The following is a 57671-nucleotide window of genomic DNA, read 5'->3' as shown; positions in this document are numbered from 1 at the left end:
CGTCTGGTCCCATTCTGCCACCGTCAATTCTTCGATCGGTGTCCAAGTACCGTTGATGCCGGCATTGACGTGGAGTACATCGAGACCGCCTAGTTCTTCCACAAGACCACTCATCGCTTCTTGCAGCTTCTCTGCTTCAGTGACGTCAATGGCACGATAGTGGGCTTGTGCGTCATAGTCAGCAAGAAACTCCTGCAGCTCCTCCTCGTTGCGATCAATCAACCCAACAAGAGCACCCTGGGCTAGAAATTGTTCTGCCACCGCTTTTCCAATCCCTGAAGCAGCCCCCGTTACAATCACTCGTTTGTTTTTGAAATCATTCATTTTTTTCGCCTCCTTATAGTAAATTATAAAAAAGATCCCTTTTTTTGTCGAAAAAAGCGATCAGCGACGAGTGACAAATTCCTTTAGCTGATAAATACGGATACTAGATAGTAAGGTTCTTCTTCCTGCGAACCCTCGTATCCGATGGGAAAACAGATGTAATCGCCATTGATTTTGTAGTATAATGCAGACAGTGTGCAAGGAGGAATACAATGAAACCCATATACGCTGTGGTGGATCTTGAAACAACAGGAACCGATTCGACGATTGATCGAATTATTCAATTTGGCTGCGTCTTAGTCCAAGATGGCAAGATCATTAATCGTTTTGCCGCAGATATCAACCCTGACCGCAGAATTTCTAAGCAAATTCAACGATTGACACACATCACAAACCAGCAAGTAAGCAAAGCGCCTTATTTCGAAGACATAGCTGACACGATCTACAACTTACTCAGCAATACGATTTTTGTGGCGCATAACATTTATTTTGACTATCATTTTTTAAGCAATGAATTTGTTCGTTGCGGTCTGCCGCCTTTATCGATTCCAGGGATCGATACGGTGGAATTGGCGCAAGTGTTTTTGCCGACAGAAAGCAGCTTTCGCTTAGGTGATCTGGCAGACAGCATCGGCTTTCGTCATGACAACCCGCATCAAGCCGATAGTGATGCAGAAGTGACCGCAGCATTATTTTTATACATTGAAGCAATCATGCGACAGCTACCACGGACGACTCTTAAACAGATTGCGCTTTTAAGCGGTCAGATGGGGATGCAAACGAGTGAGTATATTCACGGAATTTTGAAAGAAAAAGGACCAGAGTTGGCGGAAGATTTCGAAGTGATCGACGGCGTCGTCCTGCGAAAAAAAACTGTTCCGCTTTTTGAAGCCACGCATTTTCAAGAAACGTATCCGAAAGTAAAAACGGAAAAAGAACAGCGCTTTGGCGAGCACTTGATCTATCGGAAACAACAAGCACGTTTGATGAATGCGGTGTATACGCATTACACCCAACCAGAGAAAAATTTGATTATTGAAGCAGAAACGGGGATGGGAAAAACCATCGGTTACTTGTTTCCAGCCGCTTATTTAGCGACGCCAGAAAATCCATTGATCGTTAGCACCTCATCGATTCTTTTACAAAATCAGATCATCAACAAAGACATTCCTTTGGTAAACCAAGTACTGCAGCAGCCTTTGCAAGCAGTTTTGGTCAAAAGTCATCGTCATTACATTGATTTGCAGCGTTTTAAAGCGACGCTGGATCAACCGGTAGAACAGAAGCAATACGCCCAATATCAAATGGGGATCTTAGTCTGGCTGACCAAAACAGAAACAGGTGACTTTGATGAATTGAATTTAGTTCGTCTTGATCATCCTTTATTTGCCGACATTCGCCATCGCGGGGTCGACTTTTTGGCCAAAGATCAACCCTTCTATGAACAAGATTTTGTCCGACATTTATATCGGCGGATGGCGCAAAGCAATGTTTTGATCGTCAATCATGCCTTTTTAATGCAGGAAAACCGACGGGCGCAGCCACTGTTGCCAACGAGTGATTATTTGTTGATCGATGAAGCCCAACAGTTGCCGCAGCAAGCAGAAGGCTTTAGTCAACATGTCTTTGACTCTGCTCATTTCAAACGGCAGTTTTTACAGCTGAATGAAGAAGGACTATTTGAAGAAATTGCCCAGATCATTACCGAGGACGATTTTTTGCAACGGATGTTCTCGTTGTATCGAAATGCATTGTCGGTTTTGGTCGAAACACAAGAACAGTATTTTCGCACCTTATCGATCGATGCCCCAGAATTACAAGTCGTTCAGCATCATGACCTCTATGATGGGTCATTAGAGCAGGACAAGCTACATCAAAAATTGAGCCTCTATTATCAGGAAATCAATGAGATTCAACAGCAGCTGCGTCAGCGATTCGAGTTGACCAATGATCGGTGGTATGCAAGACAACGGATCGTGATTGCCCGTTTATTTGATTTCTTTAGTCAAATGGACGCACAGGAACAAACAGTGACCGCGTGGTTGACTTGGTGGCATCCTCGTTACGTTCATTGGCTGAAAAAGCATCCCCAGTCAGGAAATGCTGTGATTGAGTTAGCTGATCTAGAAGGACATTCGATCGTGGAGAGCACATGGTACCAACGCTATCAGCACATCATTTATCTAGGGGGGACATTGAAGATCCCAGGCAACAAAGAATATTTTGCCCATCAGATCGGCTTGACGGATGTGCCAGTCAAAACGATTCCTGCCTTTTATGATTACAGCAAGCAAACGCGACTGTATGTAATCAAAAAAGGTCTCTCGATCCAACAAGCATCAGCTGCCGAATACGCGGATTATTTAGTCGAAGCGTTAGTCCCGATTTTGTTTGACAATCCGCAACCAGCGCTTGTGTTGTTTACGGCGCACGAAACTTTGAAAAATGTCTATGATCGATTGAATAAAAAAGCCCTGCATTATGGCAGAGAAATCGTTGCTCAAGGGACTGGCGGAACCCGTGAGAAAATCTTAAAGAAATTTTTATTAGCGGAAAATGGTATCTTATTAGGGACTAGCAGTTTTTGGGAAGGGGTCGATTTACCAGGACAGGCACTGAAGATCGCTGTGGTGACTCGATTGCCTTTTGAGAACCCTAAACAACCCATGGTCCAAGCACGGCACGCCTTTTTGGAAGCAGAAGGCATTGATTCTTTTAAAGAAGATGCCTTACCTAAAGCGATTTTACGGCTGCGCCAAGCATTGGGGCGCTTGATCCGTTCCGAGGAGGATACCGGCGTGATGGTCGTCCTTGATCGACGCTTGCTATCGACAAAGTATGGCAAACGAATGGTCAAAGGCTTACCCAAAAACTTACCTCTGATTGAAGCAAGCCCAACCGAGATCGCCGAAGACATCCAACATTTTTTTGCGCAAGAGGAAAAAGCAGCAGCCGATTTTGAAAAATGAGTTGAACATCTGATATAATGGATTTTATTTAAGATTGGAGTACGAAGTGTGAAAACAAAAGACAAAGAACATCGGCGTGTGGTTATTTTGCTGAGTGCGATCACAGTCTTACTGGTCGTTATTCTCTTCGCTTCTATTTTCTATCTCCGTTCTTCTCGTCCAATGCGACAAGCAAGAAACGAAGCAATCGAAATAGCAGAAAGATACACCGATTTAGCAGAGGTCGAACAATTTTATTGGTTTACCCGTGAGGAAACCTCCTTTAGCATTGTTGGAAAGGATACGAATAACAATGAGATCGTTGTGATCATCCCAAAAAGCGGTGAGAAGGTTTCTGTTTTTAATCAAGCGGATGGGCTGACGGAAGCACAAGCTAAGGCATTTGTTCGCGACAATCATCAAGGTCAGGAAATCCAAAAGGCCGCATTGGGTATTTTTGAAGGCGAGCCAACTTGGGAAGTCATGACGAAAGATGGCGATGGTCGTTTGAACTATTATTTGATTGGTTTCAAAGATGGCGAAGAAATCAAAGCGATCACTGAACTATAGGAAGACGCTTATGATAGAATGAATTTTGGATCGTAGAAAGGATGATAAACATGGTACTTTCAAAAAGAGCAGAAAAATTGGAACCCTCCGCAACGTTAGCGGCATCTGCTAAGGCAAAAGCGTTAGCGGACCAAGGTGTAGACGTATTAAGTCTAACTGTCGGTGAACCCGACTTTATTACCCCGAAAAACATTCGCCAAGCAGCGATCGCAGCGATTGAGAGCGGCAAGGCTAGTTTTTACACAGCAACTGCGGGGATTCCTGAGTTAAAACAGGCGATTCTTGCTTATATGAAAGAGTTTTATGGTGCTGACTATGATTCAAACCAAGTGATCGTGACAGATGGCGCGAAGTTTGCCCTTTATACGCTGTTTCAAGCGCTCCTTGATGAAGAGGATGAAGTACTCATTCCAGTGCCTTATTGGGTCAGCTATGCGGAACAAGTCCGTTTAGCGCAAGGGACACCTGTGTTTGTTGAAGCCAAGCAAGAAGCTGATTTTAAAGTTTCTGTTGCTCAATTAGAAGCTGCTCGTACAGAGAAAACGAAAGCCATCATTTTAAACTCGCCTGCCAACCCAACAGGGACGATTTACTCAAAAGAAGCGTTAACGGCAATCGGCAACTGGGCAGTGGAAAATAATATTTGGATCATTGCCGATGATATCTATGGTCGTTTGGTTTATAACGGCAATACCTTTACATCGATCGCAAGCTTATCAGAAGAGATCCGCAAACAAACCATCGTGATCAATGGCGTTTCTAAAACCTATTCTATGACTGGGTGGCGGATCGGATTTGCTGTCGGCGATGCAAAAATCATCAAAGCGATGATCGATATCGCTTCCCAAGCTACTAGCAACCCGCCGGCTGCTAGCCAATACGCAGCAGTTGAGGCACTGACTGGGAATCAAGAATCGATCGAAGTGATGCGTCAGGCCTTCGAAGAGCGCTTGAACAAACTATATCCGCTAATTGCCGCTATTCCTGGTTTTCAGGTGACGAAACCCCAAGGCGCGTTTTACTTGTTCCCAAATGTCAAAGAAGCCATGACGATGTGCGGCTATCAAACCATTGATGCCTTCGTGGAGGCCTTGCTGATGGAAGCCCACGTGGCAGTAGTGACTGGTGCTGGTTTTGGTACACCAGATTATTTACGCATCAGCTATGCAACTGATTGGGACACGTTAGTGGAAGCTACCAAACGAATCCATGATTTTGTTGAAAAGAAACGCCAAAAAGCTTAAAATGCTCTATGGTGCCTTTATTAATTAGATAGGAGAGAATCAAGTGGAATCTATTCAAATTTTAGATGCAAAAAAACACGTTGGCGAAACCGTTCAAATCGGAGCATGGGTTGCTAACAAACGTTCTAGCGGCAAGATCGCCTTTTTACAACTTCGTGACGGAACAGCGTATTTTCAAGGAATCGTTGTAAAAAGTGAAGTAGGGGAAGAAGTTTTCCAATTAGCGAAAAATCTAAATCAGGAAACTGCCGTACTGGTCACTGGGGAAATCAGAGAAGACAGCCGCTCAAAATTCGGCTATGAAATTGGTATCTCTGGTTTAGAGGTTGTTGGGGAAAGCCATGATTACCCAATCACACCAAAAGAACACGGAACAGATTTTTTGATGGACCATCGTCATTTATGGTTGCGTTCCTCAAAACAACACGCCATCATGCAAATCCGAAACGAAATCATTCGGGCAACGTATGAATTTTTCAACAAGAATGGCTTCATCAAAATCGATCCACCGATCCTAACTGGATCAGCACCAGAAGGAACGACTGATTTATTCGAAACCAACTATTTCGATCAAAAAGCATATTTGTCTCAGTCTGGTCAATTGTACATGGAAGCTGCCGCTATGGCGTTTGGCAAAGTCTTTTCTTTTGGACCAACTTTCCGTGCCGAAAAATCAAAGACACGTCGTCACTTGATTGAATTTTGGATGATTGAACCAGAAATGGCCTTTATGCACCAAGAAGAAAGCTTGGAAGTCCAAGAGCAGTACGTGGCATTCTTAGTGCAAAATGTGCTCGATAACTGTGACTATGCATTAGACGTCTTAGGCCGTGACCGTGAAGTCTTGAAAAAATACACCAAATTACCATTCCCACGAATCTCTTACGATGATGCAGTGGCATTATTACAAAAGAACGGCTTCGATGATATTCAATGGGGCGATGACTTTGGCTCACCACATGAGACCTTTATTGCCAATTCATTCGATCAGCCCGTCTTTATCTTAAACTATCCAAAAGCCATCAAACCCTTCTATATGAAGCCACATCCAACGAGAGAAGATGTCGTGATCTGTGCCGATATGATCGCACCAGAAGGCTATGGCGAGATCATAGGCGGTTCCGAACGTGCCATCGATCATGAATACCTGCTAGAACAAATCCGCGCCCACGGCTTGGACGAAAATGAATATTCATGGTATTTAGATCTACGCAAGTACGGCTCAGTTCCTCACACCGGCTTTGGTCTTGGATTAGAACGGACCGTTACCTGGTTATCAGGAATCGAGCACGTAAGAGAATCCATTCCGTTTCCACGGTTGTTGAATCGGATTTATCCTTAATTTAAAAAGATTTTGTGCGAAAGCGTAAACGATTCACTCATCACACCATCCCTTGCTAGAAAGTCTCTAGCGGGGCTGGTGTTTTTATCTGCTCTTGATGATGAGGGATTACTTCAGAAAAGAAGCAAGCAGCAATCCAACGGGCGGATGGGACTGAATAGAAGAAATCGCTTTGCTTGCTCGAGTGTGCTTTTTTTACGCGCGGGGATGTGATATAATAACAAATTGACTAGTATCTCTCATTTTATAACATTAAGGACAATACACTATGGATAATAGAAAAACGAATAAAATAATCATCAGTATTGTGACACATAATAGTCGTGATATATTCAAAACATTGGATCATCTGGAGAAAGAGATAGGAGAGGATCCACGCTTTGAAGTGAAAATATTTGATAATAATTCGAAAGCAGAATACATTGCTAAAATGCAAGATTATCCATTTGTCACTGTCATCTCAGCCAATGAAAATCTTGGATTTGGTCATGGACACAATCAATTATTAATGAATGCAACGCAAGAATACGGATTTATTTGCAATCCTGATATTCTTGTCACGAAAGAATCAATTGAAGGATTATTAAAAAGAATTCAAGAGAATGAAGCAGCTGTCGTAGTTCCTCAGGTTTTGAACGAAGATGGCTCTATTCAGTATTTAGTAAGAAAACGATTAGCTGTATTCGATTATTTCTTGCGATTTATTCCGTTTCATTGGGTAAAAAAAGTATTTAAAAAAAGACTGTCTGCTTATGAGTGCCGTGACCTTCCACAAGATCAAACCAGTTATATCCGAATGGGCTCTGGTTGTTTTATGTTGGTAGAAATCGCTCGCTTTAAAGAAATCGGCGGCTTTGACGAACAGTTCTTTATGTATTTTGAAGACAATGATTTGTGTTTGAGATATGAAAAAGCGGGGTACCGCATTTTGTATACGCCCTTTGAAAAAGTCGTGCACTTATACGGTAAAGGAGCTCATAGAAGTGCAAAACTCTTTTTGGTGTTTATGCATTCGATGATGAAATTTTTTAATAAATGGGGTTGGAGGCTGTTTTGATGAACCGTTTATTTGTGACGATCGTAATGTATGAAAGAAGCTGGCAAGAAGCGTCGGCTTCACCGCTTTTGGAAAAAGCGGTGAAGAACCAGCAAATCCAATTGCTGGTTTATGATAACAGTCCACAAAGTCATGATGAGCCTTTTTTTCAGCATCCATTAGTGACCTATTTCCATGATCCAGCCAATCCCGGCCTCTCCAAAGCATACAATAAAGGGTTTAAGTCTGCGTCTAGCGGCGATTTTGATTTGCTGCTTCTCTTGGATCAAGATACGGAGCTGACAAAAGCCTACCTAAACTTTCTTATGACTGAGACGATCGGAACTGAAATAGGTGCTGTTGTGCCGCTGATTTACAGTGGCACAACACAGGTATCACCGGTCTTAGCTGATCGTTACATCAATCGAAATCTGGCATATCCTGCTATCAGTGAGCAAAAACAGCGGATTATGGCAATCAATTCCGGCACCGCAGTCACTCTCGCGGCTATAAAAAAAATCGGCGGATTCAATGATGCTTTTCCGCTGGATTTTTTAGATCATTGGCTTTTTCTTCGCTTACATCAAGAAGGCTTTCGGTTTTTGATCGCAAACCAAAAGCTGAATCATGATCTTTCAGTCATGCATTATAAAACGATGACTAGGGAAAGATATGAGCAGATTCTTACCAGTGAATCGAAATTCTATAGGGATTTCGATAAAGAAAAGAAAAAGGAACATGAAAAACAGCTTTTTTTTCGATCAATAAAACAAGCACTTTCACCCAAAATGTGCCGATTCAGCCGAAGAACATGGAAAGAATACTTGTCATTTAGGAAGGATCATTTATGATATCAGTATGTGTAGCCACTTATAACGGAGAAAAGTATCTTCAAGAACAGCTGGACAGCATTCTAATTCAACTTGCACCTGATGATGAGCTGATTATTTCGGATGACTTCTCTACTGACAAGACAAGAAATATCCTCGATTCTTATCGCGCAGATCCCCGAATCAAACTTTTGGAAGGACCGCAAAAAGGCATTATCAAGAATTTTGAACACGCAATTAAGCAGGCTTCAGGCGATCTGATTTTTTTGGCCGACCAAGACGATGTGTGGCTTCCCGATAAAGTTGCTGATACAAAAGCAAAATTTGATGAAAAAAAAGAGACACAGGTAGTCATTTCTGATTTGAGAATTGTCGATGAGCAGCTTGAAGTGATTGAACCCTCCTATTTTGCCTATCGGAATGTAAAAGTCGGATTTTTGCGAAATGTGCTTAAAAATAAATACATCGGAGCAGGCATGGCTTTTCGAAGAGAGTTGAAGCCAGCTATTCTTCCGTTTCCGCAAGCAATTCCAATGCATGATATGTGGATCGGTGCAATGGCAGGCAACCGTATCGAACTTATTGATAAGCAGTTAACGTTGTATCGAAGACATGAAAAAAATGCCAGTGAAATCAAAACATCCGCTTCATTTGGCCAGCAATTCGTGTGGCGCTGGGGTTTAATAAGAAGCCTGTTCATGAGAAAGGTATTTGATAAATAAAAGTTACATTTTCATTTCAAAACTTTGAATTGAATGACAAAGCTTTCTAGAAATGAGATAATGCTGTGGTGAGAAATACAAGTAAATTATTTAAGGAGCGTAATGAATGAAAGGGATTATTTTAGCAGGCGGTTCAGGAACACGCCTTTATCCATTAACAAAAGCAACTTCTAAACAATTGATGCCTATTTATGACAAACCAATGATTTTTTACCCAATGTCTACATTGATGTTGGCGGGAATCAAAGAAATTTTAATTATTTCCACTCCTCAAGATACTCCTCGCTTTCAAGAGTTATTCGGCGATGGCAAAGACTTAGGACTGCAAATTGACTATGCAGTACAGCCAAGTCCTGACGGCCTCGCTCAAGCATTCATTATTGGGGAAAAGTTTATCGGCACTGATAGTGTTTGTTTAGTCTTAGGAGACAATATTTATTATGGCGGCGGTCTATCGAAAATGCTTCAACGAGCTGCTGCAAAAGAATCAGGTGCAACTGTTTTTGGCTATCATGTAAATGATCCTGAACGATTTGGTGTAGTGGAGTTTGATGACGATATGCACGCCTTGTCTATTGAAGAAAAACCTGAGAAGCCGAAATCAAATTATGCTGTAACAGGTCTGTATTTCTATGATAACGAAGTAGTCGAAATAGCCAAGAATATCAAACCGTCTGCGCGTGGAGAATTAGAAATTACCGATATCAATAAAGTTTATCTAGAAAAAAATAAACTTTCTGTTGAAGTCATGGGAAGAGGTTTCGCTTGGCTTGATACAGGAACACATGAAACATTGCTTGAGGCATCTACTTTTATTGAAACGATTGAAAAACGGCAAAACTTGAAAGTTGCGTGTTTGGAAGAAATATCATTCCGAATGGGCTATATCACAAGAGAGCAGTTGGTTGCTTTAGCTGAGCCATTGAAAAAAAATCAGTATGGTCAATATTTATTAAGACTAGCTGCTGAATAAAGAGGAGACGCTTTGATGAAAGTTATAGAAACAAAATTGACAGATGTAAAATTAATAGAGATGGACGTTTACGGCGATCATCGAGGTTTTTTTACTGAAAGCTATTCAAAAGAAAAATTTTCAGCACAAGGAATTGACTTTGATTTTGTTCAAGATAACCACTCATTATCTGCTGAAGCAGGTGTGTTAAGAGGCCTGCATTTTCAAAAAGGTGAAGCAGCACAGACAAAATTGATTCGTGTGGTGACTGGTGCGGTACTTGATGTTATCGTAGATATTCGTAAAGGCAGCCCGACCTATGGAGAGTGGGAAGGGTACTTGTTAACCGAACACAACCATCGTCAGTTATTAGTACCTCGCGGATATGCTCACGGGTTTATGACACTGACCCCAAATGTGAACTTCTTGTATAAGTGTGACAACTATTATAATGCTGAAGCTGATGGCGGCATTGCATTTGATGATCCCGATTTGGCAATTACTTGGCCTATAGATGTGAAAAAAGCGATTCTATCAGAAAAAGATAAAAAACATCCAACACTGAAAGAATTTGAAATAGAAAATACATTTGTCTATGGTGAAGTATAAGGAGTGAAAGTGATGAAAAAAATTATTGTAACCGGTGGAGCAGGATTTATCGGCTCTAACTTTGTTCATTATGTGATCAATAATCATCCTGATGTTTTTGTAACAGTTTTAGATAAGCTGACCTATGCGGGAAATAAGAACAATCTTAATGGTCTTCCAAAGAATCGCTTCGAATTAGTTGTCGGCGACATTGCTGATCAGGAGCTGGTAGATAGATTGGTTCAGGATACAGACGCTGTCGTTCATTATGCTGCAGAATCTCATAATGACAACTCGTTGAAAGATCCTTTTCCGTTTGTTCAAACCAACATTATTGGAACGTATACGCTGATAGAAGCATGCCGAAAGTATAATGTAAGATACCATCATGTTTCAACCGATGAAGTATATGGCGATCTTCCTTTGAGAGAAGATCTTCCGGGACATGGCGAAGGAGCGGGAGAAAAATTCACGGACAAAACGCCGTATAACCCATCAAGTCCTTACTCTTCAACAAAAGCTGGTTCCGATCTTTTGGTAAAAGCTTGGGTACGCTCATTCGGTCTCCAAGCGACGATCTCCAATTGTTCTAATAATTATGGACCTTATCAACACATTGAGAAATTTATTCCTCGACAAATTACCAATATTTTGAGCGGCATCAAGCCGAAATTGTACGGTGACGGGAAAAATGTCCGTGACTGGATTCATACAAATGATCATTCATCAGCTGTGTGGACGATTTTAACAAAGGGACAAATGGGTGAAACGTATCTCATCGGTGCCGATGGTGAAGAGGATAATAAAGCAGTAATTGAACTGATTTTAGAACTAATGGATCAGCCCAAAGACGCGTATGAGCACGTAAATGATCGACCAGGTCATGATTTACGCTATGCAATTGATTCGACAAAATTGAAAGAAGAATTGGGCTGGCAACCGGAATTCACCAATTTCCGAGATGGCTTAGCCGATACGATTGAGTGGTATCGCAACAACGAAGAATGGTGGAAGACAGAAAAAGAAGCGGTAGAGAAAAATTATGCTGCGAATGGACAATAAATAAAAGCAGGGTAACCTGCTTTTTTTGAAGGGATGAGAAATATGATTTTACTGACAGGCGGAAATGGGCAGCTGGGCACGGAGCTGCGACATCTATTAGATGAAAAAGGATTAAAATATGTCTCAACCGATGCCCAGGAAATGGATATTACGGACGAAAAAGCAACTCTTGCTTTTATTCAAGAATTAAAACCGACCGTTATTTATCATTGTGCTGCATACACAGCAGTAGATAAGGCGGAAGATGAAGGCAAGGAACTTGATGAGAAAATCAATGTCAACGGGACGGAAAACGTGGCGAAAGCGGCGAAAGCGGTAGGAGCAAAGTTTGTTTACATCAGTACTGATTATGTGTTCGATGGAACGAAAAAAGAGGGGGTCTACAAAGAAACAGATAAGCCGAATCCTCAAAATGAATACGGTCGTACAAAATTGTTGGGTGAACAAGCAGTGAAAGATCTTTTAGATGAATACTTCATTATCCGAACTTCATGGGTTTTTGGTAAATATGGACATAATTTTGTATATACAATGAAACGTTTAGCGCAAACGCACCCGCGCTTAACCGTCGTTGATGATCAATATGGCCGTCCAACATGGACCCGAACATTAGCTGAATTTATGGTCTATATTATCGAAAACAATGCAGACTATGGGATCTACCATCTATCAAATGACAATAGCTGTTCATGGTACGAATTTGCCAAAGAAATTCTGAAAGAAACGGATGTTGAGGTTGCACCTGTCACTTCAGCAGAATATCCACAAAAAGCAAAACGACCACAATACTCGGTGTTGGATCTTACAAAAGCAAAGAATACCGGTTTTGTTATTCCTACTTGGGAAGAAGCATTGGCTGATATGACTGCATCTTTAGAGAAAGAAGAAAACTAGAAAAAGAGGGATCATGATGAAAGTTTCCGTTTTTGGTTTAGGTTATGTAGGATTAGCAAACGCTTTGTTATTGGCGCAAAAAGAAGAAGTACTTGCTTATGATATTGTGGATGAAAAAATCGATCAATTGCAAAAGAAAATCTCACCTCTTGAAGACAAAGAAATTCACCAATTTTTGGAGCGGACAGACTTGTCCGTTCATTTCACCAAAGCTTTTGATGAAGCTGTTGACTTTGGGGATGTATTAATTATTGCGACGCCTACAGATTACGATGAGCATAAAAACTATTTTGATACGTCGACTGTAGAATCGGTGATTGAAAAAGCGCTGGAGTTGCGTCCAGATGCTGTGTTTATTATTAAATCAACAGTTCCTGTAGGGTATACATTAGATCTTAAAGCACGTTTTAACACAGAGAACATTTTATTTTCACCTGAATTTTTGCGTGAGGGAAAAGCTTTATACGACAATTTGCATCCTTCGAGAATTGTTGTTGGAGAATGCAGTGAGCGAGCGAAAGAGATCGCCGAGATGTTCAAGCGAAATGCATGGGAAAATGAAATTCCCGTGCTTTTAACAAATCCGACTGAAGCTGAAGCAATAAAACTGTTTTCTAACACGTATCTGGCGCTGCGCGTGGCATATTTCAACGAATTAGATACCTATGCGGAAGTGAGGGGACTTGATTCACGACAAATCATTGAAGGCGTCGGGCTGGATCCTAGAATCGGCTCCCACTACAACAATCCGTCTTTTGGATACGGTGGCTACTGTCTGCCCAAAGATACCAAGCAGCTCCTAGCTAACTATGATAAGGTTCCGAATAATATCATTCAAGCGATCGTCGAAGCAAATACGACCCGCAAAGATTTCATCGCGGAGCAGATCTTTGATCGACAACCGAAAGTTGTGGGCATCTATCGATTGACTATGAAAGCTCATTCTGATAATTTCCGCTATTCTTCCATTCAAGGAATTATGAAGCGGATCAAAGCCCATGGAATCAACGTAGTAGTATACGAGCCTTCTTTAAAAGAGAACTCCTTCTATAACTCTGAAGTTATTGATGACTTTGAGACGTTTAAAAAGATCTCTGATGTTATTGTAGCAAATCGTATGGAAGATGTACTGCATGACGTAGAAGACAAAGTATACACAAGAGATTTGTTTGAAAGAGACTAAAAACTTTGAGAAAAAGGAGGCCAAATTTCGTTCGTTGAATGCGGCTTTCTTTTTTTCGTTTAATCTGTCAATGAAACATTAATTTTTTTTCTCAATTTTTGAAATGATCTGGTAGAGGTTGAGAAAGAGGGGAATGTCGAGTATACTTTTTAAGGATAGCTTTAAAAAGTTTTACCGTAAAAAAGATTAGTGGAACCTTAAAGGAGAAAATGATGTTCGAGCGTAAAAATAGAATTTTATTGAAAGAATTAGTAAAAACCGATTTTAAACTAAGATATCAAGGAAGTATTATGGGCTATGTTTGGTCTGTTTTAAAGCCCTTGATGCTGTTTACTGTCATGTATGTGGTCTTTGTACGTTTTCTTAAATTTGGACAAGATGTTCCTCACTTTGAAGTGGCGTTACTTTTGGGAACCGTTCTATGGAGCTTTTTTAGCGAAACGACAAATTTAGGTATGTCATCAATCGTCACACGAGGCGATCTGCTTAGAAAACTAAGCTTTCCTACACATATCATTGTTATTGCTGTATCGATCAACGCCTTAATCAATCTAGTAATCAGCCTTGTGATCGTTCTTTTATTTGCGATGATCAATGGAGCAGATATTTCAATCTATGCTTTTTTAGCACCGCTGCTTCTGATTGAACTCTATGCCTTTTCATTGGGCGTGTCTTTTATTTTGGCAACAATCTATGTTAGGTTTCGGGACATTGGACCGATCTGGGAGGTTGTCCTTCAAGCGGGTTTTTACCTTACACCGTTAATTTACCCATTGACACTTGTAATGAATATGGACGTGAACATTGCCAAACTTTTGATGATGAATCCAATGGCTCAAATTATTCAAGATATGCGGCATATCTTAACAAGTACAAGCAATATTACGGTATGGCAATTAATAAATACGAATTGGATCGTCGCAATTCCATATGTTTTGCCATGGATCGTATTAGTTGCTGGCTACATGATTTTTAATAAAAATTCGAAAAAATTTGCGGAGATTATTTAATATGAATAATGAAATAGCAGTGAAAGTTGATCATATAGGAAAATCGTTTCGTCTTCCTACAGAAAGTACAACGAGTTTAAAAAGAACGATCGTTAATTATTTTAAAGGAATCAAAGGATATAATGAGCAAAAAGTCCTAAGAGATATTTCGTTTGAAGTGAATAAAGGAGATTTCTTTGGAATTGTCGGAAGAAATGGGAGTGGAAAATCAACCTTATTAAAAATTATCTCCCAAATTTATACACCTGAAAAAGGGTCTGTAGAAGTGAACGGAAAATTGGTTTCCTTCATCGAGTTAGGCGTTGGATTCAATCCAGAATTAACTGGGAGAGAGAATGTCTATTTGAATGGCGCTATGCTTGGTTTTTCCGAAAAAGAAGTGGATGGAATGTATTCCGATATCGTTGAGTTTGCGGAATTAACTGAATTTATGAATCAAAAATTAAAGAATTATTCAAGCGGCATGCAGGTTCGGCTTGCGTTTTCTGTAGCGATTCAAGCGAAAAGCGATATTTTAGTCTTAGATGAAGTATTGGCTGTCGGAGATGAAGCGTTCCAAAGAAAATGCAATGACTATTTCATGAAGGCCAAAGATGAGAACAAGACCATTATCCTCGTGACTCACTCAATGGAATCTGTTCGTAAATACTGTAATAAAGCACTGATGATCGATAAAGGGGAAGTAAAAATCATCGGGACCCCAGATGATGTAGCAAATCAATATTCTTTAGACAATGTTACACAGACGGGGACCTCCACCGTTATTGAAAAGGAAGAGGTTATAGAAGAACCACATGAAGTTGAAACAAAAAGTAAAGAAGAGGAAACAATTCGAAACTTTACAGTAGATTTATTATCTGATGAAATGCTTACCGATGAGAATCGACGAGTAGAGTTTTTGATTTCTTATGAAGTGTTAAAAGATATGGAGACGTATATTGCTTTTTCAATGACAGATATCGATCGCAACATTTGGATGTACAACGACAATTCATATGATGAAATGACAAAAGGTATCGGTAAAAAGACTTTTAAATATGCTTGCGAGTTAAATCATATCAATGAATGCAAATTAAGGTTAGGCGTATCAATTCGAAACGCCGCGGACGAACCATTTGCTTTTTCAGATCAAGAAAATTCACCCGTAATAATCGTTTCCCCAAGAAAAAATCGATCAAAAAGCGAGCGGATCGCCTCAAGCGGTATTTTGACAAGCAATGGAAGCTGGCAGAAGCTTAAGTGATCAGAAAAATCTATTTATAGAAAAAGGTGAGTCGTATTGGAACCATTAGTTTCTGTGATTATAACTTGTTATAATCATGAAAAATATGTTGGTCAGTGTCTGGAAAGTGTATCTTCCCAAACCTATAAACATTTAGAATTAGTGATTATCAATGATGGATCGACAGATAATTCAGATCAGATTATTAGAGATTATTTATCACATGTTTCGCTAAAACATGAGTATTTGGTTCAAGAAAACCGAGGCGTTTGTGTAACACGAAATAAAGGACTTGAGCGAGCTGTCGGAAAATACCTATTATTTGTCGACAGTGATAATTATCTAGATAATCAATATATTGAAAAGCTAGTTGAAACTGCCGAAAAAGAAGAAGCAGATATTGTATATACTGATCTTGTAAATGTTGAAACAGGTGAGCTGTTTATGGAAGCCAAACCATTCCAATTGGAAGAGTTTCTTTCTAGTAACTTTATTGATAATTGCTCGTTGATAAGAAAAGAAATTGTTGGTCAGCTAACATATGATTTAGCGTTAAATAGAAAAAAATTAGTCGACTATGACTTTTTTATGCGACTGATTCTTACCAACCATGCGAAAGCTGTTAAATGTTCTTCCACAAAATTAAATTATCGAGTGCTACAAGAATCAATATCAAGGAAAGGGCAGCATGGGACCGAAAAATTTTATTATGAGATTTATCTTTATCTCCTGAGCAAGCATCAGGAACAATATCCGCAACTGGTTCTTTCAGCAATTAAGAATAATATCATGCAACTGGAAGACCGAAACGAAGAATTAATCAATCATCTTGCAGATTTGACTAATTATATAAAACAACAAAACAAAGATAATGAATTATTGCTTGCAGAAATTAATGAATTAAAAGTATCAGTGGAAGACTTAAACAATGAAAAACAGACGATAGATCAGCGATTACTTGAAGAAAATCTTGAAAAAAATGACTTGCAAAATCAGAATTTATCTATGGCGCAATTAATTCAGTTGCTGGAAAACGATAAACAAGCGTTGATGTCATCTAAGTCATACAGGGTTGGTAAACTTATTGTGAAGCCTTTCAGTTATGGACTAAGATTTTTAAGAAATCCTAGTAAAGGATTAGTACTTGTTGATAAAGCAAAACAAAAGTTATTGGTTAAACTCAGAAAAATCCCTAATTTGCAATTTTTAGTTTTATCTAGCAAACGAAAAGCAACACGCAAAAAAAATGTTTATCAAAATCCAAAAAGAGTATTGGTATATGTTATCTATGAAAGCCAATCCCAGCTGCAAGAGTATAAACTCATTTTTCTTTCCTCTTTAGCAGATTTTTCAGAAAAAGTATTAATCGTAGTGAATGGTAAATTACCGGAGTCTGACTTAGAAAAGCTTCGTAAGTTTGGGGAGGTCGTTCTTAGATCTAATGATGGATATGATACGGCAGCCTTTAAACACGGTATCGATTTTCTTGGCGAAAAGGAATTAAGTAAGTATGATGAATTGTTATTGGTGAATGATACAAATGTTGGTCCAGTCTCAGATTTAACAGAAGCATTTAATAAAATGGCAGCTAAAAAACTTGATTTCTGGGGAATTTCTTATGGAGAAGAACAACCTGATTTTACCAAGTATAACAAGTATGGATATATCCCTATTCATTTACAGTCCTATTTTTTAGTAATTGAGAAATCAATGTTCCACGATCCATCATTTTATGACTATTGGAAAAATCTTGGAGATACAAACTCAAGAGAAAAAGCAATCGGAAAGCATGAAACGGTTTTTACAAAACATTTCAGCGACTTGGGCTTTAAACACGGGGCTTTAACCGAAAAGAATACGGATAGTCCAATGTATATCCATCCCCTTCAAATGGTTCGAGAGGGTGTACCTATCGTTAAATACACAGCTTTTGCAAACGATACAGACGAGAAATTTGCTTGGCAAGGACTTCAGAGGAAAACAGAAGTTCCTGAATTAATTGAATATATTAGAAATGAAACGGAGTATCCAGGTGCTGTGATCGATCAAATCATGGAGGATATCAAAAATAAAAAGCACAAAGAACATATTCTCATAATAGATGGTGTCGAAAATGCAATTCCGCAGTTAACAAAATACCGTGTACAAAATAAGATTGAACAGTTAAAAAACCTAGGCTTTGATGTCTGGCATGTTAATCTTTCTACATTTCAAATGGGATTAGCTGAACACGCAAGTCATATCATTATTTACCGTGCACCATATGATGAGCGATTAGCAGAACTGATTCGTTTAGCAAGAAAGTACCATAAACCTGTGCTGTATGATATTGACGATTTAGTGATCGATACCAAGTACACGGATCAGTTGACGTACGTCCAAAATCTTACAAAAGTTGAAAAAAACAATTACGATAGCGGCGTTATCAGTTACAAAAAAATGATGCTTATGTGTGATGGGGCAATAGCTTCCACAGGTGTCTTAAAAGAGGAACTTCTGAATTATCACCAGAACGTACTGCTTAATCGAAATCTTGCGAACCAAGAGTTGGTGGCGATCAGTCATGATGCAGTTGAAAATAAGATGGAAGATAGTACAAAGGTGAAAATCGGGTACTTTTCGGGATCTATCACCCATAATGAGAATTTCGAATTGATTAAGCCTGCTATTCTAGAAATCTTAGAAACTTTTCCACAAGTGGAATTGCATTTAGTTGGGCATTTAGATGTCCCGAAAGAAATGGAAAGGGTAGAATCGCAACTGGTCATTCATCCATTTGTTGATTGGAAAGAATTGCCGAAACTGATTTCAAACGTAGATGTAAATTTAGCTCCACTAGTACCATCAGTTTTTAATGAAGCAAAATCAGAAATTAAATGGATGGAAGCAGCTCTGGTTCAAGTACCTACATTAGCAAGTAATATTGGTGCATTTAAAGAAATGATCATTGACTATGAAACAGGATTCTTAGCAAAAGATGATGAATGGTTTGAAAAACTGTCATGGATTATTGAGCATCCAGAACGAGTACAGAGTGTGGCAAAATGTGCTGAGAAGTTTGTATTATCAAATTGTATCACAAATAATAAAGAAGATGAGTTAACAAATTACTTTAGGGGGCAGAGAATTGAAGTTCATAAGTAGAAATATTGCCGAATTGAAGGGGAATTGGAAAATGGGAATAGGTTTCTTGACTATTCTCCTTCTAAGCCAATATCTTCTTCAATATAAAGATTCTACTTGGCCTAAGCTCTATATTTTAATAGCTGCTGCTGCCTTGTTAATTTTGTTATCTTTTAGCAGACTAAATGAAAGTAAGCAAATTGCTAGAAATACCTTTCTTTTGATTGCAATTATGGGCTCATTAAATTCATTGATTTTTCCGGTAAATGGAAATCTGGATGAATACAGTCATTATTATCATGCGCTTAATCTAGCGGATGGTGAATTGACAAAACGTGTTTCGCAACAAAATTTTCGAGAAGTTTCTCCTGATTATCAGGCAATTTCAAGCGTTCCAATGAAGAAATTAGATGGATTAGCGACAAATCTCTATAACAAAGAATTCATAAACATAAGACACGTTCCGTCCGACTATCGATCAGAGTTGCTTGATATATCAGAGACGTTAGCCAATCCTGCATATATACCTAGTGCTTTAGGAATTTCTCTAGGAAGACAAATCAGTGATAGAGTTGCTGTCTCTTATTATTTAGGTCGTATTGGAAATGTATTGTTTTATGCATTTCTGGCATGGTTAGCTGTTAGAGTCAGTAGGTATTACAAGATTCAACTGTTTTTGACTTCTACTTTACCTTTTACATTATGGATTTCAGCAGGGTACACGTATGATAACTTCTACTATGGTTTGACTCTCCTTCTATTTGCCCAATTTACAAATCTAATTAAAGATAACAATAAAATAACGATAAAAAAAATAGTAGCATATTGTGTTACTTGTTTAGGATTAGTATTTTGTAAAGCCCCAATGTTAGTATTGATATTTTTACCTGTTTTTATACCATCTAAAAGGTGGGAAACTCGGAAAAATTTTTATAGTTACTTACTGCTTTCGTTTTTTACATTACTTACAAGTTCCCTTTGGATATTTAGAGAAAAGATATCGATGCTCATAACTCCTCAAACAGCACAAGCTTCTTTATCCAGTATTGAATCTACAACTGAAATATCACGAACTTCATATTTTTTGGATAACATAGGGTACACGATAGAGGTTTTTTTACGGTCGATTCTGGAAATACCAAAGAATATAATAGAATTCATTGAAATGCCTCAAATTGATATCATGTCTACAGGCGTTTTAAGAAATGTAAATAGTATAAGTTATATATTACTAATAATCTTAGCAAGCTTTTTGTTAAAAATAGTTCTTGATAAAAAAATGATTTTATGGTCATTAATTTTGTTTTTAACTATTACATTGGGTACAATTTATGCAATTTCTGGAGATACTCGCGTCTTTAATATTGGAGATTTGCACGTGAGTGGTGTACAAGGTAGGTATCATTTCTATCTTATGGCCTTTCTTCCTCTTTATATAAAGTCCTTTACAGAAAGGACTTCATTTAGAAACGAGAATATTGCTCAATTTCTCAATGAAGAGCAAATAACTAATTTTATAGTTAAATCTGTTTTTGTTATAACAGTATTGAATTCTTGTATTGCAATATACGGGTTTCTATAAAAATCACAAAAGGGGATTATAATGAAAAAAATTATGTTCATTTCACCAACTGGCACGATGGACAACGGGGCAGAAATTTCAATATTCAATTTAATGAAATATCTAGTTGAGCAAGGATATGAAGTAGTAAATATTGCACCGGTTAGTGGAGACGTCGAAGTAAATGACTACTCGCGAATTTTTGAAAGTAATGGGATCAAATGTTTTTTAGTTTCAAATCAACGGTGGTGGTGGGAGGATGCACCAGGAATGTTATTTGGAAGTGAAGAACAACGAGCGGCATCTTTTAGAAATACTATCGATCTCATTACAAAAAAGATAGACGAGTTTGATATTGAGTTGGTAATCACAAATACAGCAAACATGTTCCAAGGTGCGATGGCGGCGGCTGTTCAAGACGTTTCTCATATCTGGTTAATTCATGAATTTCCTTCCGGCGAATTTGCTTACTACAAGGATAAAATTGAGTTTATAGAAGAATTTTCTGATGAGATTTTTGCTGTTAGAGGCGAGTTGAGCAATAATTTGCAAGAGCTGTTTACAAGGAAAAAAATCAAGTCATTCGCTCCCTACACAGAGTTAAAACAAGTTTCCCTTAAAAATGGAGATGTTCAAAGAATCGTTTCAGTAGGACGTATCAACCCAAGAAAAAATCAATTAGAACTAATTAAAGCATATCATCAGTTGAACAGGTACGACATTGAGTTAGTTTTTATTGGTGCATGGGATGATGAGTATAAAGAAAAATGTCTCGATTATATCAAAAAAAATCGTTTAAAAAATATAACTTTTCTAGGAAATGTAGACAATCCATGGGAGCATGTGACATCGAAAGATATATGCGTTTTTTCTTCAGCAATGGAAACATTCGGTTTAGTTTATGTTGAGGCTCTTTTAAACGGTGTACCAGTTATTATATCCAATAATCCAGGGCACATGTCAGCATATGATTTTTTTAATCACGGTTGTGTCTATCCATTAGGTGATATAGATAAATTAGTAGAAATGATCCGCGATCGATTAGATAACTTCGATGACTTCAAAAGCGAAACAGTCAATTTCTCCGTTGAAGCAAAAGAGAAGTACCAGATTTATTATGTTTATCAAGACTTAATCGAAGCGATCGATTCCGTAACTGCTTCGCCAAAAGCGATTCGCCATATAAAATCTTTATTGACCTTAAATGAAAAAAAGAGCAAACTGGCGCAATTTGAGTATCAAACGAGAAGTTTCCTGCAAAGAGTTAAGTATAAAATAAGGAAAAGCTTTAAATAAAGTTCAAATGATTCTAAGTAAAAAGACAAGGCCGGCAACATGATATGCTCCCCCTATATAGGACACTGAAATATAAAGTGGCTTATATAGGGGGAGTTTGTATGTCTAGAGGAAAAATGAAATTAAGTTCAGAAGAACGGCTAGCTTTTGTAGAAAGAGCTTTAAAAAATGAAGCTAGCATAAACAGCCTGGCCAAAGAAGCACAAGTAAGTTTCAGTACGATAGAAAGGTGGATCACTCTTTATGAGAATGAAGGACCCACAGGTTTACTCCCTACAAAAAGGAATCAATCATACTCAACAGAGTTGAAACTGAATGCGATCCATGATTATTTAGCTGGAACATATGGTAGCTTAAGAGCTGTCGCCAAGAAATACGGGCTTCGTAACAAAAAACAATTAGAAGACTGGTTAAAGATATATAATACTCATAGAAACTTCAAATCAGAAAGTGGTGGAAGTAGAATGAGTAAATCCAGAAAAACAACATTGAATGAACGAATTAAAATTGTGCATGACTGTATTATCAACGGTCGAGACTATGGGAAAACCGCAATTCAGTACCAAGTCTCTTACCAACAAGTTCGGAACTGGGTGTTGAAATACGACGAGATGGGAGAAAAAGGCTTAGAAGACCGTCGAGGGCAACGAGCGGGAAGTAAACCTGCCAGAACACCCGAAGAAGAAATGCGCGATAAACTGGCTCAACAAGAACGACGGATCAAGTTGCTTGAAATGGAAAATGACCTGTTAAAAAAAGTCAGCGAGTTAGAAAGGAGGCGGGATTTGAATTAGTTCGTCATACGTTTGAATACCAATCGATCAAAGAGCTGCACGAGACAAAAAGCTATCCAATTAACACCATGTGTACCCTGCTCCATGTCACAAGATCGGCCTATTATCGTTGGTTAAAAAATCCCAAACTGCCTGAAGTGGTATTGAATGAACAGTTGGCAGACCTTGTTCGTTATATTTATGAAGCAGACAACGATAAAGGATATCGCAGAATCTGTGAAGATCTCGTGAATGATTATGGCTTTCAAGTGAATGACAAGCGTATTCTTCGAATCTGTCGCAAACTTCAAATCCAATCAACCATCAAGCATTCAGGCAATAGTATCACTAAGGCATCCAAGACTCCGTATCATATTGCGAAAAATTATTTGAATCGAAAGTTCTATGCGGATCAACCGAATCAAAAATGGCTAACAGATGTGAGTGAATTCAAGTATTATGAAGGGGCCGAAGTGAAGAAAATCTATTTGAGCGCTATTCTCGATCTCGCCGATCGTCGCATTGTTTCATTTGTCATCAGCGACAAAAATGACAATAAATTAGTCTTTGATACCTTCGATCAAGCAGTCGCCGCCGAACCAACCGCTCATCCGCTATTTCATAGCGATCGCGGATTTCAATATACAAGTAAAGTTTTTTGCACAAAGCTAAAGAAAGCGAAAATGAAGCAGAGTATGTCTCGTGTCGCCCGTTGTACCGATAATGGTCCAATGGAAGGCTTCTGGGGAATGCTTAAGCGAGAAAAATATTATCGGCGAAAGTTTATCAGTAGAGAAAGTCTCGTTGAAATGATCGAGAAATACATGAACTATTACAACAATGGTCGCTATCAACGATGTTTGAAGAGCAAAACACCGATCCAAGTTCATCAAGAATTATTAATGGCAGCTTAATCACTCCCCCTCTTGGACAAGCGAATAGAATAAATCCGCTTAACCAAGAAGGAGGCCAGTCGAGCAAAGTTGAGGTTAAACAAAGTAAAAAACATAAAAACTGCCTACCGAATTTCGGTAGACAGTCGTCAAAATAATTTTATTCTATTTCATTGTCCACTTGACGGGGAGCCCAGCAACAATGGCAACCTTGTCCTTTTTACTTTTTCAGTTAAAAGTTTACTATTTCACGGACCGCTTACCCCTAGAGATAGTAGGGATCGAGTATTAAAGCAAAAAATACAAACAAGGCTTTAAAAAGTTGTTTAATTCTATTAGCAATAAAAATAGCTTGATAGGTGAATATGTCAGAGATTTAATGCTATCATAAACAAAATGATCAGATTTTACGATATATTTATTGTTGAGTTGTTTCCTCGACCATATCAAATAGTGTCAGTAAAAAATAATTGAGTTTTTACTGACACTACTAAAAGACTGGTTAGTATATTCAATTATATAGTAAAAATTTATCGTAGTGATTGGTGTGATTTAGCAATTTATTATTTAACTTCAAGGTCTGATCCTTGCATAATCTGCTGATTGTAAAAGCTTGATGTCTTACTAAGTTCATTAGAGAATTCATCAAACCCTAATTTTTCCATTAGAGTCATTTCTTCTGAAAATAGATTTGTTCCTAAGCCTAATCGATTTCCCTCAATGGAAACACCTAATGCAGATAAAGTGGTCGGAAACAAATCCAATGTACTGAAAGAACGATTGGTATTATTCAAGGTTGTTACCGGTGAGTTAATAAAGAGATTGAAGACAGTTCGCTCATAGTCTTCAGGGATACCATTAAAAAAAGAGGGATCCATGCTTAGGTGGTCACCGGCAATTACGATAGTAGTATTATCATAAAAAGACTGTTGCTGAACCCATCGTATAAAATTACCTAACATATAATCTGAATAGTGGATGACATTACTATATTGCTGTTCAAAAAGTTTAGGTGTATTTTCGGTCATCAAACCATCTGGGAAGTGCATATCAGCTGTTAGAAGCGTTAAATTAAAGGGCTCTTCTGACTGAGAATCTTCTATAAGTATGTTTTTAGCAAACTCAAAAAGTTTCTCATCCTCATATCCCCACCAGACTTTATAGTCAGACGGTATCCATTGATTATCGATGGCATATTGATAATCTTTTATTTGGTAATTTCCATGTTGAGAGTAAAATTTATCTCTGCCGCCAAAGCTTGCATCGGAACCGATTAACAGTGTTTGATTGTATCCTTCTTGATCTAAAATGGTACCGATTGTGGTGACACCAGGCATAAAAGATGAAGTATTGCCATATTCATTTTCGTTATAGCCACCAGAGACTCTCAGAGGAACCCCAGAACTTTGGGCAACCATTCCTCCTACTGTAAAACCAACACCAGGAACTTGACGAGCACCGCCGAAAGTACTTTGGTGCGAAAAATTTAGTCCATCTGCATAAGCTGATTCTGTGAGATTTGGTAATAGATTGACTTCTTGCATTCCGCCAAGGTCAATGGATAAGTACGTTGATTCTAATGATTCGACGTAAATATAGATAAGGTTTCTTTTTTGGTCTGGAAAGGTAAGCGCAACATCATTCGGGTCCACATAAAAATCTTCGTAAATCGTTGATTTTTCAAAAAAATATGCTTTTAGTTCTGCATAGCCCAATGTTTGTATACCAAAGAAAAAACCGTATATAGTGAGGCTTACACTAATGAAGGAAAAAAAGAAACTCGTCTTTTTGGTTAACTTAATTTTCTGAAACTTTTTGTAAGATAGAGCACAGAGTAGCAAGTATAGGATTACTAGAAAACTAAGTGTGAGAATAATAGAATTTAATAAAGGACCCAAAATGAACGTATAAATTTGGCCCGCATCTGTTCCTGTCAAGGGTTGAGACAAAGTGTATAGAATTTCACTAATGCCTACATTACCAAAAAAATTTTTCGTCCAAACTGCACTGTTTCCCGCAAGTGCTCCAATGAATACTAGTAATGAAAAAATAAAAAAAGAAAGTTGAAGACGCCAGGTCAAGGATTGAAATATTCTGTCAATCAGACCTGTTTTTTTGATAATCAGTACCGTTGATAAGAGAAAAAGAAAAACAAGGATACTTACACCAGTGACAGCGGACTTGGTTGAAAGGAAACTAAAAGATAAGAGATTTTTTCTTAATTCAGTTAAGCCGAGTGATCGTGCAATAAATGCCGTGAATGAGAGATGAGAAACGGCACAAAATAGAGAAAGCGAAATTCGCCGATAAAAGCTTCTATTTGCTGTTAAAAAGAGTATGAGAATAAAAAGTAAGATTGAAAAAAGCATCCTGTACCTCCAAATACATATTATATATAGTATACTAGAATAATAACAAGTCTCCAAAAGAAAAACTTAAAAAAAGGCGTGGAATCCTTATTTTTTTTCATTTTTTGCCAATTAATGAGAGTTTGTCTTCTTTAAGTTTTTTTCGGGATTTTAATTTTTGTTGAGAATTACTAAAAAGTCGAGTATAATTTTTTAGAATTGGATATTTAAAACTCTTAACAATTCATGGAAAGGGATATTCATGCATACATTTGTTATTTGCGCTTATAAAGAGTCTTCTTTTTTAGAAGAATGTATACTTTCTTGTTTAAATCAGACAAGTATGAAAAAAGGAAAGTCCAAGCTGATTTTGTACACAAGTACACCAAATACTTATATAACAGATATTGCCAACTCTTATGAGATACCTATGTTTACTAGTTCAGGCGGAAGTATCGGACGAGATTGGAACAATGCATTGTCTTTTGTTGATACGCCATATGCGACGATCGTTCATCAAGACGACATCTATTTAAAAGAGTATGGTGAAAGCGTCATTGATGCGTTCGAAAATAATAACCAAACAAGTATTGTGTTTACGGATTATAAGGAAATCGATCAAGAAAGTCAAATTAGAAAAAGATCAATAAATCTTAAAATTAAAACGTTCGGTTTAAAAACAATGGGGTTATTACAATCAAAGTGGTATCAAAGGCGAATATATGCGTTTGGGAACTTTATTTGTTGTCCAGCTGTTTCATATAATTTGCGGGTGCTCAATGACTTCAAATTTAATGAACAGATGCGAATGGCAGTAGATTGGGATGCATGGGAACGAATCATGAAGCGGCCGGAAAACATTTGTTACATCTCAAAAAATGCAATGTATCATAGAATTCACGAAGAATCTGAAACAACTGCAACAACCCTGGATAAAACGAGAGAAGCAGAAGAATTGGAAATGTACAAACGTTATTGGGGGAAAACCATTGCTTCTTTTCTCATGAAATTTTACGTGAAAAATCAAAAAAGCAATCAATTATAAGAAAAGTTAGGGTGTAAATCGTGAATCCAAGAATTTTACTGATTATTCCAGCATATAATGAAGCAGAAGGTATTGTCCAAGTAATCGACAAGGTACTCGAGTATAGAAAAAAAACACCATATAATTTAGATTATCTTGTTATCAATGATGGGTCTACAGACAATGAGGAAGCGGTATTATTAGAAAACAATATTCATCATGTCGAGTTGGTGAACAATTTAGGTATTGGAGGAGCTGTGCAGACGGGATATCTGTATGCATTAGAACACGATTATGATATCGCAATTCAATATGATGGCGATGGTCAGCACGATATTGAAAGTTTAAGTCAGTTGGTTGAACCGATTATCAATAATCAGGCTGATTTTACCGTCGGATCCAGATTTGTAGAAGACAGCACGTCGACGTTTAAATCTACTGGTGCAAGACAATTAGGAATCAAGCTTCTTTCAGGACTTATTTACCTTCTGACAAAAATGCGCGTCAAAGATGTAACGAGTGGTTTCAGAGCAGGAAACCGGCAAGTAATCAGACAATTTGCCCATCGATATCCGAGCCAGTATCCGGAACCTGAAAGCTACATGCATTTAGTTGCCAAAAACATCCGGGTGAAAGAGATTGGGGTAAACATGTTCGAAAGAACGACTGGTCGCTCGAGTATTCATTTTTTCGACTCGGCAGCGTATATGGTTAATGTCTCTTTGGCTATTCTGATTGCATCTTTGATCAAAAAGGAGGAATCCTAATGCCTGTTCAATTACAAATTATTGCTATTTTTTTAGCATTAGGTTTTTTTGTCTTAACTGTTTATTTGATTCGTAAAGATCATGCAGAAGTACGTCAAATGAACAAATGGCTTTTACTGGGAATAATAATGTTGATCGGTGCATTATTTCCCAAAGTAGGGACGACGATTGCCCACTTTCTAGGGATCAGTACACTCACTTCTTTAGCATTATATAGTTTAACTGCCTTTTTATTGTTTATCACTTTAACAACTAGTATTGCATTGATAAATACGCAAAGACAAGTCAAAACTTTAACACAAGAGTTATCTTTTTTGAAAAAGGAAATTAGAGAAATGAAAGAAGGAGAAAAATGAAGGGTATTTATTTTTCCCAAGATTTAACGCATGCTGGTGGAATTCAAAAGAAGATCAGTCGGCAAATTGAAGAGTTTGAAAAAAATGGTTTTTCCATGAAACCCTTAATAAACCCAAAAAGGAATATAGGTCATTTGTTTGTAAACCTAGTTCCTTTTTTTTCAAGACAGTTTTTTTTAAAAGAGAAAATAAATTGGCAAGAGTACGACTTCGTTTACATTAGAAAAAGTGCGGTTTTTGATAAAAGTGTTATCGATTTATTAAAAAAAATCAAGAGAATGAATCCATCAATTATTGTCCTATTAGAAATTCCAACATATCCTTATATGAATGAATTTAAAGGAATTGTAAAATGGGACATTCAAGCCAAAGAACATCTCTGGACACCATATTTAAAACACTACGTTGATCGAGTTCTGACTTTTTCGGATGATGAAAGAATTTTTGATGTACCATGTATCAATCTTTCGAATGCATACGACTTTGCTAGTCCGATTGAAGGCAGTAATGAGGGAGATGGTGCAATCCGATTACTAGGGGTCGCAGCACTTTGTTTCTACCATGGATATGATCGCGTCATTCAGGGACTGCACGAATACTATAATTCATCTGATGCTAAGAGAAACGTCATGTTCACTTTAGTCGGGGATGGTCCTGTCTTAAAGGACTATAAAAAGCTGGTCTCTGATTACCACTTAGAAGAAAAAGTGAAGTTATTAGGCAGAGTAGAATTTTCTCAATTGGATCAGTTTTATCAGAATGCAGATATTGGGATTGACTCTTTAGCCCGTCATCGATCTGGAGTGACTTATAATAGTAGTTTAAAAGGAAAAGAGTATTTGGCGAAAGGGTTACCGATTGTTTCTGGAGTGAAAACTGATTTGGATAATTGTGATCTTCCGTTTTATTATCGTGTACCGAGCGATGATACACCAATCGATATTCCAAGCTTAATTGAGTGGTACGATTCGATGCTTGAAAATTCTTCAAAAAAGGAATTAAGCGCAGCTATTTTTCAATATGGTGTTAGTCATTTTACTTTTGAAAAAACCTTTAAGCCTGTAATTGACTATTTGAGGAGTACAAAATAATGGATGAGAAAATCAGTATAATAATTCCAATGTATAACGGAGAGAAATATATAGGTGAATGTCTCACTAGTCTTATGAATCAAACCTATAAAAACATAGAGATCATCGTTGTTGATGATGGCTCAACAGACGATTCAATAGAGGTAGTTAATGAAGTCATAAAGAAAAACACATCCAGAGTTATTCGATTAGTCAGTAAGAGTAACGGTGGCCAATCAAGCGCTAGAAACGCAGGAATTTCGTATGCCAGTGGCAAATTTATTGCTTTCATTGACTGCGATGATTTTGTTACGCCGATTTATTGTGAAGAATTGATGCATGCGATTAAAACATGTGATGTTCAAGTTGCTATGTGCAAGTTTACCAAAGAAGAAACCGAGTTGAACTTTGCTGTGGTCAATCCTCCTAAAATTGTTGAAGGGACATTTTTAAGACTAATTGACGAATTGTACGATTCTGATTTTCCAGCAGTTTCTCCAACAGTAAAACTGTATAACGTGGAACTTTTCAAAGACCTTTCATTCACTGAAGGAATCATTTATGAGGATGGGTTGTTTTTCTATGAATTGATTGACAGGATAACGAAGATTGCATTGGTTGATAGTAAAAGCTATTATTACCGAACAACAGAAAATTCAACTTTAACGAGTAAGATAAGCAAGAAGAATTTTGATGTGTTAAAGAAAAACAGGTTAACTGAGAACTTTTTTAAAGAGAAACATCCTGAAGCATTAGGGCACTTTTATCAAAAAGCACTGAATCTGAATGATTTTATTGCAGTAAAATGTATCCAGGATAAAACCCCTCTTTCTAATCAGTTGATTAGAGAAATATTTTCGATGAATCAAGAATATGCAAAAGAGAATGCCGTAAGACAGATTCTCTATAAAAACTATTTTCTTTATAAAGTCTTTCTCACTGCAGTAAGTATGATTTATAAGAATAAAGAGAATGGGAAAAAAAGTATTTTGGCAAGAATAATAAAAAAAATCATATAGAAGTAGGATCAGTGAAATGAAGAAAACAATAGGAATCTTAATTCTGAATTATTTAGCTTTTCAAGATACAATTGAGTGTGTGGAATCTTTAATGAATCAAACCTTTAAAGAGATAGATATCCTAATCGTAGATAATGATTCTCCGAATGATTCCTTCAAACGTTTATCAGATAACTATGAAGATTCAGAACAGGTAACCGTTGTACAGACGAAAGAAAATCTTGGCTTTGCAAGAGGAAATAATTTTGGTCTATCAATTTTTAGAAAGAAAGGAATTGAAAGGGTCCTGGTTATTAATGGTGACACTCTCCTTGAAGATAGAACTTATTTAGAAAGATTAGCTTCAATATCATACAACGAGGATATTGGAATGATTGGAACAAAAATTATCACCAGAGACGGAAAGAACCAAAATACGTTAAATGTCAACCTAAAAAAGAAAACGGATTTGATTCTCCCTAGATTGAAGTTATTTTTGTTGGAAAGTTCATTGAAATTAAATATCTATCAACACCTCAAAAAATTGATGCCAGATCAGAACAGCACGAATCAATCAGCTTCTTTTTCGGAAGAGCCCCAGGAAATACTAGATCCTTACGAGAAGACACTTCATGGTGCAGCAATCTTTTTTACCGAAAATTATTTGAGAAACTATGTTGGCTTTTACCCGGAAACATTTCTTTATTTTGAAGAAGATTTTTTGGCAATCCTTTGTCAGCGACTTGGATACAAGCAACTGTATATACCAGCGTTGAGTATTTACCACAAAGAAGATGCTTCGAGTGACCTATTATATAATGACAATCTGAAGAAATCATATCTTTTTAAGTTAAGATATTCAAAAAAGAACTTATCATTAATGAGCGGATTGTTTTCGTTATCAAATGAAGACTTAAAGAGAAGGATGAGTATCTAGATGAGAAATGCTTTTAGATCAGGTATGATTTTTACAGCAATCGGACAGTACAGCAATGTTTTGATCCAATTGCTGATAAACGTTGTACTGTCAAGATTAATACCAGTTGAAGAATTTGGGGTGGTAGCGAATGTTCAAGTTTTCCTAGTATTTTTCCAAATGTTTGTGACAGCTGGCCTAGGTCCGGCGATCATTCAGAACAAAGAGATGAAGGAAGAAGATTATGGCATTGTTTTTAACTATACAGTTCTGTTTGCGTTTCTGTTAGCTGTCGGTTTTGGGTTGTTCGGCCATTTTGTTGCGGTTATCTATAATAATTCTATCTATAAATCGCTATTTTGGTTTATGTCGATCATTGTATTCTCAGAAGGAATGAACGTTGTACCAACGGCAATTTTAAATAAAGAATTGAGATTTCGAACCCTTAATTTGAGGCTCTTGTTCTGTAATCTTTTTGGTGCAATCTTTGGTATTGCCTCAGCTTTTGCTGGCTTTGGCGTTTATGCATTGATTTTAAGTGCCGCTATTCCTGCAATTGCTACGCTGTTTGCTAATTTTGCTGTAGTTAAGATCAAGTACACAAAAAGTTTAGACCCGCAACCTTTTAAAGTACTATGGTCATTCGCAAAAAACCAATTAGGTTTTACAATATTAAATTATTTTTCCCGTAATTCAGATAATTTACTAATTGGACGATTTTTAGGTCCCGTGCCCTTAGCAAATTATCAAAAGAGTTATCAAATGATTACTATGCCCAATACGGTATTTTTAGGTATTATTTCCCCAGTTCTGCAACCTGTTTTGTCACATCATCAAGATGATGTGAAGTTGATACGAGAAACGTTTTTAAAAATTGTCCATGTCCTAGGATTAATCGCATTTCCATTAACTATTTTTATGGTAATGAATGCTGAGGAAATTATCCTATTTCTCTTTGGTTCTCGCTGGTATGCCGCTGTCGTTCCTTTTTCAATATTGGCATTTAGTATATGGGCGCAGATGCTTACTTCTGCAACTGGAAGCATATTTATGGCAAGAAACCATTCAAAAACATTATTGAAAACGGGAATGATTTCAACTTTTTTGATTCTTAGTTTAACATTGGTTGGAATCAATTTCTCGAAGATAACTTATGTGGCTGCCTTTGTTTGTGCAGCGTATATCTTAAATTTTTTCACCTCCTACTGGATTTTAATGACAAAAGTCTTAGAAGGAAAACTTTCAGATGTTTTGAAGCAGCTGATCAGCCCAGTATGTATCAGTGTCGTTTTAGCATCTGCTCTCTTTTTGTTCGATCATTTCATCACGATCGACACGAACTATTTCGTCTTACTGGTAATCAAAGGTATTTTATGGTTAATTCTATTGGTTTCATGTTTGTTGATTACAGGGGAAATTAAAAAAATAAAATCTGTCTTTTAGATTTGCTATACTCAAGAAAATCTTGTGGTATTCAAATAAAAAATCGCATCTAATTAAAAAGGAGTGAGTAATTCATATGAAAAAAAGGTTGGCTAATTTCTTTCTGGTTCTAGTAATCCTTGCGAGCAGTTTCAGTCCAATCATTGGACTTGCTGAAACGAACGTTGTAGGACAAGAAATGACAAGTAACGTTTCAGAGAGTTTGACAAATGAGCAAACCAGCAGTACTGATTCAAATTATCAAAGCGAATCTACAGAAACGACGGAAATGTCGGATAGTACTTCTACAACAAATAGTGAAAGTACAAGTTCAACTTCAGTAAGTGACTCAAGTACGCAAGATATAACAGAATCATCTTCAAGTACGTTTGATTCTACGACAGAGCAGACGACGTCTTCTTCCAGTGAAGAGGATGATATTGAATTAAAATCCGCAAAAGGTTTACCCAACTTGAAACTAATGGTACATATACAAACAGATGGGGAAACACAAGTACCACCAGCTAGTAATGTTACTGGTGGTACAGTTGGACAGGCGAAGCGTTTGGAGGGAATGTCGCTCGCTATTGATCCAGACAGCACAGAACTGAAAGGTAGTATCGTTTATTCCACGCATGTTCAAACTTATGGCTGGGATTTAGGCGAAAAAAGAGATGGCGAATTTTCTGGAACGATTGGTGAAGCTAAGCGCCTTGAGGCAGTCAAAATTAATTTGACCGATGAGTTAGAGGAGGACTATGATATTTATTACCGCGTCCATTCACAAACGTTTGGTTGGCTTGGATGGGCGAAAAACGGGAATGAAGCGGGTACTTCTGGATTTGCTAAAAGACTAGAATCTATCCAAATTCAGCTAGTGGAAAAAGGTAGTCCAGCACCCGGGAACACTGATAAACCTTATATTTCAACTGACAATGTAACCCAACCTTCGCTTCATTTATCTTCGCATGTTCAAACTTACGGATGGCAAGAGTCCCAATCGAGCGGTCTTGTTTCTGGAGGTGTTACTGGAGAAGCAAAGAGACTAGAAGCGATTCAGCTTCGTTTAGATAATAATATTTATGATGGAGATATCGAATACCGTGCACATGTTCAGAGTTATGGTTGGCAATCCTACCAAACGAATGGTGCAATTGCAGGTACAACAAATGAAGCTAAACGGATAGAAGCAATTCAGATCCGCTTGACAGGAACCTTGTCTCAATTATTTGATGTCTATTATCGGGTTCACATTCAATCGTTTGGCTGGTTAGGGTGGGCGAAAAACGATCAAATGTCGGGAAGTGTCGCGCTCTCACGAAGAGTAGAAGCAATTGAAGTTCAACTTGTGCAAAAAGGAACGGCGCCGCCAGGAGATAGTACGATGCCGTTTATCTCCTACGAAACAATTGAAACACCAAGTATTCATTTGAGTGCACATGTTCAGACTTTTGGATGGTCGACGACGATTAATCCGGGCCAAGCGAGTATTGGAACAGTTGGTCAGGCAAAACGACTGGAAGCAATCCAGCTAAGTTTAGAAAACTCACCAGTTACAGGTGGAATAGAATATCGTACGCATGTCCAAACCTATGGTTGGCAAGGGTATCAATCTAATGGGAGTACAGCCGGTGCAACAGGTGAGGCGAAACGGATCGAAGCACTCCAAATTCGACTGACCGGCAATATCTCATTGCTTTATGATATTTATTATCGAGTGCATTCCCAGACTTATGGTTGGCTTGATTGGGCTCGAAATGATCAGCGGGCTGGAACGAGTTCGTTAGCAAAACGTGTTGAGTCTCTCGAAATAAAACTTGTGCCTAAAAATCAACCGGCACCAGGATCGACAACCAAACCGTATATCGAAATGCAAGAGTTTCTATTTGTAATGGGACACGGAGGGATTGACCCGGGAGCAGTGGGAAGCGGGACAAATGAGCGAGACTTTACAAGAAATGAATTGCTTCCATATTTGCGGAAGTATGCCAATCAATTGAAAGAAAGCAGAATTAATTTTTATGATGTGTCACGCGATATGTTTACTGACACTCGAAACGGACAAGGAGCACACCTTGTAAGTAATGCAATCACTTCAGTTACAGAATTCCATCTAGATAGCGGAGGTATCGGAGCTTCTGGGGGGCACGTCATAGTGAGACCAGGGGGATCCAATTCAGTTAATATCGGGCTAGCGAATACCATTCGGACCTATGTCGGCTGGCATCCTTCATTTGTTAATTCGAATGGGTTGAGTTTTAGACAAGACTTATTGAATTTAAATATTTTCAGATCTAGAGGGATTGGGTATCGCTTAATGGAACTTGGCTTTATCTCCAATCCTTCAGATGTTGCGAGAATAAGAAACAATTTGGACAATATCGCAAAAAACATTGTGCAAAACGTGACCGGTGAAAAATTATAAAAGTTTTAAATGAGCAGAATGCTTAAGTAAAAAAAAGAATGTCATTTCTTTCTGATGAGTTTTCATGTATAATGATACAAGTCAAAAAGAAGAAATTAAGGAGGAGTTGTTTTGTCTAAACAACATCCAGAAGATTCTTTTAAAGAGAAAGTTATGGAGTCTTTAAAAGAATCAAGTTCAAAAAAAGAATCGATATCTGAACACAGCTTCTTGGATGACGATTCTGTGGGATCTCGTAGTAATCATCTAAATAAAAGTAAACATATAGAAGAGAAACAAAATCATTCTGCTTCTTCAGAAAGTTTGCAAGAAACTGTTTCTGAAAAAAACCAACGCAGATTGCAGCGCAGCAAGGAAGACAAAATAGTTAATAAGATCGTGTTGATTGTTGTTCTTGTTTTCTTAGTAATCGGCGGAATATTAGGTTTCTCAGCTTATCGATATGTTACTTCAAGTTTGCAGCCATTAGATCCCGATGATACTGAGAAGGTGACGATTGTTATTCCAAGTGGTTCTTCGAATAAAGCAATTGGTGAAATCTTAGAGGATGAGAACATTATTAAAAGTGGAATGATTTTTAATTATTACACAAAATTTAATAATCTGACGGGCTTTCAAGCAGGAACATATCATTTTTCACCAAATATGACACTGGAAGCGATAAGTGAGCAGTTGCAAAATGGCGAAGGCTCGGTCACCTCTGATGCAAAAGTGACGATTCCAGAAGGATTTGATGTTGATCAAATCGGTGATGCTCTAGCGGAAGCAACGAATATCTCGAAAGACGATTTCTTAGCTTTGATGGAAAGCGATGAGTTCTTTGAAAAAATGAAAGAAACCTATCCTGAGCTTTTAGCAAGTGCCGGCGATGCGCAAGGTGTGCGTTACCGACTAGAAGGATACTTGTTCCCAGCGACGTATGACTACTATACAGGGAATACCCTAGAAGAAGTCGTTACCCAAATGGTGGATAAATCAAATTCAGTCTTGTCGAAATATTTCGATCAAATTGCTCAAAAAGAAATGACGGTTCAAGAAGTCCTTACTTTGGCTTCACTTGTTGAAAAAGAGGGTAGTAAGCTAGAAGATCGTAAAAATATCGCACAGGTATTCTTCAATCGCTTAGCGATTGATATGCCGCTGCAATCGGATATTTCGATTCTATACGCGTTAGGTGAGCACAAAGAGCTAGTTACTTATGAGGACACTCAAGTTGACTCTCCTTATAATCTCTATGTGCATACTGGCTACGGACCTGGACCATTCAACAATCCAAGTGAAGCAGCGATCCAAGCGGTCTTAGATCCAACACCGAACAACTACTATTATTTCGTTGCTGACATTCAAACCCAAGAAGTTTACTTTGCGGAAACCTATGAACAGCATATGCAATTAGTGGAACAATATGTAAACAATACCTCAAATTAAATTTTCATAGGTTTATAGTTTACATTTAAAAAAAAGCATGGTAATCTTTTGTGGACTCATCGCAAAAGATTACCTTTTGCGATTTATTAGAAGTTACTAAAAGGAGAAAAGAACTATGGTAGAAAAAGTTTACCCAATGACACTTGAAGGAAAAGAAAAGCTAGAACAAGAATTAGAAGAATTGAAAACGGTAAAACGCGGCGAAATCATTGAACGTATCAAGGTAGCCCGCAGTTTTGGCGATTTATCCGAAAACTCAGAGTATGAGTCTGCTAAAGATGAACAAGCGTTTGTCGAAGGCCGAATCACTACTTTAGAAAATATGATTCGTTTTGCAGAGATCATTGATAATGAGGGTGTAGACTCTGATGAAGTTTCCATCGGAAAAACAGTTATTTTTGTTGAGTTGCCTGATGGTGACGAAGAAGAGTACATGATCGTCGGTAGTGCTGAAGCAGATCCATTTTCTGGTAAAATTTCCAATGATTCACCAATCGCTCGTGCCTTGATTGGGAAAAAAGTCAATGATGAAGTGACGATCTCAACGCCAGGCGGAGATATGCAAGTAAGAATCACAGAAGTAAAGAAAAGCTAATTGCTTGATCACTCGATCAATCTAGTTGACCCTGTTGTTCATTCTCCTTTAGGGAATTTGATCAAACAGGGTCTTTTTTCGGACCAGCGACGGATGGACAAACCATTTTTTTCAGGTATGATAGAGTAGAATTACTAGGAGGAGGAGCTTGAATGAAAAGTCCTTGGCGTTTTTTCTTTATTGTTGAAGCGCTCTTACTGCTTTTTGCGGTATGGCAAATTTTATCTAATCCGCCATTATTATTTTTATTAATACTTGGTGTGACGTGCTTGGTCCTTGTGAACCGAAGTGAGCGCAAGAGCAATTTTAAAAATTTCTTGATGGTCTCAAGTTCCATTGCTATTTTGATCAGTTTGTTAAATAGTCCAGCACTGTGGCTGATGCTGATTTTTGCGATTTTATTTATTGGTTTAAAAGGAGTCGAGATTACCGGAATCGACTTAACTAAAAATTCATTCTGGCGCAAAAAACAAATGATTATCGTTGAAACTGAAGAACCCAAAGCTGATCATCCACTGAAACAAAAGCAGCAATGGTTAGGTAATGAACGGATCGGCAGTCAAGTCTATGAATGGGACGATATCAATTTAGATATCTTGACGGGGGACACTTTTATCGATTTAGGCAACACTTTATTGCCTAAGAAAGAAAACGTCGTGATCGTACGAAAAGGCTTTGGCAGAACTCGTATTTTAGTGCCTGCTGGTATAGCGATCAAATTAGAGCACAGTACTTTTATTGGCTCCGTTATTTTTGAAGGCGAAGAAACGAGCTTGAAAAATGAAAAAGTGACGATCTACAGCCCGGATTATGGCGAAAATAGTCGGCGTTTGAAAATCTTGACGAATACCCTTGTTGGTGATGTTGAGGTGATTCGGGTATGATCGGGAAATTTTCAAGAGGCATGATTGCTTTTTATGCAGGATTAGCAAGTTTTTTCACCATGATTTTGATGCTGTTTTCCTATTTATATGCCAGTGGGAAAAATAATTGGCTGATAGAAGTCTTTCAAATCAAGCTCTTCTTTATCCCAATCGTCTTTCACTTACTTGTAATATCTGCATTGATTGCTTTAGCTGTCTTTTTACTGATTTCTTTTTTTCGCAACCGTCAATACGGTCCGGTGGAAGAAAAGTTAAGACTGTTAGCCAGCGGCTATATCGATAGCCCTTTATTGGAAACAAAAATCCCCCATGCGTCTGAAAACCATTTGATTGCGAATGTGGATCGTGATATTGCCAGTATCCAATCGAAGATGAAACAGATGTCGATGGAATTACAGCAATTGAATGCGAAACCGCAGTTTGTTGATGGTCAGACAAAAGAAGAGATTTTAGAAGCAGAAAGGCAGCGTCTGGCTCGTGAATTGCACGACTCTGTTTCTCAACAGCTGTTTGCCGCCATGATGATGATGTCTGCACTAAATGAGCAAGCGATTCGAACAGATGCTCCAGAAAGCCAAAAGAAACAGTTAGCTATGGTCACAGACATTATCAATGCTTCGCAATCTGAAATGCGGGCGCTCTTGCTTCATCTACGACCTGTTACTTTGGAAGGGAAGAGTCTAAAGCAAGGAATCGAGCAATTGTTAAAAGAATTAGAGACCAAAATCAAAATTCTATTGACTTGGGATATTGAAGACTTTACGATGCCTAGTTCGATTGAAGATCAACTCTTTCGTGTGATCCAAGAACTCTTATCTAATACACTGCGTCACGCCAAGGCTAATGAGTTGGAAGTTTACTTGCATCGCATTGATAATAACGTGTTGTTGCGGGTGATCGATGACGGTGTTGGCTTTGATCCACAAGATCAAAAGGCCGGCAGCTATGGCTTGATGAATATCCGAGAACGGGTAAGTGCCGTTGGCGGAACGTTGAAAATTATTAGTTTTAAAAATCAAGGAACCAGTATTGAAATTAAAGTTCCACTGTTGAAGGAGGTATAAGGTATGATTAAAGTGTTGTTAGTTGATGACCATGAAATGGTTCGTCTGGGGGTTTCTTCTTATCTATCGATTCAAGACGATATAGAAGTAATTGGGGAAGCGGAAAATGGTCGAGTCGGGTATGAAAAGGCATTGGAATTACGTCCAGATGTGATTTTGATGGATTTGGTGATGGATGAAATGGATGGGATCGAATCTACGAAATTGATTTTAAATGATTGGCCCGAAGCAAAAATCATTATTGTCACTAGTTTTATTGATGACGAGAAAGTCTATCCTGCTATTGAAGCGGGTGCGGCAGGTTACCTGTTAAAGACGTCTACTGCTCATGAGATTGCGGAAGCCATTCGTGCAACCCAGCGAGGAGAGCGGGTCTTAGAACCCGAAGTCACCACGAAAATGATGGATCGTTTGACGAATCGGACACCGATCCTACATGAAGATTTGACCAATCGGGAACAAGAAGTGTTACTGTTGATCGCCGAAGGAAAGAGCAATCAAGAGATTGCGGATGCACTCTTCATTACGCTGAAAACAGTGAAGACACATGTGTCAAATATCTTATCAAAATTAGAAGTAGAAGATCGTACACAAGCTACGATATATGCTTTTAAACATGGTTTGATAAAATAAAGTCTTAATAATCATACCTCCTCATGGCAAGCAGAGGAGGTTTTTGTTATACTAAATTATGATCTGGTAAAAAAGGAGCGTTTGTGGTGAAGCAAAATTATGCAATAATCGGTCTGGGCCGTTTTGGTGGCAGTATTTGTCGTACGTTGATTGAATCGGGGCAAGAAGTACTGGCGATCGATAGCAACGAAGATCGTGTCAATGAGTATATGAATATCGCCACCCATGCGGTGGTCGGCAACGCACAAGATGAGATGACGTTACGCTCATTGGGTATCCGTAACTTTGACCATGTCATTGTTGCGATTGGTGAGGATATTCAAGCTAGTATTTTGGTGACCTTGATGGTCAAAGAAATGGGTGTACCTAATATCTTAGCGAAAGCCCAAAACGAATACCATGCCCGTGTACTGGAAAAACTCGGCGCAGACCGTGTCGTTCATCCCGAACGTGACATGGGGATTCGCATCGCCCATAATCTAGTTTCCAAAAATATTTTAGATTATATTGAACTATCTGACGAATTTTCTCTAGCAGAGATTCGCGTGTCCAATCCACGCTTTTTCAATAAATCCCTGATTGAGCTGAATTTTCGACAAAAATATGGTCTGACAGTCGTTGCGATTCGTCGGGGACCAGGACAAGTGATCGTTTCGCCTGATGCAGAGGCGATCGTGCGTGAAAATGACAATTTACTCGTGATCGGCAATACAGATGATGTAGATATACTTGATGAACATATGAATGATTAGGAGTGAAGAAAATGAACTTAACAATAAGTCCTGAAGCAATGCAATGGTTTAAAAAAGAATTGGTGGTAGACCAAGGAAGCGGGATTCGTTTTTTCGGAAAAATTTATGGCAAAACACAAGTGCATGACGGATTTTCCGTGGGAATGTCAGTCGATAAACCAGAACGTCCGATCGTCGAACAAACCATTGATGGCTTGCTTTTTTTTATTGATGAAGCAGACGAATGGTTTTTCAAAGGCTATGATCTAACTGTGGACTATGATGAAACGTTAGATGAACCGAAATATGATTTTAGCGAAGATAAAAAATAATGTGGATTCGGTCCCAGCTGACCGATTTCCCACGATTGGCTCTAGGAGATGAAACCGATGTTATCAATTGTTGTACCTTGTTTTAATGAAGAGGCAAGCTTGCCGATTTTTTTTGAAGAAACAGAAAAAGTGAAGAAACACTTAAATATGCCTTTTGAATATATTTTTGTTAATGACGGGTCTTCAGATCAAACTCTGTCTGTTTTAAGAGACTTGTATCACGCCCACCCTGAAAGTGTTCGCTATCTATCTTTTTCGAGAAACTTTGGCAAAGAAGCTGCTCTTTATGCGGGGCTACAAGCTGCTAGAGGCGATTTTGTCACTGTAATGGATGCAGATTTACAAGATCCGCCGTCATTACTACCTGAAATGTTTTCTTTGCTAAGAAGTAAACCAGAGCTTGACTGTGTGGGTACGAGACGTGCCGATAGAAAAGGTGAGCCAAAGATTCGCAGTTTTTTTTCGAACTCGTTCTATAACATCATCAACAAAATTGCCGATACTGAAATGGTAAACGGTGCGCGAGATTTTCGCTTGATGCGCCGCAATATGGTTGATGCAGTTTTACAGCTGTCAGAGTACAATCGCTTTTCAAAAGGGATCTTCAGCTGGGTTGGGTTTGATACAGAATACATCGCCTATGAGAATCGAGAAAGAGTAGCGGGTGAGACGTCCTGGTCATTTTGGAAGTTATTCCAATATTCGATCGATGGCATCGTCAATTTTTCAGATACACCTTTGAATATCGCCTCGTTTATTGGTGCGCTTTCCTGTTTTGGTTCTCTGATTGCTTTGATCTTTATTGTGATAAGAACCTTTATTTTTGGAGATCCGACATCAGGGTGGCCTTCAATGGTCAGTATCTTCTTATTTGTTGGTGGATTGCAATTGCTTTGTTTAGGGATCATCGGCAAGTATATCGGAAAAATTTTCTTAGAGACTAAAAATAGACCCTTGTACTTCTTGAAAGAAACCGAAAAAGACCAAGAAAAACAATGATAAAATAAAAGTGTACAATTTGAAGGGGTTGCCTTCAACTGTACACTTTTTTTTCGGAAAGAATTTGTTAGTATCCCTTATCCAAGTTTATCTCATTTTTAACAAGTTCTTGTTTTGTTAAAAATTGTTGGAAATTCGCTAAGAAAATATCCATAAATGCCTTTTGAAAATGGGGCGTGTGTCCTGAGATATGAGGAGTAATCAACAGGTTTTCGGTATGCCATAGCGGATCATTTTCTGGTAGAGGTTCCTCTTCAAAAACATCTAGTGCGGCAAATGCCAGCTGCTTTTTCTCTAAAGCCTCTGTTAATGCGGCAGTATCCACGCTAGGACCGCGACCGACATTATAAAATGAAGCGGAAGGCTTCATTTGTGCAAAGAAGGCTTCCTCATACAAATGTGTGGTTTCTTCTGTCAGTGGAAGAATATTGATGATGCAATCGGCGGTTTTTGCGCAAGCGCGTAAGTCAGATAACGCAAACGTTTTTTCAAAACCCGCCACCTCATGGCCGCTTGTATTAATGCCAATCGGATGTACACCAAAAAAGGTTAATGCTTTGGCTAATCTTTGGCCGATTTGTCCCGTACCAACGATCAAAATCTCTTGATCAGATAGCTTTGCATAAGGAATCGTATCCGGTGACCATTGCTGTTTTCTCTGTTGCTGAATTGCTTGGAAAATCCCGCGGTTTTCCATAAATAGTAGAGCCAACAAATGGTCTGTGATCGATTCGGCATGGATGCCGCTGCCATTAGATAAGCGAATATTGTATTTCGCAAACTCTTTTAATGGTAAGGTGTCTACGCCAGCTGAAATCGCTTGGACCCATTTCAAATTTGTTTTCTCCGTTAGCAGGTAGTCCTTCCATTCCGACTTCCAACCAATGGTGATTTCTACTTGTGACCAATCAATTGCTTGGTCCTTTGTGTACACAAGAAATTGATAGTCTTTTTCGATTTGTTTCACATATGTGTCGCGAAACTCTCGAGTGGCTAAGATTATTTTTTTCATTGCCAAGCCTCCTTTTAACTTAAGTGTAGCAAAGAATGAGAAAAAAACCATGTTCAAGGAATTGAACATGGCCTAGATTAGGTTTTAAACTGAATTTTTGGAGAATGTTTGACCCCTTGTGTGAATAAGAATAAAGAACCAAACAAAATAAAGGTGGTTGCATCGAAGGAAGGCAATAGTAGTTGTACGATTACACTAATAAGCGTAGGCAATGCAGCACTTACGATCAGAATCTTTAAATTTTCAAAGAAAGTATAGGAGAATCGTTTTAATCTTGTATAGATCGTTGCAATAAAGGTCCCCATCACTAAGGTGATCAGCAAGCTGACAAATGATGGATACAATGCAACAAAAAAGACAATGAGTTTGATTAGCCATGGAATTGCTTGGTTTGATAGCGCTTCTCGAATCGCCTGACCGTTAAGATTGCGCAGCGCAGGCTCACTGTAATCAAATTCTAATTGATTAGAATCTAACATTGACGTCGATAAGCCAGAAGAGGGGATACGGATGACCAGCTGATCTTTTAACAAGCCAACAGCGATGACAGAGCCAGTAACATCAGATGCAATATCTGCTGGCGTACGGTTGCCATCTGGATCGAAAGTAAAGATGATCGAATCGGTTTGATAAATGAAACCTTGCGTATCCGGCGCTGTAGCAAGCTGCCCATTTTCGATCGTAAAATCTGGAATCGATTCTCCAATTTTTTGTCCGTCTGCTTGCACATCGCGAAAGACACCTAATACATTGATGGTCATCGGTACCGCGATAAGCACGGAGGCGCTTAATAGAAAAACGATTACTTTGGAAAATTCTGCTTTTTTGACAAATTTTAAATCAGGTATTCGGAAAAAAGCAATTTTAAATAGTTGGACGATAGTCATTTGCTGATGAACTCCTTTGTGGTATAACTAGAGTAATTGTAACGAAGGGTTCTTTGAATTACAAGGAATTCACAAAAAAAGAACCAATAATCGAATGAATGAATAAATAAAGAAATGAAAGTAGGCAAAAGAATGCAAAAGTACAACGAATACAAGCAGTTCTTGCAGCAAAAAAAGTTGTGGGAGCCGATTACGTATTTATTTTTTGGTGGATTAACGACTGTAGTCAACATTGTCGTCTATCTCATTTTTCGTGAAGGATTTGGTCTTTATTACCAGACAGCGAATGTGATTTCATGGATTGCTTCTGTTTTGTTCGCCTACTTTACAAATAAGTTATGGGTTTTTGAAGCAAAAACCGAGACAAAGCAAGAGTCATGGGCGGCATTTGGGAAGTTCATTTTCTTTCGTGTCTTATCATTAGGCTTAGATATGCTTTGTATGTATCTATTTATTTCAATTTTGGCAACCGGCGATCTTGTTGCCAAGCTGGTCACCCAAGTCGTTGTTGTTTTGGCAAATTATGTATTTAGTAAATTTTTGATTTTCAATACGAAAAAAAGTGAGAAAAAGTAAGCATATTTTTTGAACAAAGTCTGATAGTCTGATAATGTTACTTATGTAAACATTATCATTGAGGAGGATTTTTTTTATGACTTACACATTACCAGATTTACCTTACGCATACGATGCATTGGAACCATATATTGATGAAGAAACGATGCATTTGCATCATGATAAACACCACAACACTTATGTAACAAACTTAAATGCAGCGATTGAAAAACATCCTGAATTAGGTGAAAAAACAGTTGAAGAATTATTAGCAGACTTTTCTTCTGTACCTGAAGATATTCAAACAGCGGTTCGCAACAATGGCGGCGGCCATGCTAACCACACGTTCTTCTGGGAAATCTTAGGCCCAAATGCTGGTGGCGAACCTACTGGGGCAATCAAAGAGGCAATTGAAGAAACATTCGGCAGCTTTGAAGACTTTAAAGAAGAATTTAAAACTGCTGCAACTGGACGTTTTGGTTCAGGTTGGGCATGGTTAGTCGTTAAAGACGGTAAACTAGCAATCACTTCAACAGCGAATCAAGATTCACCATTGATGGATGGTCAAACACCTGTTTTAGGTTTAGATGTTTGGGAACATGCGTATTACTTAAAATATAAAAATGTTCGTCCAGAGTACATCAATGCTTTCTGGAGTGTTGTTAACTGGGATAAAGTGAACGAATATTTCGCAAAAGCTTAATCAAACTATTAGGAAGAAGCCTGTCTAAGGGCTTCTTTTTTGTTGATGGAAAGAAATTTCGTTATTGCTAACGCTTACATATTCCGCTATAATGAAATCGACGGAATCGTCGGATTATAATTATTGGAGGCTTTACACACTATGGAACATGGGAAAGTAAAATGGTTCAACAACGAAAAAGGGTTTGGTTTTATTACAGTTGATGGTGGCGATGATGTATTTGTTCACTTCTCTGCCATTCAAGGAGATGGTTTTAAATCGCTTGAAGAAGGACAAGAAGTTGAATTTACGATCGTTGAAGGTGCCCGCGGACCGCAGGCAGCGGAAGTAACCAAAGTCTAATTACTTAATTACAGAATCGACTGAAAACCTTGCAGCTAAGCAAGGTTTTTTTCGTCCTAGCTAGTTTCTGGCAAAACCATGAAGGAAAAGAATGAGAAAATTATTTCTTTCCTTCAAGTGAGGGATACTTTCGTTTTGTTTCATTTACATTACATTTTTATTAAAACAAAAGTTTTATAACAAATGAGATTGCTGTATGATATAAATTATGCGAAAATTTAGTCGATTGTTATTTTTATCGGACGAGGTGCAAGATGCGAAAATATCAAAGAATAGTAATAGGAACATTAGGGATTTTAGTCCTGGGAATTATCGGATTAACTGTGTACGGCTTGCAAGTTTATAAAGATACAAGTTCAACTTTTGAACATATTTCTAAACCAGTAGATCGAAAAACAAAAAGGCGTTCAGAAACTGTCAACATTGAAAAAAGAGAACCTTTTTCCATCTTGTTACTAGGAATTGATACCGGAGCTTTAGGAAGGACCGAACAAGGCCGTTCAGACAGCATGATGGTTGTTACAGTAAATCCAGAAAAAAAGCAATCTACGATTGTTAGCTTGGATAGGGATATATTTACTCAAATCGTCGGGTATGGAACGCTAGATAAGTTAAATCACGCATATGCTTTTGGCGGAGAAGCCATGGCAATGGATTCTGTGGAAAATCTTTTGGATATACCGATTGATCATTATGTGACAATCAACATGCAAGGCCTGAGAGATTTGATTGATGCAGTTGGTGGGATCAAAGTAACGAATGATATCGACTTTACGCTAGAGGGGGTTCATGTTCCAAAAGGAAAAATCACTTTAAATGGGAAAACTGGTCTAGCTTATGCACGCATGCGTAAAGAAGACCCAGAAGGAGATATTGGTCGGCAGAAAAGACAACGTGAGGTCGTAACAAAAATTCTAAAAAAAATAATGAGTTTGGACGGAGTCAATAATTATCAGAAAATATTAAAAGCAGTTGAGAAAAATTCAAAGACGGATCTGACATGGGACGATATGCTGGATATCGGAAAAAACTATTTACCGGCTTTTACGACGATTCATCAAGAGCAGCTGCAAGGGGAAGGGCAAATGTTGAATGATGTCTACTATCAGCTTTTAGGGGTCAATCAGCTCTTACACATGCAAAATACACTCAGAGAACAACTGGCCCTCCCTCCAAACAATCAGCTTTCACAAGGAGATGAACATACGCAAGGCTATGTGAACTATCAGTTCTATGATGACAGTGCAGTGTTTTCCGATGGTGAGGATGCGAGTGAATAAAACCATATAGCTGTCTTTCGATCATTTGAGGGTGTGTCGCTTTACACATTTCCTTCAACTGTTTGATAGGATAGCGGAATCGATACATGGGCAACTGCTTGTGTGTCGATTTTTCGTTTATATGAAAGATCCCATCGCTTCAATCGATCTAGTTTTCCACAAAAACTGAAATGTATATCTTGTTTCACGAAATCAACAAATGAAAAAACAGAAGAAAGCTTAAAAAAACAATTTTTTCATGAAAGAGTGAAAATGAAACAATCTATCTGTGAAACATTCAGGCAGATATCGTTGAGTTTTTATAGTTTTTTCTAAGGATTAATGGATATTTTTTGTTTTTTCTGTTTCAGATCGAATTTTTTGGTAAAATAGGACAGTAGTCATTATAGATTGGAAGGATAGATGAGATGAAGAATTTGAAAGATAAAGTTGTCCAAGGGATACGTAAGGGGCCAGAAGAACCAAAGGCCAAATCGTATCGCAAATCTCATGTTCCATTTCGATTGAACTTTTTGTTTTTTATTATTTTTGCTTTGTTTGTATCATTGATTGTCCAATTAGGCTATCTACAGATCGTCAATGGCGACAATATTGAGCAGCAATTGAAAGCTTCATCTGTAGTGGAAGTAAAAGGAAGTGCCCCTCGGGGGATGATTTACGATGCTTCTGGGAAAGCTTTAGTGGAAAATCAAGCCAATGCAGCAATCACTTTTACCCGGGGAAACAAAATGACCGCTCAAGATCTTTTAGAAACGGCCAAAAAATTGAGCGAGTTGATCGAAATGCCAGTCGACAAAAACTTGTCTGATCGAGATCTTAAGGACTTTTGGTTGGCAGATGAAGACAATCTTGAAAAAGCAACTGAACGATTGAGTGATGAAGAGCGTTCTTTAGGTACTTCTGAACAATATACGGCAACCGTTGAGAAAGTGACCGAGGAAGAAATCAATTTCTCCGATGCCGAGTTAGAAGCAGCCACGATTTTCAAGAGGATGAACAGCGCACAATCCTTGAGTACGGTCTTTATAAAGACGTCGGATGTGTCTGACCAAGAATTGGCAGTTGTTGCTGAAAACATGGTCGATTTACCAGGAATCTCCACCGGGACCGATTGGACACGAAAGATCGTTGAAGGAAGTTCTCTGGCTAGTTTGATCGGAACGGTGACTAGTGAAGAACAAGGAATACCTGAAGAAGTTCTAGACGAATTCTTAGAAAAAGGTTACGCACGTAATGATCGCGTTGGCCGTAGTTATTTGGAACAACAATATGAAGAAGTTTTACAAGGAACAAAATCCATCTCTGAAATATCGCTTGACAACAACAACAATATTGAAAGTCAAAAAGAAACCTTTGCAGGTGCAAAGGGGGATAATCTGGTTTTAACACTCGATGCTGAATTTCAAGCGAAAGTTGACAAGATTTTGCAAGACAATTTTCAAAAACTGATTGATTCTGGTGCTGCAGAGTATTCCCCAGGGGTATACGCAGTGGCGTTAAATCCGAAAACCGGCGGTGTCCTTTCCATGTCCGGGTATCATCATGACACGGGATCAAATGAAATGCAGGAAAATGCCATTGGTACCTTTATTAATTCCTTTGTACCAGGGTCCGTCGTCAAAGCAGGAACCTTGGCTGCCGGTTGGGAAAACGGCGTCTTAAACGGCAACGAAGTGCTGCTGGATCAACCAATCAGAATCGGCTCCGATGTAAAAGCTTCTATTTTCAACCCAACTGGGGCAAATAATCGCAATCTTTCTGCGGAGCAGTCATTGGAAGTTTCTTCTAACTCCTATATGATGCAAGTCGCTTTACGTTTGATGGGCATCAATTATCAGTCAGGCATCTCGATTCCAACAGTGGATCGTCAAGGGGATGTCTACGAAAAACTCCGTTCCTCTTTTGCCTCTTTTGGTATGGGAACTGAAACAGGGATCGATTTACCAGGAGAAGCAACTGGTATCAGCACATCCATTGAGAACATGGACCCTGTCAGTGATGGCGGAAAGATCCTCGACTTAGCATTCGGCCAGTTTGATACTTATACGACACTGCAACTGGCACAATATGCAGCAACTGTTGCTAATGGTGGCAAAAGATTGCAGCCTCACATCGTTGACGGAATCTACGACAATGATGAAACAGGCGGACTAGGTTCGCTGATTGAGGACATCGAACCAACGGTATTGAACGAGGTTGGTTTATCAGATGCGCAAATGCAAATTATCCAAAATGGCTTTTACGATGCGGTTCATGGAACGGATGCTTGGGCAACTGCCAAAGGCTTGGCTTCTGCGAAAATGGAAGTCTCTGCCAAAACAGGTACTGCCGAAACACCCATCGTGGATAGTAATGGCAATACCATCAGCTTAGTTAACTTAAACATCGTTGCCTACGGGCCAAGCAGTGATGCGGATATTGCGATTGCGATCGTGATGCCTCAATTAAAAGGAGACACCGATACGCATCCCAATATTCAAATCGCGAAAGAGATCATGGATGCTTATTACGACTTGTATATGAAATAAACAAAAAATCGCAGTGAAAGCTGCGGTTTTTTTAGTTTATAAGAATGCGGATAGAAAACCATCTTTTAGTGAGAAAGACTTGCTATTTTTGAATGATTGGCTTAGAATACTAGCGGTCAAGAGATAATTTTGATTTATACGATAAATAAAAAGATAAACTGATAATAAAAGGGGCCCAAAGCACAATCATGAACAAGGAATGTTTAAGTAAACAAGAACTGATGAAACAGTTGGGACAATTTACACCAGCTGAAAAAAAAGAGATTCGTGAGTACTTGCAACGGAAAAATCCATTGCTTTTTCGTAAATTTGAGCGAATGAAACACGATCTTTACCGATTGGAATCACGGCGTGTCCAATGCGAAATTGAAAATAACGAAAAGGAGTTAGGTCTTCTAAACGATAAGATCCTTTTGAAAAAAGAAGATTTTCTTGAGCTGTTATTAGCTATTCGAAAGAAAAGAGGGTAATGGATGGAATTTATTGAACTCGTCATTATCATTGCAATTCTCGTCACGTTATCAAATGTGGCGAGCAAAATATTACCCTCGGTACCGATCTTTTTTATTCAAATCATCTTAGGGATTTTACTAGGTTTAACAGAAATGGGACAGGAAATCGCTTTTGAACCGGAAATGTTTTTAGTAATGATCATTGGACCATTGCTGTTTCGTGAAGGAGAACGAGCAGATGTACCTGAAATCCTCAAAAACAGCAAGATCGTGTTGTTTTTGGCTTTTGGCGGCGTTTTAATGACACTGTTTGCTGTCGGCGGAACGCTCCATTGGTTGATGCCCACGATTCCTCTGGCTGCTTGTTTCGCTTTTGGTGCTGCGTTAGGACCAACTGATGCAGTGGCAGTCTCCTCATTAGCAAAACGTTTGAAAATTTCCAAAAACATTATGCACATTCTGGAAGGCGAGGGCTTACTGAACGATGCTTCAGGGGTTACCGCATTGCAGTTTGCTATCGTAGCTTTGACCACCGGGAGCTTTTCAGCAGCCAACGCAGGGTTCCAGCTCCTATTCTCTAGTATCGGCGGCGGGCTTGTCGGTTACTTGATCGTGTGGCTGAAACGTCGAATCTTGCGCTTTATTGAAAAAATCTCGGCACAAGACGTCACAGTATACTTATTGATCGAACTGCTCTTGCCATTTGCTGCCTATTTGCTGGCCGAAATGATCGGGGTCTCAGGGATCATCGCAGCCGTTGTGGCAGGTGTAGCCCAAGCCCAAAGAAAACGACGGATCTCGTTGTTTGATGCAGAGCTAGCGAACATTTCAGAAAGTACTTGGTCGACCATTGTCTTTACATTGAATGCATTGGTGTTTCTTTTTCTAGGAATCGAGTTGTCACAAGTATTTTCACCAATCTGGGAGAGCAATAATTATGCAAACTGGCATCTAGTGATTACGATTTTGGTGATCACGGCGGTGATCTTCCTTGTTCGTTTTCTCTTTTTGTTGTTTTACTATTGGTTTTTACAGTCAAAAAAACAAGTATCAATGAATCAAGTCGCCTTGTTGACTTTTGGCGGAGTCAAGGGAACAGTCAGTTTGGCAGCCATCTTTATTTTGCCTGTGATGGTGCATGATGCACCCTTTCATGAAAGAGGCTTGCTTCTGTTTTTGACCGCTTGTGTGATCTTACTGACATTGATCATCAGCGTGATGGTCTTGCCATACTTGGCAGATGGGGAAGCTGCCGAAAGCGTCGACTTCAATCACTTGCTGATCTTAGAAGACGTCATCGAACAATTGGAAGCAGAAGAAAAGCAAGAACTCTCGGATAAAGGCCGTTTAGCGATCGATGCTGTCATCAATTCCTATGAAAATCGGCGCTGGGAGTTGTATCGCAATAGTTTGACTGATTCAGAAAAACAAGAAATCCAAGAAATTCAAGGATTGATCCTATCGATCGAACAAGACGGCTTGGATGAAGCGTATCGAAATGGGAAAGTCAGCTTAAATGGCTACCGTTTTTATTCACGGTTTATTTCTCAGCAACAGCATTCCCTCGCAAAACAAATTCTCTCATTCTTTAGTTTTTGGCTCTTCTTTATTCAGCGATTTATCCGTATTTTGATTCATCCTCGCTTGTTTTTACAGCGACAGCAGCAGCTAAAAGCTGCCTTGAAGCAACGAGACATTTCTGAAGTACAAAAAATTTACTTAAAGAACAGTGAATATATTTTTCATAGTTTGAGCAATTTAGAAGATGTCTATGATTCCTCGCTGATCAATTTTTTTATTCGTCAACGAGAAATGAGCATCAAACGATTTGAACACAGCAATTTCATTGAAACGATCATGATCGAGCAAGACCCGATTTTTGTTAAGAAAGTCCTTTGGGGCTATTACCTTGAGCGCAAAACGATCGATGAATATGAAGTGGCTGAGAAAATCTCAACGATTTCGGCAAATGAATACCGACGCAATGTCAATCTGTTAGAATCGTATGCGATGTCTCGAGCAGAAGAACAGCCGAAACAGCGAATGTTTCGCCGATAATACGTCTCAAGAGGCGCACAACTTAAGGCACGTTTTATGGAGTGTCTTCGTCAGGTTATTCCTAAACGATGATCAACATCGATGATCAGAAGGAGTAGACTGACGAAGGCATTCTTTTTTACAAAAATTGATTTTTTTCTCTCATCGTTTCCGCTGATGAAATGTGGTACAATGAGCGAAGAAAAAACTCAGGAGGGATTCTGTGAAAGAATTAAAAGTAAGTGAATTAACCAAAACATATGGTGAAAAAACACTGTTTGATCAGCTTTCTTTTCTGATACATGAAAAAGATCGAATCGGTTTGATCGGTGTCAATGGCACGGGTAAATCGAGTTTGTTACGGATCTTGGCCGGTTTGGATCGCGGAGATGGCGATCGCCAAATGGTATTTGCCGCCCAAGATTATCGCATCGGTTTCTTGACTCAAGATAATCAGTTACGAGAAGAATTATCTGTTGTAGATGCTGTTTTTCAAGGCACCAGTCCGCTGATTCGCGTTGTTCGTGACTATGAAAAAGCGCTGATTGCCTTAGAGAATAATGGCTTGGATCAACAAACGCAACGGAATTATCAGTTGGCAGAAGAAGCGATGAATAAAGCCGATGCTTGGAATACAGATACAACTGCCAAGATCATTTTACAAAAACTTGGGATCAATGAGTTAGAAAAAAAAGTCAGTGAATTATCTGGAGGTCAAAAGAAACGAGTGGCTATGGCTCAAGTATTGATCGATGAACCAGACTTGTTGTTATTGGATGAACCGACTAACCACTTAGATTATGATGCGATCCAATGGTTGGAAGGCTATCTAAAAAATTATCGGGGTGCATTATTGATGGTGACCCACGATCGCTACTTTTTGGATCGAGTCGTTAATCGGATCTTTGAATTGTCTTTTGGCAAGCTGCATGAATATCAGGGCAATTACGAGACGTATCTTCATGCTCGAGCAGAAAGAGAACGTGTGGAGGAGACGCAAGAAGACAAGCGCAAGCAGTTGTACAAACATGAGTTGGCTTGGATTCGCACTGGAGCGAAGGCCCGTACAACGAAACAACAGGCACGGATCGATCGTTTCGATGATTTAAAAGAAAACCTACATCAAGTAAAACGAAACGGCGAAGTGGCCATTGATGTTGCTACGACACGCTTAGGCAAACAAGTCTTAGAGCTAAAAGATGCAAGTTTCAAGATTGAAAACAAAACGATTTTGTCTCACTTTGATTTGTTGATTCAATCAAGAGAACGCTTAGGGATCACAGGAGAAAACGGTGCGGGCAAATCGACGTTGCTCAATATTTTAGCTGGTCGCCTGCCTTTAGAAGAAGGGGAGCGTACGATGGGCGTGACTGTGAAAATAGCTTATTATACGCAAACGATTGAAGCGATGAACCCTGATCAGCGAATGATTGCTTATTTGCAAGAAGCAGCCGAGGAAGTGCAAAAAGTGGATGGCTCCCAAGTCAGTGTCGCAGAAATGCTGGAACAGTTTTTGTTTCCGCGATCCATGCATGGCACCAAGATCGGCAAGCTGTCTGGCGGGGAAAAACGACGACTATTTTTACTCAAGCTATTGATTGGACAGCCAAATGTTCTCTTGTTAGATGAACCGACTAACGATTTGGATATTGATACCTTGACGATTTTGGAAAGTTATTTGGAAACATTTCCAGGTGCAGTCATCACTGTTTCCCATGACCGCTACTTTTTAGATAAAGTTGCCCAAAAATTGCTGATCTTCGAAGGAAATGGCAGGATTACGTCCTACTTTGGTTCCATCAATGAATATCTAGCAGCCAACACCAATAAAGCTAGTTCGAGTGTACTAGAGGCAAAAGAAACAAAAACCGATTCACTTTCTGCTGAAAGTGAGGCGTCTGCTGCAGCGCCTGTCAAAAAGAAACTGAGTTATATGGAACAAAAAGAGTGGGCGACGATTGAAGATGATATCGCGGCATTAGAAGAAAAAGCAGCCGCTTTGACCGAAGAAATGAATCATCAAGGCGCGGACTTTACTAAGCTGCAAAAATTACAGCAAGAAATCAGCGAAGTTGAAACGCAACTGGCAGAAAAAATGGATCGCTGGGAATATTTGAGCGAATTTGTATAGAGTAAAGGAGAGAACGATGGAACAAGCATATTTAGATCTAGGAAGAAAAATATTAGCAGAAGGCAATGATAAAAGTGATCGTACAGGAACGGGAACACGCAGTGTCTTTGGTCATCAAATGCGTTTTGATCTGTCCCAAGGCTTTCCTTTGCTGACAACAAAAAGAGTTCCTTTTGGCTTGATCAAAAGCGAATTACTGTGGTTTCTAAAGGGAGATACCAATATCCGCTACCTGTTGGAACATAATAACCACATTTGGGATGAATGGGCGTTTGAACGCTATATTAAAAGTGAGGCTTATACAGGTCCTGATATGACAGACTTTGGTCGCCGTTCATTAGTGGATGAAGCTTTCAATGAACAGTATCAACATGAGTTGAAACTATTTTGTGAAAAAATCTTAGCCGATGATGCTTTCGCTGAAACTTTCGGCGATTTGGGCCATGTATATGGGTATCAATGGCGGCATTGGGAAAAAAGTACGGGCGGGTTTATCGATCAAATCAAAGAAGTGATCGACATGATCAAAACGACGCCGGATTCTCGCCGTCTGATCGTCTCCGCATGGAATCCTGAAGATGTACCGACGATGGCGTTGCCACCTTGTCACACAATGTTTCAATTTTATGTTCATGAGGGTCGCTTAAGCTGTCAGCTGTATCAACGCAGTGCCGATGTCTTTTTAGGCGTTCCCTTCAATATTGCTAGTTATGCGCTATTAACGCACCTGATTGCTCATGAAACTGGACTAGAAGTCGGGGATTTTGTCCATACATTAGGCGATGCTCATCTGTACAGCAATCATATGGAACAGATGAAGGAACAGTTGACTCGTTCGGTACGTCCGGCGCCAACCTTACAGTTAAATCCTGAAAAACAGTCGATTTTTGATTTTGAAATGGAAGATATTACCTTGGCAGGGTATGATCCGCATCCAACGATCAAAGCACCGATCGCAGTTTAAGTGGTTGTTTGGGTTTCATTTCATAAAGAAAGGAATGAGGCGTAATGGTAAATACCCACAAGCGAGGCTTTGCGGCGACCTTTCATCAGAGACATGCTGGATCGATTAATGCATCGCTCATTGAGCAAGTCATCGATTTCTTGCATCAGCACTATGATGCAGTTTGGCTATCCGTATCCGAAGAAACAGTGCCAGAGCTAAAGGAAGCCATTCGATCAAATCAGCAGTGTACTGCCATTTTTATACCAGCAAAAGGAGCAGCGGATGCCCGCAGAAGGCTTGTTTTTGCTGCCCAGCACCACCTGCCAGCTTTGGATTCGCTGCATATTTGTGATTTTGATCGCGTGGTGACGTGGATGAAGACCTATCCAGAAGAACTAGTGGCTATAAGCAAAAAGCCTTTACCTGCGAATACGTATTGTATCCTAGGACGAACTGCAAGGGCATTTGCGAGTCATCCGCAAACGTGGCAAAGAACGGAGCGCTTGATCAACGAGATCGCTGCTGACTTCTTTCAAATAGAAGAAGTTGATATCGCAGCTGGCAGTGCTCTCTTTCCAATCTCCCTGTTACCGACCTTGCTGAAAAACAACAACGCGCATTTAAACGATGGGGAATGGCCGCGAAATGTCCAAAGAAGCGGCGGCACAATTGTTTACCAAGCCTGTGATGGCTTGCGCTTTGAGGAGCGCAACAAAGATCCATTTGAGCATGAATCAGCTTTTCAGCTGATGCAGCGGCTGCAGGTTGCTGCTATTATTTCGGAATCATTTTATACAGAAGGGATGTAATTTTTATGTTGATCGCACTTTGGGCACAAGATCAAAAAGGGTTGATCGGAGCGGATGGCACACTGCCGTGGCATTTGCCGAATGATTTGAAATTTTTTAAAGAGCAAACCATCAATAATACGATTATAATGGGGCGCAAAACCTTTGAAGGCATGGGAAAAAGATTACTGCCACAGCGTACGACGATCGTTTTGACGAGTGATCGGGATTATCAAGCCAACGGCGCCTTAGTGATGCATGACCGTGAGGAAATTTTGGCGTATGTGAAGCAGCAAGAGCATCCCGTTTTTTTAACTGGTGGAGCAGGTGTTTTTGAAGCGATGATTGACGATTGCGAACAATTGTACCGTACAGTGATCGCTGCGGAATTTAACGGAGATGTGTATTTCCCAGAGATTGATTGGACGCAATGGAAACTTGATCATGTGATCGATGGGATCGTCGATGAAAAGAACCATTATCCCCATCAATTTGAATTTTATCATAGAAAATAAAAGAACAGGAAGCTTTCTGCAGCGAAAGTTTCCTGTTCTTTTTTTGTAAGCAGTGCTTCATTTTTAGGTATACAACAAGACGGAAAAGTACATCAGTCCAGCACCTAACATAACGAATAAGTGCCAAACCACATGCATGAACCGAACGGATTTTAAACTATAGAATAGCGCACCTACAGTATAAGAAACACCACCGCTTGCTAGTAAAAATGTTCCCCAGTAGCCTAAATGTTCGATCAGAGGTTTAAAGGCAATAACACATAACCAGCCCATGATGATGTAGATCAGGGTGGAGATTTTTGAGACGGTCTCTCTTTTATGAAGAGTCAGTGACTTATAAACGATGCCGCTAATTGCTAGTAGCCAAATCAAGACAAAGAGTGACCAGCCAAGCCAGCCTTGGATACTAAGCAAGCAAAAAGGTGTATAACTTCCAGCGATCAGCAAGAAAATGGAGGCATGATCAAAGACTTGGAAGACCTTTTTTGCTTTGGTAAAAATCAAACTGTGAAATAAGGTAGAAAAGAGGAAGAGCAAAATCATCATCGACCCATAAATGGCATAGGAAACGATGTGGATAGGTGACCCTAGATTTGCCCCCTTGATTAAGAGGATGACCAGTCCTGCGATACTCAGTCCTAATCCGATCCCGTGGGTTACTGCATTTAATACTTCATTGACGATCAAATATCTGCGACTAAACTTCATGTGCTGCATTCGGCACCGTCCTTTCGAATCGAAATTAGATGAAAAAAAATTTTCTCTCTGTTATACTTAGTATAAATGGTCTGTGGTTATTTTACCACGAAAAAAGACTTGATTTAAAGAGAGAGTGAATATATGATGGCAAATCTTAAAATTGTGACAGATTCTTCCAGTACGATGGAACCAAGTGTCCGTGATGCTTTGGCTATCCATGTCGTGCCTTTATCTGTAATGATCGATGGTGTCGTTTATCCAGATGATGAAACGCTGCCGGGAGAAAAATTTATGCAAATGATGGCGCAAGCCAAAGAATTACCTAAAACTAGTCAGCCGCCGATTGGTCATTTTGTAGAACTGTATGACGAATTAGGCAAAGATGGCAGTGAAATACTATCGATCCATATGACCAAAGGTCTTAGTGGAACTGTGGAAGCGGCTCGTCAAGCCAGTCATTTATCAAAAGCCAAAGTCACCGTGATCGATAGCGACACGACAGACCAAGCGTTGGCTTTTCAAGTGATTCGGGCAGCAGAATTGGCTAAAGCCGGTAAGACACTAGAAGAAGTTTTACCAGAAGTGGATCTGGTGCGTGAGCATACGAAATTATTTATCGGCGTTTCAACGTTAGAAAACTTAGTAAAAGGTGGGCGCATCAGTCGCGCCAAAGGTCTTTTATCGAGCTTACTGAACATGAAAGTGATCATGGATTTTGATCATTCAGAACTGATTCCAGTCGTCAAAGGACGCGGCGTCAAGACGTTCAATAAATGGTTTGAGGAATTAAAAGCAGAATTGAAGAATATGCCAAAAGTGACGAAAATTGGTATTTCTCATGCAGAAGGGTTAGAAATCACGGAACGTTTCCAAAAAGAACTAGCAGAATTGTTTCCTGACTTGGAGATCCCATTGCTTCACACAACACCGATCATCGCCACTCATACAGGTAGAGGTGCGTTTGCGATCACTTACAGTACGGAATAAAAAAGGTGCTTCCTTTCAGCGATTCGTTTGACGACGAATCGCTTTTTGGTGTATGAAAAGCTGAAAGGAAGAAAAAGCAGAATGAAGCTGCGATTCTTTGTCTATTCAGAGAGTAGGGAGCTGTTTTCTTTCTTAAGTTTGAAGGATTGCGACTAGGAATTTTATGAGAATTTTGTTAAAATAGCAAAGATTACAAAGGAGTTTGAATACCTGTGAAATGGAAGAAATTAGTAACTTATTTGAT

53 protein-coding genes (2 of these 53 cut by a window edge) are annotated in these 57671 nt (G+C 38.9%); 48 read left to right on the top strand and 5 right to left on the bottom strand.

Annotation, left to right across the window (positions count from 1 at the left end):
- On the bottom strand, positions 1-324 hold the beginning of the coding sequence (locus tag IGI69_RS10590) for an SDR family oxidoreductase (protein ID WP_074536757.1). The gene continues 447 nt to the left of window position 1, outside the view; 324 of the gene's 771 nt are visible here — the first part of the coding sequence; it begins with the start codon at positions 322-324; its stop codon lies beyond the left edge, outside the window.
- Between the two features lie 212 nt (positions 325-536).
- Here IGI69_RS10590 and IGI69_RS10585 point away from each other — a divergent pair, with 212 nt between their 5' ends.
- The 19 genes from IGI69_RS10585 (at position 537) to IGI69_RS10495 (ending at position 23594) form a co-directional block, all read left to right on the top strand.
- Complete coding sequence (locus tag IGI69_RS10585) at positions 537-3293, top strand: helicase C-terminal domain-containing protein (protein WP_438740777.1); 2757 nt, start codon at positions 537-539, stop codon at positions 3291-3293.
- Between the two features lie 48 nt (positions 3294-3341).
- Positions 3342-3842, top strand: a complete 501-nt coding sequence (locus IGI69_RS10580; RefSeq protein WP_010749344.1) for a cell wall elongation regulator TseB-like domain-containing protein — start codon at positions 3342-3344, stop codon at positions 3840-3842.
- 50 nt (positions 3843-3892) lie between these two features.
- Complete coding sequence (locus IGI69_RS10575) at positions 3893-5086, top strand: pyridoxal phosphate-dependent aminotransferase (RefSeq protein WP_438740775.1); 1194 nt, start codon at positions 3893-3895, stop codon at positions 5084-5086.
- A 43-nt stretch (positions 5087-5129) separates the two neighbouring features.
- Positions 5130-6428 (top strand): asparagine--tRNA ligase, encoded by a 1299-nt coding sequence (gene asnS, locus IGI69_RS10570; protein WP_005229504.1) that lies wholly within the window; start codon positions 5130-5132, stop codon positions 6426-6428.
- A 268-nt stretch (positions 6429-6696) separates the two neighbouring features.
- Positions 6697-7485: a glycosyltransferase family 2 protein gene (locus IGI69_RS10565; RefSeq protein WP_005229506.1), complete on the top strand. Its 789-nt coding sequence runs from the start codon at positions 6697-6699 to the stop codon at positions 7483-7485.
- The gene (locus IGI69_RS10560) at positions 7485-8315 is read left to right on the top strand and encodes a glycosyltransferase (RefSeq protein WP_142968291.1); all 831 of its coding nucleotides are present in this window, start codon (positions 7485-7487) and stop codon (positions 8313-8315) included. Before IGI69_RS10565 ends, IGI69_RS10560 begins: the two co-directional genes overlap by 1 nt.
- Entirely contained in the window at positions 8312-9016 is a 705-nt protein-coding gene (locus IGI69_RS10555) for a glycosyltransferase family 2 protein (RefSeq protein ID WP_086295564.1), read from the top strand. The genes IGI69_RS10560 and IGI69_RS10555 overlap by 4 nt, the downstream gene beginning before the upstream one ends.
- Before the next feature lie 106 nt (positions 9017-9122).
- On the top strand, positions 9123-9989 hold the full coding sequence (rfbA, locus tag IGI69_RS10550) for a glucose-1-phosphate thymidylyltransferase RfbA (protein ID WP_060792921.1): 867 nt from the start codon (positions 9123-9125) through the stop codon (positions 9987-9989).
- A gap of 15 nt (positions 9990-10004) precedes the next feature.
- Entirely contained in the window at positions 10005-10577 is a 573-nt protein-coding gene (gene rfbC / locus IGI69_RS10545) for a dTDP-4-dehydrorhamnose 3,5-epimerase (protein ID WP_010749348.1), read from the top strand.
- 12 nt (positions 10578-10589) lie between these two features.
- Positions 10590-11618, top strand: a complete 1029-nt coding sequence (rfbB, locus tag IGI69_RS10540; protein WP_060792923.1) for a dTDP-glucose 4,6-dehydratase — start codon at positions 10590-10592, stop codon at positions 11616-11618.
- Positions 11619-11660: 42 nt separating this feature from the next.
- Positions 11661-12512, top strand: a complete 852-nt coding sequence (gene rfbD / locus IGI69_RS10535; protein WP_010749350.1) for a dTDP-4-dehydrorhamnose reductase — start codon at positions 11661-11663, stop codon at positions 12510-12512.
- Positions 12513-12528: 16 nt separating this feature from the next.
- The gene (locus IGI69_RS10530) at positions 12529-13695 is read left to right on the top strand and encodes a nucleotide sugar dehydrogenase (RefSeq protein WP_142968290.1); all 1167 of its coding nucleotides are present in this window, start codon (positions 12529-12531) and stop codon (positions 13693-13695) included.
- Between the two features lie 209 nt (positions 13696-13904).
- Positions 13905-14705 carry an ABC transporter permease gene (locus IGI69_RS10525; RefSeq protein ID WP_005229524.1) on the top strand — a complete coding sequence of 267 codons (801 nt, stop codon included), beginning with the start codon at positions 13905-13907 and terminating at the stop codon, positions 14703-14705.
- Position 14706: 1 nt separating this feature from the next.
- On the top strand, positions 14707-15948 hold the full coding sequence (locus IGI69_RS10520; protein WP_142968289.1) for an ABC transporter ATP-binding protein: 1242 nt from the start codon (positions 14707-14709) through the stop codon (positions 15946-15948).
- Between the two features lie 36 nt (positions 15949-15984).
- Complete coding sequence (locus IGI69_RS10515; protein ID WP_438740771.1) at positions 15985-19071, top strand: rhamnan synthesis F family protein; 3087 nt, start codon at positions 15985-15987, stop codon at positions 19069-19071.
- The gene (locus IGI69_RS10510) at positions 19055-20632 is read left to right on the top strand and encodes a DUF2142 domain-containing protein (RefSeq protein ID WP_438740769.1); all 1578 of its coding nucleotides are present in this window, start codon (positions 19055-19057) and stop codon (positions 20630-20632) included. Before IGI69_RS10515 ends, IGI69_RS10510 begins: the two co-directional genes overlap by 17 nt.
- 21 nt (positions 20633-20653) lie before the next feature.
- Positions 20654-21907: a glycosyltransferase family 4 protein gene (locus IGI69_RS10505; protein ID WP_016621272.1), complete on the top strand. Its 1254-nt coding sequence runs from the start codon at positions 20654-20656 to the stop codon at positions 21905-21907.
- A gap of 101 nt (positions 21908-22008) precedes the next feature.
- On the top strand, positions 22009-22701 hold the full coding sequence (locus IGI69_RS10500; RefSeq protein ID WP_438739694.1) for a transposase: 693 nt from the start codon (positions 22009-22011) through the stop codon (positions 22699-22701).
- A gap of 26 nt (positions 22702-22727) precedes the next feature.
- Positions 22728-23594 carry an IS3 family transposase gene (locus IGI69_RS10495; RefSeq protein WP_311776546.1) on the top strand — a complete coding sequence of 289 codons (867 nt, stop codon included), beginning with the start codon at positions 22728-22730 and terminating at the stop codon, positions 23592-23594.
- Positions 23595-24136: 542 nt separating this feature from the next.
- Here the strand turns inward: IGI69_RS10495 and IGI69_RS10490 are convergent.
- Positions 24137-25942 carry an LTA synthase family protein gene (locus IGI69_RS10490; RefSeq protein WP_074535121.1) on the bottom strand — a complete coding sequence of 602 codons (1806 nt, stop codon included), beginning with the start codon at positions 25940-25942 and terminating at the stop codon, positions 24137-24139.
- Positions 25943-26183: 241 nt separating this feature from the next.
- On the opposite strand from IGI69_RS10490, the gene IGI69_RS10485 reads away from it, so the two are divergent.
- From IGI69_RS10485 to IGI69_RS10410, 16 genes are all read left to right on the top strand, one after another.
- Positions 26184-26966 carry a glycosyltransferase gene (locus IGI69_RS10485; protein ID WP_074535122.1) on the top strand — a complete coding sequence of 261 codons (783 nt, stop codon included), beginning with the start codon at positions 26184-26186 and terminating at the stop codon, positions 26964-26966.
- A 20-nt stretch (positions 26967-26986) separates the two neighbouring features.
- The gene (locus IGI69_RS10480; RefSeq protein WP_005229540.1) at positions 26987-27712 is read left to right on the top strand and encodes a glycosyltransferase family 2 protein; all 726 of its coding nucleotides are present in this window, start codon (positions 26987-26989) and stop codon (positions 27710-27712) included.
- The gene (locus tag IGI69_RS10475; RefSeq protein WP_074535123.1) at positions 27712-28068 is read left to right on the top strand and encodes a DUF2304 domain-containing protein; all 357 of its coding nucleotides are present in this window, start codon (positions 27712-27714) and stop codon (positions 28066-28068) included. The genes IGI69_RS10480 and IGI69_RS10475 overlap by 1 nt, the downstream gene beginning before the upstream one ends.
- Entirely contained in the window at positions 28065-29159 is a 1095-nt protein-coding gene (locus tag IGI69_RS10470) for a glycosyltransferase (protein ID WP_167827090.1), read from the top strand. Before IGI69_RS10475 ends, IGI69_RS10470 begins: the two co-directional genes overlap by 4 nt.
- A complete protein-coding gene (locus IGI69_RS10465; RefSeq protein ID WP_260668351.1) occupies positions 29159-30157 on the top strand; it encodes a glycosyltransferase family 2 protein in 999 nt (332 codons plus the stop codon). Before IGI69_RS10470 ends, IGI69_RS10465 begins: the two co-directional genes overlap by 1 nt.
- Before the next feature lie 16 nt (positions 30158-30173).
- Positions 30174-31073, top strand: a complete 900-nt coding sequence (locus tag IGI69_RS10460) for a glycosyltransferase (RefSeq protein ID WP_074535125.1) — start codon at positions 30174-30176, stop codon at positions 31071-31073.
- The gene (locus IGI69_RS10455; RefSeq protein WP_438740764.1) at positions 31074-32495 is read left to right on the top strand and encodes a lipopolysaccharide biosynthesis protein; all 1422 of its coding nucleotides are present in this window, start codon (positions 31074-31076) and stop codon (positions 32493-32495) included.
- A gap of 76 nt (positions 32496-32571) precedes the next feature.
- The gene (locus IGI69_RS10450; protein ID WP_438740762.1) at positions 32572-34899 is read left to right on the top strand and encodes an N-acetylmuramoyl-L-alanine amidase; all 2328 of its coding nucleotides are present in this window, start codon (positions 32572-32574) and stop codon (positions 34897-34899) included.
- 153 nt (positions 34900-35052) lie between these two features.
- Positions 35053-36327, top strand: a complete 1275-nt coding sequence (gene mltG, locus IGI69_RS10445) for an endolytic transglycosylase MltG (RefSeq protein WP_373193034.1) — start codon at positions 35053-35055, stop codon at positions 36325-36327.
- Between the two features lie 115 nt (positions 36328-36442).
- On the top strand, positions 36443-36922 hold the full coding sequence (greA, locus tag IGI69_RS10440; protein ID WP_005229556.1) for a transcription elongation factor GreA: 480 nt from the start codon (positions 36443-36445) through the stop codon (positions 36920-36922).
- Between the two features lie 152 nt (positions 36923-37074).
- Positions 37075-37806: a cell wall-active antibiotics response protein LiaF gene (liaF, locus tag IGI69_RS10435; protein WP_010749367.1), complete on the top strand. Its 732-nt coding sequence runs from the start codon at positions 37075-37077 to the stop codon at positions 37804-37806.
- A complete protein-coding gene (locus IGI69_RS10430; RefSeq protein ID WP_060792201.1) occupies positions 37803-38870 on the top strand; it encodes a sensor histidine kinase in 1068 nt (355 codons plus the stop codon). The genes liaF and IGI69_RS10430 overlap by 4 nt, the downstream gene beginning before the upstream one ends.
- A 3-nt stretch (positions 38871-38873) precedes the next feature.
- Entirely contained in the window at positions 38874-39503 is a 630-nt protein-coding gene (locus IGI69_RS10425) for a response regulator transcription factor (RefSeq protein ID WP_005229563.1), read from the top strand.
- Positions 39504-39589: 86 nt separating this feature from the next.
- A complete protein-coding gene (locus IGI69_RS10420; RefSeq protein ID WP_005229566.1) occupies positions 39590-40255 on the top strand; it encodes a potassium channel family protein in 666 nt (221 codons plus the stop codon).
- Positions 40256-40266: 11 nt separating this feature from the next.
- Positions 40267-40566 carry a HesB/YadR/YfhF family protein gene (locus IGI69_RS10415; RefSeq protein WP_005229567.1) on the top strand — a complete coding sequence of 100 codons (300 nt, stop codon included), beginning with the start codon at positions 40267-40269 and terminating at the stop codon, positions 40564-40566.
- A 57-nt stretch (positions 40567-40623) separates the two neighbouring features.
- On the top strand, positions 40624-41565 hold the full coding sequence (locus IGI69_RS10410; RefSeq protein WP_010749368.1) for a glycosyltransferase family 2 protein: 942 nt from the start codon (positions 40624-40626) through the stop codon (positions 41563-41565).
- A 67-nt stretch (positions 41566-41632) separates the two neighbouring features.
- Here the strand turns inward: IGI69_RS10410 and IGI69_RS10405 are convergent, their stop codons facing one another.
- Positions 41633-42628, bottom strand: coding sequence for a phosphoglycerate dehydrogenase (locus IGI69_RS10405; protein ID WP_438741528.1), 996 nt, complete (start codon positions 42626-42628; stop codon positions 41633-41635).
- A gap of 26 nt (positions 42629-42654) precedes the next feature.
- On the bottom strand, positions 42655-43464 hold the full coding sequence (locus IGI69_RS10400; RefSeq protein WP_005236906.1) for a DUF1189 domain-containing protein: 810 nt from the start codon (positions 43462-43464) through the stop codon (positions 42655-42657).
- Positions 43465-43596: 132 nt separating this feature from the next.
- Here IGI69_RS10400 and IGI69_RS10395 point away from each other — a divergent pair, with 132 nt between their 5' ends.
- The 11 genes from IGI69_RS10395 to IGI69_RS10345 all read left to right on the top strand — a co-directional run bounded on the left by IGI69_RS10395 (position 43597) and on the right by IGI69_RS10345 (position 55741).
- Positions 43597-44040, top strand: coding sequence for a GtrA family protein (locus IGI69_RS10395; protein ID WP_034872204.1), 444 nt, complete (start codon positions 43597-43599; stop codon positions 44038-44040).
- Between the two features lie 76 nt (positions 44041-44116).
- Entirely contained in the window at positions 44117-44722 is a 606-nt protein-coding gene (locus tag IGI69_RS10390) for a superoxide dismutase (protein ID WP_060792203.1), read from the top strand.
- Between the two features lie 141 nt (positions 44723-44863).
- Positions 44864-45064, top strand: coding sequence for a cold-shock protein (locus IGI69_RS10385; protein WP_005229578.1), 201 nt, complete (start codon positions 44864-44866; stop codon positions 45062-45064).
- A gap of 254 nt (positions 45065-45318) precedes the next feature.
- A complete protein-coding gene (locus tag IGI69_RS10380; RefSeq protein WP_074535133.1) occupies positions 45319-46344 on the top strand; it encodes an LCP family glycopolymer transferase in 1026 nt (341 codons plus the stop codon).
- A 407-nt stretch (positions 46345-46751) separates the two neighbouring features.
- Positions 46752-48872: a peptidoglycan D,D-transpeptidase FtsI family protein gene (locus IGI69_RS10375; protein WP_005229581.1), complete on the top strand. Its 2121-nt coding sequence runs from the start codon at positions 46752-46754 to the stop codon at positions 48870-48872.
- A 188-nt stretch (positions 48873-49060) separates the two neighbouring features.
- Positions 49061-49342 (top strand): hypothetical protein, encoded by a 282-nt coding sequence (locus IGI69_RS10370; protein ID WP_015510017.1) that lies wholly within the window; start codon positions 49061-49063, stop codon positions 49340-49342.
- Positions 49343-49345: 3 nt separating this feature from the next.
- On the top strand, positions 49346-51382 hold the full coding sequence (locus IGI69_RS10365) for a cation:proton antiporter (protein WP_005229585.1): 2037 nt from the start codon (positions 49346-49348) through the stop codon (positions 51380-51382).
- Positions 51383-51584: 202 nt separating this feature from the next.
- The gene (locus IGI69_RS10360) at positions 51585-53492 is read left to right on the top strand and encodes an ABC-F family ATP-binding cassette domain-containing protein (RefSeq protein ID WP_438740757.1); all 1908 of its coding nucleotides are present in this window, start codon (positions 51585-51587) and stop codon (positions 53490-53492) included.
- A gap of 16 nt (positions 53493-53508) precedes the next feature.
- The gene (locus IGI69_RS10355) at positions 53509-54456 is read left to right on the top strand and encodes a thymidylate synthase (protein ID WP_074933007.1); all 948 of its coding nucleotides are present in this window, start codon (positions 53509-53511) and stop codon (positions 54454-54456) included.
- Positions 54457-54500: 44 nt separating this feature from the next.
- Complete coding sequence (locus IGI69_RS10350) at positions 54501-55247, top strand: hypothetical protein (protein WP_438740755.1); 747 nt, start codon at positions 54501-54503, stop codon at positions 55245-55247.
- A 5-nt stretch (positions 55248-55252) separates the two neighbouring features.
- Positions 55253-55741, top strand: coding sequence for a dihydrofolate reductase (locus tag IGI69_RS10345; RefSeq protein ID WP_438740753.1), 489 nt, complete (start codon positions 55253-55255; stop codon positions 55739-55741).
- A 63-nt stretch (positions 55742-55804) separates the two neighbouring features.
- Here the strand turns inward: IGI69_RS10345 and trhA are convergent, their stop codons facing one another.
- Entirely contained in the window at positions 55805-56458 is a 654-nt protein-coding gene (trhA, locus tag IGI69_RS10340) for a PAQR family membrane homeostasis protein TrhA (protein ID WP_438740751.1), read from the bottom strand.
- A 126-nt stretch (positions 56459-56584) separates the two neighbouring features.
- Between trhA and IGI69_RS10335 the strand changes: the two genes are divergently transcribed.
- Entirely contained in the window at positions 56585-57427 is an 843-nt protein-coding gene (locus IGI69_RS10335; RefSeq protein WP_026008095.1) for a DegV family protein, read from the top strand.
- 212 nt (positions 57428-57639) lie between these two features.
- Positions 57640-57671 carry the 5' portion of an SGNH/GDSL hydrolase family protein gene (locus IGI69_RS10330; protein ID WP_438740749.1) on the top strand. The gene runs 955 nt beyond the window's last position, so only the first 32 of its 987 coding nucleotides appear in the window; it begins with the start codon at positions 57640-57642; its stop codon lies off the right edge, out of view.

Origin of the sequence: Enterococcus sp. DIV1083b (assembly GCF_051713705.1) — a bacterium.
GTDB lineage: Bacteria > Bacillota > Bacilli > Lactobacillales > Enterococcaceae > Enterococcus_D > Enterococcus_D casseliflavus.
This window is presented reverse-complemented; position numbering and strand designations above follow the sequence as displayed.

Coding starts and splice junctions, on each gene's coding strand:
- IGI69_RS10585 (WP_438740777.1), top strand. CDS start 537: ATGAAACCCATATACGCTGTGGTGGATCTTGAAACAACAGGAACCGAT.
- IGI69_RS10575 (WP_438740775.1), top strand. CDS start 3,893: ATGGTACTTTCAAAAAGAGCAGAAAAATTGGAACCCTCCGCAACGTTA.
- IGI69_RS10565 (WP_005229506.1), top strand. CDS start 6,697: ATGGATAATAGAAAAACGAATAAAATAATCATCAGTATTGTGACACAT.
- IGI69_RS10560 (WP_142968291.1), top strand. CDS start 7,485: ATGAACCGTTTATTTGTGACGATCGTAATGTATGAAAGAAGCTGGCAA.
- IGI69_RS10555 (WP_086295564.1), top strand. CDS start 8,312: ATGATATCAGTATGTGTAGCCACTTATAACGGAGAAAAGTATCTTCAA.
- rfbA (WP_060792921.1), top strand. CDS start 9,123: ATGAAAGGGATTATTTTAGCAGGCGGTTCAGGAACACGCCTTTATCCA.
- rfbC (WP_010749348.1), top strand. CDS start 10,005: ATGAAAGTTATAGAAACAAAATTGACAGATGTAAAATTAATAGAGATG.
- rfbB (WP_060792923.1), top strand. CDS start 10,590: ATGAAAAAAATTATTGTAACCGGTGGAGCAGGATTTATCGGCTCTAAC.
- rfbD (WP_010749350.1), top strand. CDS start 11,661: ATGATTTTACTGACAGGCGGAAATGGGCAGCTGGGCACGGAGCTGCGA.
- IGI69_RS10530 (WP_142968290.1), top strand. CDS start 12,529: ATGAAAGTTTCCGTTTTTGGTTTAGGTTATGTAGGATTAGCAAACGCT.
- IGI69_RS10525 (WP_005229524.1), top strand. CDS start 13,905: ATGATGTTCGAGCGTAAAAATAGAATTTTATTGAAAGAATTAGTAAAA.
- IGI69_RS10520 (WP_142968289.1), top strand. CDS start 14,707: ATGAATAATGAAATAGCAGTGAAAGTTGATCATATAGGAAAATCGTTT.
- IGI69_RS10505 (WP_016621272.1), top strand. CDS start 20,654: ATGAAAAAAATTATGTTCATTTCACCAACTGGCACGATGGACAACGGG.
- IGI69_RS10500 (WP_438739694.1), top strand. CDS start 22,009: ATGTCTAGAGGAAAAATGAAATTAAGTTCAGAAGAACGGCTAGCTTTT.
- IGI69_RS10490 (WP_074535121.1), bottom strand. CDS start 25,942: ATGCTTTTTTCAATCTTACTTTTTATTCTCATACTCTTTTTAACAGCA.
- IGI69_RS10485 (WP_074535122.1), top strand. CDS start 26,184: ATGCATACATTTGTTATTTGCGCTTATAAAGAGTCTTCTTTTTTAGAA.
- IGI69_RS10475 (WP_074535123.1), top strand. CDS start 27,712: ATGCCTGTTCAATTACAAATTATTGCTATTTTTTTAGCATTAGGTTTT.
- IGI69_RS10470 (WP_167827090.1), top strand. CDS start 28,065: ATGAAGGGTATTTATTTTTCCCAAGATTTAACGCATGCTGGTGGAATT.
- IGI69_RS10465 (WP_260668351.1), top strand. CDS start 29,159: ATGGATGAGAAAATCAGTATAATAATTCCAATGTATAACGGAGAGAAA.
- IGI69_RS10460 (WP_074535125.1), top strand. CDS start 30,174: ATGAAGAAAACAATAGGAATCTTAATTCTGAATTATTTAGCTTTTCAA.
- IGI69_RS10455 (WP_438740764.1), top strand. CDS start 31,074: ATGAGAAATGCTTTTAGATCAGGTATGATTTTTACAGCAATCGGACAG.
- IGI69_RS10450 (WP_438740762.1), top strand. CDS start 32,572: ATGAAAAAAAGGTTGGCTAATTTCTTTCTGGTTCTAGTAATCCTTGCG.
- mltG (WP_373193034.1), top strand. CDS start 35,053: ATGGAGTCTTTAAAAGAATCAAGTTCAAAAAAAGAATCGATATCTGAA.
- greA (WP_005229556.1), top strand. CDS start 36,443: ATGGTAGAAAAAGTTTACCCAATGACACTTGAAGGAAAAGAAAAGCTA.
- liaF (WP_010749367.1), top strand. CDS start 37,075: ATGAAAAGTCCTTGGCGTTTTTTCTTTATTGTTGAAGCGCTCTTACTG.
- IGI69_RS10430 (WP_060792201.1), top strand. CDS start 37,803: ATGATCGGGAAATTTTCAAGAGGCATGATTGCTTTTTATGCAGGATTA.
- IGI69_RS10425 (WP_005229563.1), top strand. CDS start 38,874: ATGATTAAAGTGTTGTTAGTTGATGACCATGAAATGGTTCGTCTGGGG.
- IGI69_RS10415 (WP_005229567.1), top strand. CDS start 40,267: ATGAACTTAACAATAAGTCCTGAAGCAATGCAATGGTTTAAAAAAGAA.
- IGI69_RS10410 (WP_010749368.1), top strand. CDS start 40,624: ATGTTATCAATTGTTGTACCTTGTTTTAATGAAGAGGCAAGCTTGCCG.
- IGI69_RS10405 (WP_438741528.1), bottom strand. CDS start 42,628: ATGGTTTTTTTCTCATTCTTTGCTACACTTAAGTTAAAAGGAGGCTTG.
- IGI69_RS10400 (WP_005236906.1), bottom strand. CDS start 43,464: ATGACTATCGTCCAACTATTTAAAATTGCTTTTTTCCGAATACCTGAT.
- IGI69_RS10395 (WP_034872204.1), top strand. CDS start 43,597: ATGCAAAAGTACAACGAATACAAGCAGTTCTTGCAGCAAAAAAAGTTG.
- IGI69_RS10390 (WP_060792203.1), top strand. CDS start 44,117: ATGACTTACACATTACCAGATTTACCTTACGCATACGATGCATTGGAA.
- IGI69_RS10385 (WP_005229578.1), top strand. CDS start 44,864: ATGGAACATGGGAAAGTAAAATGGTTCAACAACGAAAAAGGGTTTGGT.
- IGI69_RS10380 (WP_074535133.1), top strand. CDS start 45,319: ATGCGAAAATATCAAAGAATAGTAATAGGAACATTAGGGATTTTAGTC.
- IGI69_RS10375 (WP_005229581.1), top strand. CDS start 46,752: ATGAAGAATTTGAAAGATAAAGTTGTCCAAGGGATACGTAAGGGGCCA.
- IGI69_RS10370 (WP_015510017.1), top strand. CDS start 49,061: ATGAACAAGGAATGTTTAAGTAAACAAGAACTGATGAAACAGTTGGGA.
- IGI69_RS10365 (WP_005229585.1), top strand. CDS start 49,346: ATGGAATTTATTGAACTCGTCATTATCATTGCAATTCTCGTCACGTTA.
- IGI69_RS10355 (WP_074933007.1), top strand. CDS start 53,509: ATGGAACAAGCATATTTAGATCTAGGAAGAAAAATATTAGCAGAAGGC.
- IGI69_RS10350 (WP_438740755.1), top strand. CDS start 54,501: ATGGTAAATACCCACAAGCGAGGCTTTGCGGCGACCTTTCATCAGAGA.
- IGI69_RS10345 (WP_438740753.1), top strand. CDS start 55,253: ATGTTGATCGCACTTTGGGCACAAGATCAAAAAGGGTTGATCGGAGCG.
- trhA (WP_438740751.1), bottom strand. CDS start 56,458: ATGCAGCACATGAAGTTTAGTCGCAGATATTTGATCGTCAATGAAGTA.
- IGI69_RS10335 (WP_026008095.1), top strand. CDS start 56,585: ATGGCAAATCTTAAAATTGTGACAGATTCTTCCAGTACGATGGAACCA.